Genomic DNA, 51,081 nt, shown 5'->3' on the forward strand with positions numbered 1-51,081 from the left:
ACCCGTGAGCGGGTCGGGCGCTTCCGTCATTTCGACCGGCTCGGCTCGCGCACCGGAGAGTCCGCCGAGACGGCCGCCGGCGCCGGGGAGCGGGCGGGGAGCAGCAGCGCGGCGAAGGTGCCGAGGACCGCGGCGGCCGACCCGATGGTGAACATCGCGGCACGGGTGCCGTCGACGCCGACCAGAATCGCAAGGCCCGCCCCCGAGCCGAACTGAAGTGCGGTGGAGGCGACGCCGGACGCGGTGCCTTGTTCGTCGGCGGCGACTCCGCTCGCGGCGGCGATCCACATGGTCGAGAAGACCACGCCGGTGCCGAGGCCGAAGCCGACGATGCCGGCGAGCAGTTCCGGGTAGCTCGCGCCGTCCGTCATGGCGGCGGCGATCAGGGCGGTGCCGGCTGCCGCGACGACGAAGCCCGAGACGAGGGTCTTGCGCACGCCCAGGCGCGGAACCAACCGCTCGCCGACCAGGTTGCCGACGGTGATGGACAGCGTCGGGCCGAGGAAGGCCACACCGGTTCGCAGTGCCGAGTAGCCCATGGCGCTTTGGAAGTACAGCGTCAGAAAGTACGGCACCGCCTGGAGGGTGACGCCGAAAACCAGAATGACACCGGTCGCGGCGCTCAGACTGCGGTTGGCCAGCAGGCCAAGACGCAGTAGCGGCTGCCGGGCACGCCGTTCGACCGCCGCGAAAACCGCGAGCAGCGCGAGGCCGGCGGCCATCGAACCCAGTACTCGGGCACTGCCCCACCCCCACTCGGGTCCTTGCGCGACGGCGAGGACGAGCAAGGTCATGCCCGCGGTGCCGGTGAGCGCGCCGGTGACGTCGAACCCGCTGCGCGCGGGACCGGCCGGGTCGGGGGCGAGCAGCACGAAGGCGGCCAGGCCGGCGGCCACGACAAGCGGGACGTTCACGTAGAACACCGCCTGCCAGCCGAACGCCGACGTCAGCACGCCGCCCAGAAGCGCGCCCAGGCTGAGTCCGGCCGCGCCGGCGACCGACCATACGGCCAGCGCCCGGTTCCGTTCCCTTCCTTCCTCGAACAGCGTCGTGACCAGCGACAGCGTCGCCGGGAACAGCACCGCGCCGCCGACGCCCTGGACCGCGCGGGCCGCGACGAGCAGTGTGGGCGTGTCGGCGAGGCCTCCCAGGACCGATCCGAAGCCGTACAGGACCATGCCGGCCACGAACATGCGGCGGCGCCCGAGCAGGTCGGACAGGCGGCCGCCGAGGAGGAGCAGGCCTCCGTAGACGACGGCGTACGCGCTGACCACCCACTGGAGCGAGTGTTCGGAGAAGCCGACGTCTCGCGCGATGTCGGGGAGGGCGACGTAGACGATGGTGAAGTCCAGCGCGGTGATGAGGCTCGCGAGGCCGAGCAGCGTCAAGGTGGCGGCGGGGCTTCGCAGTCGGCGGTCGGTGGGCACGCGGGGTCCTCCAGGGATGGCACGGGATCGGGGCCGCGGTCGGCTCCGGCGGCCCGACCGACAGCCTGCGAGCACCGCGCCTGCCCAACCAGGGCCCTGTCCTGCGTACTCAGGGCCCTGATCACCCACCCCCGCACGGGCGTAGGGTCGAACGCGTGGACGATCGGACGGAGCTGAGCCAATTCCTCAAATCGCGCCGCGCCCGCCTGCGCCCGGAGGATGTCGGGTTGCCGGACTACGGCGGGGTGCGCCGGGTCGCCGGGCTACGACGGGAGGAGTTGGCCCGGCTCGCGGGCGTGAGCATCGCCCACTACACGCGTTTGGAGCAGGGCAGGGGCGACAGCGTCTCGGACGAGGTGCTGGACGCGATCGGGGCGGCGTTGCGCCTGGACACGGACGAGTTGGCGTATCTGCACCGCATCGCGCGGCGTCCGCCGCGGTGTGCGAAGGCCGCGGCCTCGCCGAATGTGCGGCCCGGCCTGCGCTATCTGCTGGAGTCGTTCGTGCTGACGCCGGCACTGCTGGTGGGCCGGCACACTCAGATCGTCGGCTGGAGCCGTCTCGCGGTCGCGGTGTTCGGCGACTTCACGGCCTGGCCGGAGGACCGCCGCACGATTTCGCACCTGCTGTTCACGGACTCGTACTTGCGTGACCTGCACGGTGCCGGCTGGGAGCGGGCGGCGAGCGAGCACGTGGCGCATCTGCGTGTTCTTCTCGGCCGGTTTCGCGGGGACGCCGGACTCGCCGCGCACATCGACCACATGCGGGAGGTGAGCATGGAGTTCGCACGGATGTGGGCGGAGCATCCGGTCGGTCAGGTGCGGAGCAGGGAGTACGTGCTGAACCACCCGGTGGTCGGTGAACTGACGTTGCACGGCGAGCTCATCGCGCTGCCCGACGAGCCGTCCTGCTGCGGGCTGGACCTGTTCGCGGCCGAGCCCGGCTCGGCGTCCGAGGAGGCTCTGCGGAGGCTCGCGGGCTGAGGGCCTCGGTCAGCTTCCCAGTTCGCGCAGGATCCCGGAGGCCTGGGTGACGATGCCGTCGATCAGTTCCTGACAGCTCGGCAGATCGTCGATCACGCCGACGACTTGGCCGGACGCCATGACGCCGAACTCCGGACGGCCGTCCACCATGGCGGCCTTGAGGAGCATCGGGGTGTTGGCGGCCATCAGGACCTGCGGCCAGGTCAGGGACTGCGACTTCTTCATGGCCAGGCCTTCGCGGACCATGTCCGGCAGCGAAGTCCCGGAGATTTTGCGGAACTTCATCGCGTTGGCGATCGCGCGCGGGTAGCGGGCCACGACCGACCGCTGCTCCAGCCGCTTCACGAAGTCCGTGGCCAGGACGCGGTGCGCGACGCCGTCGACCTCCTTGGAGACCACCGTGCCGTTGACGTCGGCGGCGAGGTAGACCTCCTTGACCGCGCGGCCCACGGGGCTGTCGCTCGTGAGCAGAAAGCGCGTGCCCATGGCGATCGCGTCGGCACCGTAGGCGAGGGCGGCGACCAGGCCGCGCCCGTCGAAGAAGCCACCGGCCGCGATCACGGTCACGTCGGTGCCGCGCAGCACGTCCGTGACCTGCGGCAGCAGCAGTGTGGTCGGGATGGAGCCGGTGTGCCCGCCGCCTTCCCCGCCCTGCACGATGACGCCGTCGACACCCCATTCCGCGACCTTCTGCGCGTGCCGCTTGGCACCGATCGACGGGACTACGAGCATGCCGAGGTCGTGTGCGCGCTTGATGAGGTCCTTCTTGGGCGCCTGCGCGAACGACGCGACCGTGACGCCCTCCCGGCCCATCAGCTCGATCCGCTCGGCCGCGTCGGGCGCGTCGGCGCGCAGGTTGACCGCGAACGGTTTGTCGGTCGCCTTCTTGACGGCCGTCACGGCGAGGGCGAGTTCGTCGTACGTCATGGTCGCCGACGCCAGGATGCCCAGGCCCCCGGCTTCGGCGGTCGCGGCGACCAGCGGAGGGTACGAGACGTAGCCCATGCCGGTCTGGACGACCGGATGGCGGACCTTGAACTTGCGCGTGAACGCGGTGGTCAGCGCGGGATGCGGGTCGGCCGTCACGCGGGCACCTCCCGCAGGCGTATGCCGCGCGGGTCGATGGCCTCGCGGATCAGCCGTAGTTCGGCGTCGGTGGGCGCGCGGGTCTCCGGTACGTCGTCCGGAATGACAAGCGGGAAGCCGGTGTTCGCCGCGATCTCGTCGACGGTAACGCCCGGATGGACCGATGCGAGCCGCATCGTCGCGGGCGCGCCGTCGACGGACACGAAGTCGAAAACCCCCAAGTTGGACACGACACGCCGTATTTCGTGGAAGTGCGCGCCGACGGCCGCCGCCCGGTCGTAGCCGATGCCCGAGACCATGTCGACGGTCGCGGTGAACACGCGCGGGGAGTGTCTGGGGATCCAGTAACTGGTCGTGTGGTTCACGGTGTTGCCCGGGGCACCGCGGGAACCCAGCACTTGGCGCTTGGGTTTGGCCCAGTCGCCGATCGCCGAGATGTTCGCGTTGCCGTGCGCGTCGATCTGCACCGGCCCCATGATCACGTGCCGGCGACCGGAGGCGAGGACATCGAGGACACTGCGAAACGGTATCCAGCCGACCGCGGCGAACTCATCGGGTTTGACGCCGAGTTGGTGCGTCCCCTCGAACAGCAGCGACTCGCCGTTGGACAGCACGAGGTCCGGCTCGAACGCGGCACGGGCCAGCCGGGCGCCGATCGTCGGGATGGTGCCCATCGGCGATCCGAAGATCTCCCCGTCTCCGCGGAAGCACTCGGCGACCGCGACCACGCAGATATCGGCGCGGGTAACGCCCGTAGCTGTGGTCATCGGCCCGTCTCCTCACGGAACTTCGTGATCTCGGCCTGGTAGGCGGCCTCGTCGGCGGTCTTCAGGAAGCGGTCCTCGAACGCGGCCCACCGCGCCGGGTCTCCGGCCGCGGTGGCGTAGGCCTTCTGGAACGCCTCGTCGCGGCCGTACTCGGGCGGGCACTCGGTGAAATGGGCTCCGTTCGGCGTCTCGACGACACCGGCGGTCATGTAGCGGTGCAGCACGAGTGTGTGGAAGCAACCTGCTTCCTTCAGCAACTCGTCGCCGGTGACGACGCGTTCGGCGGAGACGTACGCCTTGTCGGCGGCCAGGCAGAACAGGTCGTCCATGTACTGGTCGGGCCCGGTGAGCGCGGCGTTGCCCTTGTCGTCGGCGACGTTGGCGTGCACGAGCGCCGCGTCGAGCCGGAGCGCGGGCATCGCGATGAGCTCTTCTGCGTCGTCGTACGGCGAGATCACGGTCCGCAGGTGCGGCGAGACCCTGGGGATGTCGGAACCGAGCCCGGCACGCGTGGGAAGGAACGGCAGCCGGTATGCGGCGGCCCGCAGGCCGCTCAGGAACATGCCCTCGTCGTATTCGACCGCCTTCACGAGCCCGTTCTCCCGCACATGGCGGAAGTTGGGCTCCAGCGGTATCGAGTCGAGTGACACGAAGGCGTACACGATCTTGTCGGCCTTGCCGCTGCGGGCCAGCAGGCCGACGTCCGGACCGCCGTACGCCACGATCGTCAGTCCGCGCAGCTCGGACCGCAGGATGGCCCGGACCAGGGCCATCGGCTTGCGCCGCGACCCCCAGCCGCCGATGCCGACGGTCATGCCGTCTTCGAGCCGGGCGACGACCTGGTCGGGTGTCATGCGCTTGTCAGCCACCGTGAACTCCCTGCCTACTCGGCTTGCCTCGCCTACCGGCCTACTTCGAGGTGTCCGCGTCGCGGCCCGCGACGAACGCGTCGCGCAGCTCGTCCGAGACTCCGGTGAGGTTCAGTTCGAAGGTGAAGCCCTGCTCGTAGCGGTAGGAGCGCTTCACGTCGACCGGGTCGATGCCGTTGAGCGAGGCCTTCGCCGCCCGGATGACCGTGGGCGACTTCGCGGCGATGCCGCCGGCGACCTGGAACGCGGTCTCCACGAGCTTTTCGCGGTCGACGACCTTGTAGACCGAGCCGTACGCGTGCAGTTCGGCCGCCGACGCGGTCTCCCCGGTGTAGACCATCTGCCGCATGCGGTGCTGCGGCACGAGGCGGGCCAGGTGAGTGGCCGCGCCGAGGGCCCCGCGGTCGACCTCCGGCAGGCCGAAGTAGGCGTCGTCGCTGGCCAGCACGATGTCCGCGTTGCCGACCAGGCCGATGCCGCCGCCGACGCAGAAGCCGTGTACGGCCGCGACCACCGGGACCTCGCAGTCGTAGACGGCGGCGAAGGCCTCGTAGCAGGCGCGGTTGGCGCCGAGCAGGGCGTCGAAGCCGGTCGTGTTCTGCATTTCCTTGATGTCGACGCCGGCGTTGAAGCCGCGTCCTTCGGCGCGCAGCACGACGGCCCGCACGCGGGTGTCACGGCCTGCGGACCGCAGTGTGTCGGCGAGTTCGAACCACCCTGCGACGTCGAGGGCGTTCACCGGGGGCGCGTCGAGCACCACTTCGGCGATGCCGTCGCGTACCTCGTAGCGGATAGCCATGGCGATCGGATCCATTCGGCCGCGAATCTGACTGATCGTCAGATCTCTGTGGCACCATAGATGACACCCGACGAGCCGCGCCAGACAGGACAGCCCCACCACGCCCTCCTTCCACTCGAAGACCTGCCTTTCGGAGACGTCATGACCGAAGCCCCGAACCCCGTGGACCTGACCGGCCGGGTCGCTCTCGTGACCGGCGGCGGCAAAGGCATCGGACGCGGCATCAGCGAGCGCTTCCTCGCCGCCGGCGCCGATGTGGTCGTGTGCTCGCGCAGCGAACCCGAAACACTGCCGTCCGCGGCCGGGCGCACCGCGGTCTACCACCGCGCCGATGTCCGCGACCCCGACACCGCTTTCGCCACCGTCGCGTTCGTCGAGGAAAAGTTCGGCCGCCTCGACGCGCTCGTCAACAACGCGGGCGGCGCCCCGGCGATCGACTCGGCCACCGCGTCGCCGCGCTTCTCGAAAGCGATCATCGAACTGAACCTGCTCGGCCCGCTGTATTTCGCCCAGGCCGCACACCGCCTGATGAACGCCCAGGAGTCCGGCGGATCGATCGTCAACATCAGCAGCGTGAGCGGCGTCCGCCCCTCGCCCGGAGCGGTCGCGTACGCCGCGGCGAAGGCCGGAATGAACTCGCTGACCAGGACACTCGCCGTGGAATGGGGCCCGCGGATCCGCACCAACGCGATCATCGTCGGCATGGTCAGAACCGAGCAGGCACACCTGCACTACGGCGACGAGGACGGCATCGCGTCAGTTGGCAAGACCATTCCGCTCGGCCGAATGGCTGATCCTGACGACATAGCGGATGTGTGCGTATTCCTCGCGTCACCGATGTCCCGCTACGTGAGCGGCGCGGAAATCCTGGTACACGGGGGCGGCGAATTGCCCGCCTATCTCCGCGCCGCGAACAGCGACCCCGATCATGCGCCCGTAAACTGACGCCATGACAGGACAAGTTCGCACCGTCGACGGCCGCGTCGCCGGGCGACGCGGCCAGGCCACCCGGCAGAAATTGCTGGAGTGCCTGCGCGAGATGCTCGACACGTCGCCGTACCGGGACGTCAAGGTCATCGACGTCGCCCGCATGGCAGGCACCTCGCCGGCCACCTTCTACCAGTACTTCCAGGACGTCGAGAGTGCGATCCTGGAGATCGCCAACGACATGGCCAAGGATGGCCAGCGGCTCAAAACGCTGACCGAGAACCAGGCTTGGGCCGGCAAAGGCGGCTACGCCGCAGCCGAAGCCCTCGTCGACGGCTTCCTGGAGTTCTGGCAGGAGTACGAGCCGATTCTCCGGGTCGTCGACTTGGCCGCGGCCGAGGGCGACAAGCGCTTCTACAAGGTCCGGCAGTCCATTCTGACCGCCGTGACGCAGGGCCTCACCGAGGCCATCGAGGACGTCCAGGCCAAACACAAGACCGGCGACGAAGTCGTGCCGAACGCCATGGCGGGCACCCTCGTCGCGATGCTCGCGGCCGTCTCGGGCCACCAGAAGGGCTTCGAGACCTGGAAGATCAAGATGAGGGACGTGCGCCCCGCGCTCGCCACCCTCGTCTACATGGGCATCACCGGCAGGAAGCCCCCGCGCTGACGACGACGCCCCGGTCGGCTTCCCGCCCAGGAAGCGCGCACACCGGCCGGGGCAAGCCGCACATCGCACGAACAGGTCCACCGCGCCGACGAGTCCGCAGCGGACGCACCTTCGACGGTATGTCCGCTTTTGCTTTGCCTTCGCGCTTCACGATACGACTGCCTTTGCGGTGGCCAGGAGTTCGGCGCATGTGCCGCTGAATGTCGGGAGCAGATTGAGGGCCACGACCCACGCGTCCGGCTCCGTACCGAGGCCCGAGGTCGCCTTCGCGAGCGCACCGTGCGCGTCGGCCAGCCGCTCCGGGACGTCGCAGCGCGCGAATATCTCCAACGCGTCGAGTGCCGGGGCACCGCGCCCAAGGATCGTCGCGGCGGACAACCGCCCGGACGCGTGGGCGTCCAGCACCCAGTGGGTCGGGGTCTCCAGATCCGCCAGATGACGCAGCATGCGCCGACGGGCGTGCGCACTCATGAAGGCCTCGCCGTCCCGCCCCCGCCGAGCGCGTCGTGGCACCGGCGGTGGCTCCGGCCGAAGGGCGTCCGGACAGCCCACCTGACGCGCCAGAGCGGTGAGAGCATGCGGCCGAAGGGTGTCACGTCGTCCGAGGATGTACTCCCAGTCGAGCGGAGCGCGCGGTGCGTGGAGCAGTGCGACGGCGTCCTCGACCGACCAGCAGGCATTGAGGCGTTCGACGACGACTGGTGTCCGGCCTTCGTGCTCCAGCGCGCGGGCGAGGAGGTCGGGGTCGGTCGGACGGGCGTAGGCGTGGCGTACCGGATCGTCTTCGGCGCGCTGGATGCGGGGTTTGCGCTCGGACATGGCATCGTGCACCGCGTCCGGGCCGGAAACCTCCAACAAGCCCACGCAGGCCTGCAACACCACGGTTTCCCCGAGCATTTCGCCGAATCCCCTGGTGAACTCCAGTACCCAGGAGAGGATTTCGGCGTCATGCACACCGGCCGCGAAGGAAAGCAGCCGCCTGACGTCCCGATTGCGCCTGCCCAGCCGCGTCGGCAGCAACTTCCCGACCGGAACACGGTCCACCACCCTCAGCATGACCTCGCGGGGCGCCGACGGATTGGCGATCAGTCGTTGCGCGACCGCGTCGTCGGCCCGCTCGGCCAACGCCATGAGCACGTCCGCGCCCACCGACCCGTTGCCGGCGATCACGGCGCGCTCGGCCTCACCGCCGTGCGCGACCACGTACGCGGCCAGCCCGGCGCTGGGCAGCGGTTCCGAGGACAGCAACGACTCGGCCACGTGCGTGTCCAGGCGCAGGGCGACGGGACCGTGCAATTCCTCGGGCGCGGGGTGGAGCAGCAGCGCATGGGGATTCAGGACGTCGTCCTTTCGTCAAACCGCTACCACCGCATTTCAAACTACTCCGTTCGAGCTGAACAACTGGTTTTCGGACTGAGGGTGCCCTGGCTTGCGCCATGCTCAACCGTGCAAGAAGTCCCGGCGTACTCTGAAGGGAGTGACATGATCCTGCTCATCGAGGAGGCGACCGTTGTGACGGACACCGGTAAGGACTCCGACGCGCAGGCGGTTTTCGACAGCATCGACCCGCCCGAGGGGGTCCGGGTGGAGCTGATCGGCGGAAGGGTCGTCATGTCACCAAGCGCGGTCGGAAAGCACGGAGGGCTGCTGAGGCGCTTGGACAAGCGGTTCTTGGATTTGCACAAGCCGGATGACACCGAAGTCTCGACCTATCCGGTCACCATCGACCTTCCGAACGCCCCCGGGGGCAAGGAGTCGTATGTTCCGGACCTGGTGGTCGTGGACGAAGAGGTTTTGTGGGATGCCGACGACTGGCGGTTCCCTGCGGATGTCTTCCATCTGGTCGCCGAAGTTGTCTCAGCCGGGCGGGACGGCCAACGCGACGACCGATATGTGAAACCGCTCGGCTACGCATCCGGGCCGGTTCCGCTGTATCTGCTCATTGATCCGCTGCGCGAGGAGGTCACATTGTTCGTAAACCCGAAGAACGGGAAATACCGCTCGAAAAACACGGTTTCGTACGGCGACAAGCTGACCTTCCCTGAGCCTTTCGACGCCATCCTCGACACGTCGATCTTTGTACGGTAACGCCCTCAAATCGCCGCCGACGCAGCAATCCGCTCGCGCTGCCGCGACCGTGGCCCGAAGAGCAACGCGGACGTCGTCGCCCGCTTGAGGTGCAAGTGCGCGTCGTGTTCCCACGTAAAGCCGACGCCGCCGTGGAGTTGAATGGTTTCCTCCGCGATCCGTCGGTAGGTGTCCGTGGCCGTGGTCATCACCAACGGGGCCATCAAAGGAAGTTCATCGCCACCCGGTCCTGAGGACTCGGCTTCGGTGGCGGTCCACGCGGCGTAGCGCAGCGCCGATCTCGCGGTCTCCAATTGCACGTACATGTCGGCGCAGCGGTGTTTGACGGCTTGGAACGAGCCGATCGGGCGGCCGAATTGGACGCGGAGCTTGGCGTATTCGACGGTCATGTCCAGGCAACGGAATGCCCCGCCGACAGACTCGGCGGCGATGGCGACTTCGGTGAACTCACGTACCCTACACAGGAGTTCGCCGGTCGGTTCGCCTGGCGTACCGATGAGGCGGGCCGGGGTTTCGGTGAGGTCGAGGCGGGCCTGGGTGCGGGTCTGGTCGAGGACCGGAAGCGAAGTACGGGTCAGGCCGGATGCGCCGGCGTCGAGCGCGAAGAGCGCGGGTGCGCCGTCGAGGCGTGCGGGGACGAGGACGAGGTCCGCGTGGGCTCCGTCGACGACATGGGTCGCGGTACCGGTCAGGCGGTGTTCGCCGCCCGCTGATCGGACCGTGAGCGTCGGTTCGGTGTGCGCGAAGGCGGCCGTCGTGGTGCCGGCGGCGATGCCCGGGAGGTAGCGCTCGCACGCGTCCGCGTCACGGCTGTGCCTCAGTGCCGCGGCTGCCTGAACGCACGTCGCCAGGAACGGGGACGGGTAGAGCGCGCGGCCCATCTCCTCGCAGGCGATGGCCACTTCGGTGAAGGTGAGTCCGACGCCGCCGTACTGCTCGGGGATCGCGAGGCCGGGCAGCCCGGTCTGGTCGCACAGGCGGCGCCATACCTGCGTGTCGTAGCCGTGGTCGGTGGCCGTCGCCGCGCGTACGGCGGCGGAGTCGCTGTGCTTGTCGAGGGCTTCGCGCAGTGCCCTGCGGATCTCGTGCTGCTCCTCGCTGAACCCGACGTCCATGCCGCTGACTCCCTGGTGTGCCGGGGGTGTTCGGAGTGGTCCCGACGAGCCGAAGCGGTCCGGCCCCTTGCCCGTGGCGCAGTCCACGCGCCAGTATCTGACACACCGTCATATCACGCGGGACCGCCCGCACCACAGCAGAAGGAAGCCTGATGTCCGTTGTCGCCGCAGTGCTGCGGGAGGCCGCACGGCGCTTCCCCGGGCGCCGGGCGCTGGTCCGGGACGGGGTCGCGTTCACCTACGCGGAGCTGGACGCGGTCACCGACCAGGTGGCGGCGGGACTTGCGAAGCGCGGTGTGCAGGCCGGGCATCTGGCGGCCCTCGTGCTGCCGTGCGGGCCGGAGTACGTCGTCGCGTACCTCGCGCTCGCCCGGCTCGGTGCGATCACCACAGGGGTCGGGCCGCGCCACACCGCGAGCGAGCGGGCGAAGGTGCTCCGGCAGGCTGGGCCGGATCTCGTCGTCGCGACGGAGGAGCTTGCCGAGCAGGTGCCCTCCGGCCCCGGACTGCTGCTGTGCACACCGGCGGGACGGGCCGGCGACGTGTGGCGCGATCTGCGCGTCGACGCGGCTGCGCCGGCGCGTCGGGCGGGAGGGGGCGACGACCCCGATGCGCCCGAAACGGTCGTGTTCACCTCGGGGACCACGGGTGTGCCCAAGGGCGCGCTGTTCACGTCGCGGCAGATCGCCGCGATCACCGAGATGGACACAGGCGGCAGGTGGGATGGGGGCGGGCCGCAGCTCGTCGCGACCGGGCTGCCGCACGTCGGATTCATGACGAAGCTCGCCGGTCATCTCATGCTGGGCGCGACCATGCATCTGCTCGACCGGTGGCGGGCCGAGGACGCGCTGCGGATCATCGCGCGGGAGAGGATCCCCTACATCGGCGGCGTGGCGGCACAGGTGTCGCTGTTGCTGCGTCGCCCGGAGTTCGACGCGTACGACTTCTCGTGCGTACGCGGGCTGATCGTGGGGGCGGGGCCGTCGCCGGCGCCGCTCGTGCGCGAGGCTCGGGAGCGGTTCGGTGCGGGGTATTCGATCCGGTATTCGCTGACCGAGTCGGGTGGGCTCGGCACGTTGACGGCGTTCGACGCACCGGACGAGGAGGCGCTGCACACCGTCGGGCGCCCCCGGCCGGGCACCGCGCTTCAGATCCGTGATCCGGAGACCGGGCGGGTGCTGGGGGCGGGCGAGGCGGGGCAGATCTGCCTGCACTCCCCGTCCGTGATGGCCGGATATTGGCGGAACCCGGAGGAGACCGCACGGGCGCTGGACGGCGACGGGTGGTTGCGGACCGGCGATCTGGGTGCCGTCGACGCGGCGGGGTGCCTGCGGATCACGGGCCGTATCTCGGACGCGTTCATTCGGGGTGGCTACAACGTCTTCCCCTTGGAGGTGGAGTCCGTGCTGCTCGCCCACCCGGCCGTCGCGGCCGTCGCGGTGACCCCGCGGCCCAGCGATGTGATGGGCGAGATCGGGGTGGCGGTGGTGGTCCCGCGCGAGGGCATGCCGGCGCCCACGCTGGAGGAGTTGCGCGCGTTCGCGGCGCCGAGGCTCGCGGCGTACAAGCTGCCGGAGGCTCTGCGGGTGGTGGACGGCCTGCCGCTCACCGGGATGGACAAGGTCGACCGCGCGGCACTCGCGGAGCGTGAGCGCCGCGGTGTTCTGCGCCGACAGCCTTGCTGAGCAAGCCGTTTGGTGGGCACGGTGGTCGGACAACAAAAACCGACGGCTGTGGGAAACGTTCGTTGACCGGCGGCTCCTCAGGAAAACCTTGACCAAGTCACTAGATATCCCCATGATCGGTCACATACATGCGATCAGGGGGCGAAGAGACCAAAGACAGTCCTGACGTCCCATCAGCAGCTAACTGACTGACCGTCAGGTCACGTGATTCATTTGATGGATCGGAAGACGAGGGACGGGCCAGATGCTTCGTGACAGCAGGGAAACGCACGCTCCGGGATACGCCCGTACCGGTTCCGCGAGCACTGGAATGAGCGCCGGCATGGGCGCCGGCATGGGCGCCGCGCCGCGCACTGAGACCTTCGTCGACCAGCGCCTCGCGGTCGACGTCACCGGTCGGCCGCTGCGGCTGCGACCCGTCGACCTCGACCGGTTCTTCCGGCCGCGCACGGTCGCGGTGATCGGCGCGTCGGACACCGAAGGTCGCCCCGGCGCGCGGATCACCGCGCAGTTGCGGGCCTGGTCCGAGCGCGTGGGCGCGCGGATGTTCCCCGTCAACCCCAAGCACGCCGAGATCGGCGGGCTGATATGCCACCCCGACATCGCGTCGGTGCCCGAGACCGTCGACCTCGCGGTGGTCCTGGTCGGCGACCCGCAGGAGGTCATGGCCGATCTGGCCGCCGCCGGCGTCGCGTTCGCGGTCGTCTTCGCGGACGGCTTCGCCGAATCCGGCCCGGACGGCGTCGAGGCCCAGCGCAGGCTCGCCGAGATCGCCACGGGCGGACCGCTGCGCCTGCTCGGCCCCAACACCAACCTCAACGCGTTCGAGACCTTCCGCGACGACCTCGACGGGCGGTCGATCGCGCTCATTACCCAGAGCGGGCACCAGGGCCGGCCGGTCTTCGCCGCGCAGGAGATCGGCATCCGCGTCTCGCACTGGGCGCCGGTGGGCAACGAGGCCGATCTCGAAACCGCCGATTTCATCCGGTACTTCGCCGACCAGCCCGAGGTCGGGGTGATCGCCGCGTACGTCGAGGGCTTCAAGGACGGCCGCACGTTCGCCCTCGCGGCCGACCACGCGGCCCAGCAGCGCAAGCCGATCGTGCTGGTCAAGGTCGGCCGCACCGAATCCGGTGCCCGGATGGCGGCCTCCCACACCGGCAAGCTGACCGGGCAGGACCGCGTCGCGTCGGCGGTGTTCCGGCAGTTCGGCGTCACGCGCGTCGACGGCCTCGACGAACTCATCGACACCTCACAGATGTTCGCGCGCACGACGCGGCCCCGCGCGGACGGGGTGTGCGTGTACTCGATCTCCGGCGGGACCGGCGCCCACATGGCCGACCTCGCCGCCGCCGCGGGCCTCGCGCTGCCAGCGCTCACCGCCGGCACGCAGGAGTCCCTGCGCACCTGGATCCCCGGCGGCCTGACCGTCTCCAACCCGGTCGACAACGGCGGTCACCCGGCCGGCGACGAGCGCGGCCGGAAGATCATCGACTCGATCCTCGCGGACCCGAACGTCGGCGTTCTCGTGTGTCCGATCACCGGGGCGTTCCCGCCGATGAGCGACAGGCTGGCCCAAGACCTGGTCGACGCCGCCGAGACCACGGACAAGGTCGTGTGCGTGGTGTGGGGGTCGCCGTCGGGCGACGAGTCCGCCTACCGCGACATCCTGCTCAAATCACACCGGATAGTCGTGTTCCGTACGTTCGGCAACTGCGTCACCGCGCTGCGGGCCTACTTCGACTACCACCGGTTCCGCGACAACTACGACTCGCCGTTCGACGACGTCGCACGGACTCACTCCCCGGCCGCCGCGAAAGCGCGACGGCTGCTGACCACGGGGAAGCCGTTGTCCGAACACTCCGCCAAGCAGTTGCTGCGCACGTACGGAATCCGGGTGCCGCGCGAGCAGTTGGTCACCTCGGCCGCCGCCTCCGTCCGCGCGGCCGGGCTCATCGGCTACCCGGTGGTCATGAAGGCCTGCGCGCCGCAGTTGCCGCACAAGAGCGACCTGGGGCTGGTCCGGCCCGGGCTCCGGTCGGCGAGCCAAGTGCGCGATGCCTACCGGGAGATCGTCGAGACGGCGCGCGAGCACGGCGCCGGGCGCCTGGAAGGCGTGCTGGTGTGCCAACAGGTCGACAAGGGCGTCGAGATGGTCGTCGGGATCTCGCACGACAAGCTGTTCGGGCCGACCGTGACGGTCGGTCTGGGCGGCATGTTCGTCGAGGTGTTCGACGATGTCGCGGTCGGCGTACCGCCGTTCGGACCGTACGAAGTGCGCCGGATGCTCGGCGAACTGCGCGGCCTCAAATGCCTGCACGGCATGCGCGGACGCCCGCCCGCCGACATGGACGCGCTGGTCGACGTCGTCATGCGGGTGCAGCGCATGGCGTTCGAACTCGGCGACGACCTCGCCGAGCTCGACATCAACCCGCTGATGGTGATGCCGCGCGGCGGCGGCACCGTGGCCCTGGACGCTTTGGCCGTCGCCCGATGACATCGCTTGTTGATCACCGCGGTCCGAGCCGGGGAGGAGCCGGCGGCTCCACTCCTCCCCGGCCCGCGAGGCGGGCTGCCGGACGGCGGCCATCCCGAGAGGAACGGTTTCGCGCATGAGCACGCCTTCCGAAGCAACCGAACACCTCGAACCGGCGGCCGGGGAACAAGAGTTGCTGCACCGCGTCGAAAACGGCGTGCTGTGGATGACGCTCAACCGCCCCGGGGCGAGCAACGCGATCACCTGGGACCAGCGGGAGACGATGATCACCCTGCTCGGCGAGGCGTCGGCGAACGAGGCGGTGCGCGCGGTCGTGCTGGGCGCGGCGGGGGCCAAGCATTTCTGCACCGGCATGGACCTGCGCAGTTCGCCCGGCACGACATCGCTGCTCGCGTCGGCGCGGCCGTCCGAGCCGGGCACGCCGACGCCGCCTGAGCGGCCGACGGGCTACGCGGCCCGCATGATCCGCAACGGCGTGCTGCGACTGACGACCGCGGTCCTGGACTGCGAGAAGCCGGTCATCGCGGCGGTCAACGGCACGGCCGCCGGGTACGGCATGAGCCTCGCACTGGCGTGCGACCTGGTGATCGCGGCGGACACCGCCCGGTTCATCCAGGTGTTCGCGCGGCGCGGACTCGTCCCGGACGGCGGCAGCGCGTACCTGCTGCCGCGCCTGGTCGGGCCGCACAAGGCCAAGGAACTGATGTTCCTCGCCGACGACCTGCCGGCCGCCGAGGCGGCGCGTGTCGGCGTCGTCAACAAGGTCGTGGCCGCGGACGAGCTCCACGCCACCGTCCGCGAGTGGGCCGAGCGCCTGGCCACCGGCCCGACGCGGGCGCTCGCCATCACGAAACGTCTGGTCAACCGCTCTCTCGACAGCGACCGGGCGACGGCGTTCGGCGAGGAGGCGGACGCGGTCGAGCTCACGATGACAACCCGGGACGCCAACGAGGGGGTCGCGAGCCTGATCGAGAGGCGGAAGCCGGAGTATTACGGCTGGTGAGGGCAGGGCCGCGAGGCGAGTCCGCCCTCTGTGACCTCCACCCCATTTCATTTGATTGACACAAACATATTTCCTGTCCTAGCTTCGGACCAGTGCCGGGGCCGGGAAAGTCTGCCGGTTCCCGTCGTCCGGCGGCGATGCCGGACGACGGGAACGACGGAGCCTTCCGGTCACGGCCCGTCACCCCAAGACCCTGCGAGGACCCATGGCCCAGCTCGACGCACCGACCGTCGACCCCGCCGCGTTCCGGCACGTGCTCGGACACTTCTGCAGCGGCGTCACCGTGGTCACCGCGCTCGACGGGGAGACCCCGGTCGGCTTCGCGTGCCAGTCCTTCTCGTCGCTGTCGCTCGAACCGCCGCTGGTGACCTTCTTCGTCGCCAAGACCTCGACCACGTGGCCGCGCATCCGGCCCGGCGCGAGGTTCTGCGTCAACGTGTTGGCAGACGACCAGGAGGAGCTGTGCCGCGCGTTCGCGGTCAGCGGCGCCGACAAGTTCGCCGGCGTCTCCCACCGGCCGGCGCCGGCCACGGGCGCCCCCTTGCTGGACGGTGTTCTGGCCTACGTCGACTGCGCACTGGAACAGGTCGTGGACGGCGGCGACCACGAGATCGTGATCGGCCGGGTCGTGGCCCTGGACGCGACACGCGAGGATGCCGGGCCACTGCTGTTCTACAAGGGCAGGTTCGGGCACCCCGCCCGCAACGCCTGACGGGCCGCCCGCTACTGTCGTCGCATCCCGCAGGCCCCGGACGCGCTCGACGCTCCGGGGCCCGCGCGCGTCCGGGATCAGAAGACGAACACACCCCGGGCGACCTTGCCCGCCTCGGCGTCCTCGACGGCCTGGTGGAACTCGTCGAGCGTGTAGGTACGGCTGACCAGTTCGTCGAGCTTGAGCGCGCCGGTGCCGTAGAGGTCGGCGTACCGGGCGATGTCGTACTGCGGGCGGGAGGAGCCGTACCGGCAGCCCATGATGGACTTGTCGAGGAACAGCGACGAGACGAGGAACGACGCCTCGGCGTCGGCGGGTGCGACACCGAGGATGACGGCCTGGCCGGCCCGGCCGAGCATGTCGACGGCGTCGCGGACGACCTCGGGGCGGCCGACGCACTCGAACGCGTGGTCCACGCCGCCCGGAACGATCCCGTGCACGGCCTTGACGGTGCTCTCGACGGCGCCCACGGCCACGAAGTCGGTCGCGCCGAATTCGCGGGCGACGGCTTCCTTGGCCGGGTTGGCGTCAACCGCGACGACGGTGACGGCGCCGGCCAGCCGCGCGGCCTGAAGGACGTTGAGGCCCACGCCTCCGGTGCCGATGACCGCGACGGTGTCGCCGGGCTGCACCTTCGCCCGGTTGAGGACCGCGCCGACGCCGGTCAGCACCCCGCAGCCCATGAGCGCCGCGGAGGCCATCGGGATCGACGCGGGGATCCTGACCGCCTGGACGCGCTTGACCACGATCCGCTCCGCGAAGACCGAGAGGCCGGCGAAGCTGTACGCCGGTGTGCCGCCCCGCGTGAACGGCTTGCCGAGCTGTCCGAAGCTCTTGGCGCACATGGTCGGACGGCCGCGGTCGCACGCGCGGCACGTACCGCACGCGGCGAGCGTCGACAGCGCCACGTGGTCGCCGGGCTTGACGTGGGTCACCAGGTCGCCGACGGCCTCGACCACGCCCGCGCCCTCGTGGCCGAGCACCACGGGCGGCGGGAACGGGATCGTCCCGTTGATGACGCTGATGTCGCTGTGGCACAGGCCCGCCGCGCCGATCCTCACCAGAACCTCGTCGGGGCCGGGGTCGCGGACCTCCAGGTCGTCGACCACGAGAGCTCCCTTGCCGTCGAACAGAACGCCTTTCACCGGCTTCTCCTCCGTGTCCTCCGTGCAATGGCTCGATCACCGTCGCGCGGAAGGCCCCCGGCGGCGGTCCGGCGGTACGCTGCTCAAGCTAGCGCCAACCTGACGATCAGTCATGTCATTGTGACAGTCGTCTCTGCATTCCAAGCTGGGTGGCACGGCCCGCGAATGCGCGGCACCGCAAACGCTTTTCGGCTGTTTGTTGACCGGCACCGCGGCACCGCCTGATCATCGTCAGGGCCGCCTTCCCAGGCGGCCGGACAAACGCTGCGGCAGGCTCGAACTCGCTTGTGTGCGCGCCGATATCGGCTGGGATGCCAGGCAGGGCGCCCCGGCCGCGGGGCAGGCCGTACGCGGCGGCGGGGACGCGTTCTCGGGGAGCGCGTCACGGGGAAGAGCGCGGGCGCGGCGGACCGGCATGGGGCAGGTCCACCGCGTCCGTGCTCCTGTGTCAGGCGTGCCGGTTGCTCACCGAGACCACCTCGCCGGTCATGTACGACGAGTAGTCGGACGCGAGGAACACCATGACGTTGGCGACCTCCCACGGCTCGGCCGCGCGCCCGAACGCCTCGGCGCTGCTGAGCGCCGAAATCAGTTCGTCCGACGACGTCTTGGCCAGGAACGCGTGCATGGCGATGCTCGGCGCGACCGCGTTGACGCGTACCCCGAACTCGGCCGCCTCGACGGCCGAGCAGCGCGTCAGCGCCATGACGCCGGCCTTCGCGGCGGCGTAGTGCGCCTGTCCCTTCTGGGCCCGCCAGCCCAGCACCGAGGCGTTGTTGACGATGACACCCCGGCCGCGGGGTCGCATGTGGCGCAGGGCCGCGCGCGTCATGCGGAAGGTGCCGCCCAGCGTCACGTCGAGCACCACGTTCCACTCGTCGTCGGTCATGTCGACCAGATCGGCCTGCCCGCCGAGCCCCGCGTTGTTGATCAGGACGTCGATGCCGCCGAGTTCGGCGGCCGCGGTGTCGACCAGGTTCTGCACGTCGGACTCCACGGTGACATCGCACGGCACCGCGAGCGGGCGCGCACCGGCGATCTTGGCGAGTGTGTCGGCGGCCTCGCCGAGACGGCGCTCGTGCTTGTCGCTGATCGCGACGACGGCGCCCTCCTCGACCGCCTTCTTGGCGGCGGCGAACCCGATCCCGGTGCCGGCGGCGGCGGTGACGAGGACGGTCTTGCCGGCCAACAGGCCGTGGCCTCCCACGTATTCGGGTGCGTTGGTCACGTCGCGTCTCCTCGGGGTTCGCGGGGCAGGCCGAGAACACGCTCGGCGATGATGTTGCGCTGGACCTCGTTGGACCCGCCGTAGATCGTGTCGGCCTTCGTGAACAGGAACAGCCTTTGTGCCGCGGTGAGTTCGTACGGCGATGCGGCGGCCAGCGTGGCATCGGCACCGCCCACGTCCATCGCGAGCGTGCCGAGGCGCTGGTGCCACGTGGCCCACACCAGCTTCGCGACCGATGCCGCGCCGGGGTCGGGGGACCCGAGTGTGCGCAGGGCGTTGCAGCGCAGCAGCTTGAGGTCGATCCAGGACTGGAGCAGGCGTTCGCGCAGGGCCGGGTCGCGGATGGCGCCGTTGGCCTTGGCGGTGTCGACGACGCCGCGCAGTTCGTGTTCGAAGCCGATTTGCTGCGCGAGGGTCGAGACGCCGCGCTCGAACGCCAGCAGGCCCATCGCGACGCGCCAGCCGTCGCCGGGTGCTCCGACGACGTGCTCGGCTTCGGCGCGGGCGGCGTCGAAGAACACCTCGTTGAACTCGCTGGTTCCGGTGAGCTGCACGATCGGGCGGATGTCGATTCCGGGCTGGTCCATCGGGGCGAGCAGGAACGTGATGCCCTTGTGGCGGCGCGATTCGGGCTCGGTCCGGGCCAGCACGAAGATCCAGTCGGCCTCGTGGGCCAGCGACGTCCAGACTTTCTGGCCGGTGATGAGCCAGTCGCCGGTCTCGGTGTCGCGTACCGCCGTCGTGCGCAGCGCCGCGAGATCGGATCCGGCGCCCGGCTCGGAGTAGCCCTGGCACCACAGTTCCTCGCCGCGCGCGATGGGCGGGAGGAAGCGGGCTTTCTGCTCCTCGGTGCCGAAGGCGAGGAGCGTCGGGGCGAGCAGGTTCTCGCCCATGTGGTTGACGCGGCCGGGGGCCTGGGCGCGCGCGTACTCCTCGCCGAAGACGACCTGCTGCATCAGGGTCGCCTCCCGGCCGCCGTATTCCGCCGGCCAGGCGAGGCCGATCCAGCCGCCTTCGCCGAGGCGGCGCTCCCACGCGCGCCGGATCTCGACGTTCTCGTGCTCGCTGCCCGGGCCGCCGGTGCCGACGGCCGCGGCGAAGTCGCCGGTGAGGTTGTCGTGGAGCCACGCGCGGACTTCCGCTCGGAACTCCTCGTCCTCGTCGCTGTAGCGGAGGTCCACGGGTGCCACCTTCCGGGAGTGCGGGGCGTCGTGCGGGAGGTGTCGCGGGCTCAGCCGGCGGCTGCTTCCGCGGCCTTCTTCCGGGCCGCGGCGGCCGCGTACTCCTTGAGCTGGGCGAGGACCGGCATAGGGTCCTGGCCGATCGCGGTGGGCAGGGTGGCGGCGATCGACTCGGCGGTCCAGCCCTCGTCGCGGTACATCGCCTTGATCTCGTGCGGCTGGTCCCACAGCGCGATCTTGGGGCCGGCGGCGGTGTAGACCTGCCCGGTGATCTCCTTGGCGTGGTCGGAGAGCAGGAAGACGACCAGTTCGGCGACGTCCTCGGGTTCGCCGATCTCCTTGAGGTCCATCGGCACGTTGGCCGACATGCGGGTACGCGCGACGGGGGCGACGCAGTTGGCGTTGACGCCGTACTTGTTCAGGCCCAGCGCCGCGGAGCGGATGAACGAGACGATGCCGCCCTTGGCCGCCGAGTAGTTGGCCTGGGCGACCGAGCCGAGTGCGTACGCGCCGGAGGTAAAGCCCACGATGGAGCCGGAGCCCTGCGCGCGCATGACCTTGGAGGCCGCCTGCACGACGGTGAAGGTGCCCTTGAGGTGGGTGGCGATGACGCTGTCGAACTCGTCCTCCGACATGTTGAACAGCATGCGTTCGCGCAGGTTGCCGGCGACGGTCACGACGCCGTCGATGCGGCCCCAGGTCTCCACGGCGGTGCCGACGATGCGGGCGCCGCCCTCCATCGAGGCGACCGAATCGGCCACCGCGACGGCCTGACCGCCGGCCGCCTCGATCTCCTTGACGACGGCGTCGGCGACCTCGCTGGTCGGTTCCGAGCCGTCCATGGCCACGCCGTAGTCGTTCACGACGACCTTCGCGCCGTGCTCGGCGCACGCCAGCGCCACCGCGCGGCCGATGCCCCGGCCCGCGCCGGTCACCGCGACGACTTTGCCGGTCAGGAAGTCACCCATGTCTCTCCCTCTCCTTCGGAACACTGCGCCGCCAACCGCACGGTCGCCCCGGGTCGCGGCAGCCGGGCATGCTGCACCGCCGCGCGAAAACCGCGTCGTACGACCGTATCTGACGGTACGTTAGTTTCTCGGGCGCAAGACCTACACCCCCTCAGTGCCGCCAGGAGGCCGCGATGTCCCTGCCCGCCGAATTCCGTGAACTGGCCGCACGCGTCAACAACTGGGGGCGCTGGGGCAAGGACGACCAAATCGGAACGATGAACCTCATCACCGACGAGGTGGTCAAGGCCGCAGCCGCGTGCGTCCGAACCGGGAAGCGGTTCTCCCTGGCCGTCGAACTGCGCGAGGACGGCATCCAGAACGGCATGATCCCCGGCCGTGACAACCCCGAGCGCACGACCTTCCTCGTCAACCACGAGGTGTTCGGGCCGGGCACGGTCGCGACCAGCGACGACGCGGTCCGCATGGGCCTCCAGGCCGGCACCCACTGGGACGGGCTCACGCACGCGAGCTATGACGACCGCCTCTACAACGGCTTCTCGGCACACAAGTCGGTGACCGCCGAGGCGGGTGCGGTCGACCTCGGCATCCACCTCGTCAAGACCCTGGTGACGCGCGGTGTGCTGCTCGACGTCGCACGCGCCAAAGGCGTCGACATCCTCGAACCGGAGTACGCGGTGACCCCCGAAGACCTCGACGCCGCCGAGGAGTTCGGGGGCGTACGGGTGCGTGCGGGCGACGTCGTGCTGGTGCGTACCGGCCAGATCCGCAAGTACCTGGCCGGCGACCGCGACGGCTACTTCCACGGGCCGGGGCTGTCGGTCCGCTGCCCCGCATGGTTCCACGCGCGCGACGTGGCCGCGGTGGCGAACGACACGGTGGTGTTCGAGGTCTTCCCGCCCGAGATCGAGGACTGCTTCCTTGCGGTGCACGCGCTGCACCTGGTCGAGATGGGCATGCTCCAGGGCCAGAACTGGAATCTGGAGGAGCTGTCGGACGACTGCGCCGCCGACGGCGTGTACGAGTTCCTGCTCGACGCGTCGCCGCAGCCGTTCGTCGGCGGTGTCGGCACACCGGTGAACCCGGTCGCGATCAAGTAGGCGCCGCCCGTCCGCGCGGCCCGGGCGCCGGATGACGGCGTTCCGGTCGGACCCGCACCCGACCGAACCGCCGTCACCCGCCGTTTCGGCGGTCCCACTTCGTCAAGGAGACCCCGGATCCTCCGAGCATCCGGGGCGCCTCGTCGTCCCCTCGCGAGTGACCGCCACACCTAGAGTGATCACCGTTCAACGCCTGGTCAACACCTGTTTCCTCCCGATCTGCCGGAACAGCCCCCGCGGATCCTTCTGTATTTGCCCACCGGCCGGTGCTACGTTGACCTGACAGACCGTCAGGTTTTTGTGGTGGCCGGCGTGCGTGCACCTCCCGCCGGTCTCCGCACGCGCGCCCAGGAGGTGCCGTGGACTTCGAACTCACCCCCGAACAACGCTCGTTCGCCGACAGCGTCGAACGCTTTCTGGAGGCGAACCACGACCCCGAGGTGTTCGACGTCACCCGGGAGAACATGGCCCAGATCGTCGACACCCCCGCCCGCCGCGCGTTCATGCGCAAACTCGCCGACCAGGGCTGGCTCGGCATCACCTGGCCCGAGGAGTGGGGCGGGCAGGACGGCGACGGCATCTTCGAGTACATCCTCAACGAGGCCCTCGCCGGCCGAGGCGGGCCGCAGATCGGCAAGGGCGTCGGCATCATCGGAAAAACCCTGCTCGCCGTCGGCAGCGACCGGCTCAAGGCCGAGTTCCTGCCCAAGATCCTGCGCAACGAGGTCGAGTTCGCGGTCGGCTACTCCGAACCGGAGGCCGGCTCCGACGCCGCGTCGATGAAACTCCGCGCCACGCGCGACGAGGCGCGCGGCGGCTGGATCCTCAACGGCCAGAAGACCTGGACGACCTCCGCCCACTTCGCCGAGTGGTACTGGGTCGGCGCCCGCACCAACCCCGACGCGCCGAAGCACCACGGCATCACGCTGTTCCTGGTCCCGCTCGACCACCCGCGGATCACCGTACGCGGCATCTGGACGATGGGCGACGAACGCACCAACGACGTGTTCTTCGACGACGTGTACGTGTCGGACGACTACGTGGTGGGTGAGATAGACAAGGGCTTCCAGTACATCTCACAGGCCCTCGACCTCGAACGCTTCACGATGTTCGCCTTCGCGCCGATCGCGCAGCGACTCGACCTGCTGACCGAGTATGTCCGAACGGCCACGCGCGACGACGAGCCGCTGGCCGCCGACCCGGTCGTACGCCGCACGATGGCGACGCTGGCCACCGAGGCCGAGGTCGCCCGGCTGCTCGGACTGCGCGTCGTCGCCGCGGCGGAGAAGGGCGGTGCGCCGCCGACCACCGAGGCGTCGGAGTACAAGCTGTTCGCCACCGAGCTGTCCAAACGCCTCGCGGACGCCTCGATGGACGTCGGCGGTCCGGGCACGCAGCTTCGGGTCGGCACGGCGGAGGCACCGATGGCCGGCCGGGCGGAGTCGACGTACCGCTACACCGTGCTCGACACGATCGGCGGAGGCACCTCCGAAGTGCAGAAAAACATCATCGCGCGCCGCAAACTCGGCCTGCCCAAGAACTTCTGACGGGACGTCACATGAGCGGCGAGCTGCTGCACGGCGTCACCGTCCTGGATCTGGCGAGTGTGGGCCCCGCCGCCCGCGCGTCGCGCTGGCTCGCCGACTACGGCGCGGACGTGGTGAAGATCGGACCCGTCCCCGCCCGAAGCGGCGTGCAGATCACCCCGCCCTTCTTCTCGTACAGCGCACACCGCCGCATGAAACGGGTGCTGCTCGACGTCAAGGCGCCGGCGGGCCGCGAGGTGTTCCTGACCCTCGCCGCGACCGCCGACGTCGTGATCGAGAGCTTCCGCCCCGGCGTCGTCGACCGGCTCGGCATCGGCCACCCGGCCGTGGCCGCGGCCAACCCGGGCGTCGTGTACTGCTCGACATCGGGCTTCGGACAGTCCGGCCCCCGGTCGCAGCAGGCCGGCCACGACCTGAACTACCTCGCCGCCGGCGGATTCCTGCACCTGACCGGCAAGGACGCAAAAGGCCGGCCGCCGATCCCGGGCGCGACGGTCGCGGACAGCGCGGGCGGCGGCATGCACGCCGTCATCGCGATCCTGGCCGCGCTGCGCCACCGGGACCGCCCGGGCGGCGACGGCCTCGGACGCCACCTCGACGTGGCGGTGGCCGACGGCGTGCTGGCCCTGATGGCCTTGTCGGTCGACGAACACCTCGCGACCGGCGACGAGGTTGAGGTCGGCGCGAACGTGCTTCTGGGCCGCTACGCGTGCTACGACACCTACCAGGCCGGCGACGGCAAGTGGCTCGCGGTCGCGGCGATCGAACCCCGTTTCTGGACCAATCTGTGCGGGCTCCTCGGGCTCGACAAATGGGCCCGGCACCAGATCGACGACGCGGTGCAGGACGAGATCCGCCGCGACATGGCCGACGTCTTCCGCACCCGCGACCGCGACACGTGGGTCGCCGAACTCGCTCCGGCGGACACCTGTGTGTCCGCGGTCCTGTCCATCCCCGAGGTGGTCGCCGACGAACAGTTCGCGGCACGCGGTGCGTTCGCCGAAGCGGAGCACCCGTCGTACGGCACGTTCCGGCAGGTCGGCCCGGTGCTCGCGGGCATGGCGCAGGCCGAGGACCCGTACCGCGTGCGGGCCGCCGATGCCACCGACACCGACGAACTGCTCACCGCCGCGGGCCTGGCGCCCGACCTGATCAGCGCACTACGCGAACAAGGAGTGGTGGCGTGACCAACACCCCCGCGACACCGCCGGACGACCACCTCCCCGAGGACGTCGCCGCGCTCATCGGTGTCACGCAGTACGAGAAGACCGCCGATTTCCCCGTCGAGCAGGGCTACGTGTGGACGTCGTGCGCGTCGGTCTTCAACGGCAACCCGCTGTACTGGGAACCCGCGGTCGCCGCCGATGTCACCGGCGGGCCCGTGTCACCGCCGAGCCTGCTGTCCGCGTACGCCCGCCCGCACTACTGGGCGCCCGGCGCCGACGGCGAACAGCTCTCCCTGCAAGTGCACTTCGACCTCAAGGCCCGCTTCGGGCTCCCCGAGGCGATCATGACCGACAACACGAACGTCTTCCACGAACCGGTGCGCGTAGGCGACTTCGTCACCTCCCGGCAGATTCTGCGGTCGGTGAGCCCCGAGAAGCGCACGAAGCTCGGCGTGGGCAGATTCTGGGTGATCGACGTCGAATACCACAACCAGCGCGGCGAGTTGCTGGGCACCGAGTCGTACACCGGCTATGGCTACCGGCGGGAGGCGGGCGCATGACCGTGCTGACCCTCGACAAGATTCACGTGGGCGACGAACTCCCGCCCCTCGCCCACGAAGTCACCGCGACCACGGTCATCCTCGGTGCCCTGGCCGCCCGCGACTGGCGGCCGATGCACCACGACCACAAGTTCGCGGTCGAACGCCAGGGCGTGCGCGACATCTTCCTCAACACCCCCAACCAGGCGGCATGGTTCGAGCGCTACCTCACCGACTGGACCGGCGCGACCGGCCGCATCGGACGCGTCGTCTTCCGCATGAACTCACCGGTCTTTCCCGGCGACACGATGGTCTACAACGCGACCGTGACCGACGTCTCGACCGACTCGGCCGGCTGCGGCTGGGTCACCCTCGACGTCGCGCTCACCGTCGACGGGGCGGTGAAGACCACCTGTGAGGCGCGCGTCGCCGTACCGACCTCGCCCGACGACAACCCCTGGACCCGGCGCGGCGAGCGCTGGGTGCCGTGACGCGGAAGGAACCGCGATGGACCTGGCGTTCAGCGACGAACAGGAAGTCCTCCGCGAAACAGTGCGCGGCCTCGCGGCGCGACACGCAGACCTGGCGGTGGTCCGCGCGATGGAGGAGGACCCCCGCGGCTACCCCGCCGACTTGTGGACCAAGCTGGGCGAAAGCGGCCTCACCGGCCTGACCATCCCCGAGAAGTGGGGCGGGTCACAGATGTCGATGCTCGACGCCGTGGTCGTCTACGACGAACTCGGCCGTGCGCTCTCCCCGTCCCCGCACTTCGTCAGCTCCGTGATGTCAGGCGGCGTCCTCACCGCGGCCGGCACCGACGAACAGCGCCAGGAATGGCTCACGTCCATCGCCTCCGGTGAGGCCGTCGTCACCACCGCCTGGCTCGAACCCGATCGCGGTCACGGCCCGAAGGGCGTCGCCCTGTCCGCCGTGCAGGACGGCGGCGCGTGGGTGCTGTCCGGCACCAAACGCCATGTCCCGTACGCGAATTCCGCCGACCGCATCCTCGTCCTCGCCCGCACCGGGCCGGCCCCCGAGGACATCACCCTCTTCCTCGTCGACCCTTCCGCGCCCGGGATAACCCTGACACCCCAGCGCACCATCGCCTCCGACACGCAGCACCGCATCGACCTCGACGCCGTCCGCGTCGGCCCCGAAGCCGTCGTCGGCGACGTCGGCGCCGCATGGCCGATCTGGTCGGAGACTCTCCTGGACGGCCTCGTCCTCCTGGCCGCCGGTGCCGTCGGCGGGGCTCGGCGCGTCCTGGAGATCACCGTCGAATACGCCAAGACCCGAAGGCAGTTCGACAAGCCCCTGGGTGCCTTCCAGGCCATCGCCCACAACCTGTCCGACGCCGTCACCGCCGTGGACGGCGCGGAGACCCTCGTCTGGGAAGCCGCGTGGTCCCGCGACACCGGCCGCTCCACGGCCCGGCTCGCGCCCATGGCCAAGCTGTTCGCCTGCAAGACCTACCGCGAGGTCAGCGACCTGGCCGTCCACGTGCACGGCGGCATGGGGTTCACCGTCGAATGCGACGTCCAGTTGTTCTTCCGCCGCGCCAAGTCACTCCAACTCAACTGGTGCGACGACCGGCGGCTGGAGGAACTGATCGCCGCACAACTCCTGGACACGGCCTGACCAGAACGCCGCCGCCCCGCCGCTGTGACGGCGGGACGGCGGGACGGCGGGACGGCCGCCGCGGTGTCACCAGTTCTTGTACGTGGTCTCGCCCAGGCCGCAGAAGGAGCAGTTCGGGCTCAGGAAGTCCGTCGAGCGGCGGAACTCCTCGTCGGCCAGGTGCCACCGCAGCCAGGCGGTGATGACGTGCTGCCCGTTGCGGGTGGCGAGGATGTGGTCGGTGCCGTCGAGGATGTTGAACCACACCGGAACATCGGTGTTGGCGTAGTCCGTCTCCATGTTGGCGGTGGCGAAGTCCTCGTCGCCGCCGATGTAGAGCGTCGGATTGCGCAGGTTGTCCGGCCCGTTGCCGTCGAAGGAACCGCCGGCCACATGGATGGTGGTCTCCAGGCGCGGCTCGTCGGCCACGTCGAACGTGCCGATCGACCCGCGTGAGTGGCCGCCGAACGCCACCTCGGCGAGATCGAGGTCCTGGTACAGCGGACTGCTCGGACTGGCGTTCTGGTCCTCAAGCCAGTCGAGCGCATCGACCATGTAATCGCCGCTGCTGGACGAGACCTCGCTGTAGACGACGAAGCCGTGCGAGGCCCATTGGCGCAGCATGTCCTCGTAGTCGGCGGGATCCGACCCCGCGCCCGGACCCCAGACGAAGACCGGGTGGTCCACACCGTTCTGACCCGCGTTCGTCGGATACACCAGCCACCCGTCGTCGCCGGGACCGGCGGTGGTGTCGATGGACACCGCGTACGGCCCGGGCGCGGTGACGTCGCTCACCGGCGGCAGCGACCCGCCCGGCGGATCGGTCGGGCCTCCGCCGCCGCCCTCGGCCCGGACGAGCACATCGTCGACGGTCAGCGTCTCCAGGGCACTGCTCGCGTCCAGCGAAAACCGCAACCGCACGGTGCGACCGTCGACCGACGACGGCAGTCGGAACGACACCGGCCCCGCGGCGGTGCGCGACGACTCCAGCGCGGTGAACGCGCCGCCGTCGACGGAGTAGGCGACGGTGAAAGACTCACCGAGGTCGAGTCCGGAAGCCGTCCGGGTGTACGACACCGTCACGTCGCTGTGGTCGCCAAGGTCGACGGGCGCCGATGTCATGGACGGATCCGACAGCAGCGATCCGCTCATCCGCGCGCTGCCCGTACTCGCGCTGACCGACCCGGAGGCGGTGAAGGTCCCGAGCCCGTTGGAGAAGTTCTCGCCGTAGACAGAGGTGGCGGCGGTGGCCGGGACGGAGATCACGGCGGTGATGCCCACGGCCATGACGCCGACGGCCGCCGCGCCGAATACGCGAAGGCGTCGCCTGGTGCGAGCTGACATGTCTGAGATCCCTTCTGGCCGCGCCGAAACCGCCCGCGGCGGTATGGCGGCGACGTCGGTGTGTCGGTCGCGCCGGTACGGTCGTGCTCCCGATCGCCGGAGATCGTGCAGGATGACGCCGATTCAACCGGCACTCCCGACTCCACGAATCGGCGAAATCACCAGCCACCGCCCCCCGCGAACCGACCCGCCACCGCGCACCGGTGATCCACGCACCCTCGGACCGGTCCGGATCAGTCGAACACCGTCCCGGCGGGCGCGATGCAGCGAACGTTTGCGGCGCCCGACCGCGGCCCGCGCCCGGCTCGGTTTCCCGCCGGGCAGCCCCCCACTCACCGGCCTGACCGTGCCGATGAGACTTTCCGGCTCCCCGACTCTCGGAACCGCAGGGCAGCTACAGCGTCGCGGCGAGCGCCTCCTCGTTCTCCTCCGCTCCTCCGTACTGCGTCGCGTGGACCCAGGCACGCTTCAGATACAGGTGTACGTCCACTTCCCAGGTGAAGCCCATGCCGCCGTGAACCTGCGTGGCGTCCTTACCGTTCCGCACGGCGGCCTCGTCGGCCATCAGCTTGGCGGTGGGAACCGCCACCGCAAGGTCGCCGACTTCCGGATCGTCGAGGGTCACAGCCGCCGCGTAGACCGCCGCTCGGGCGACCTCGGTGCGCACAAGCATGTCGGCGCACAAGTGCTTCACGGCCTGGAAGCTTCCGATGATGCGGCCGAACTGCTCGCGTTCACCGGCGTATTGGGTGGCCATCTCGGTCAACTTGCCGGCGATGCCCAGTTGGAGCGCGGCGGTCAGTACGGCGCCCTCATGGCGAAGGCGCGCGGCCACGGCGGTGTCGGCGATCAACTCCCCGTCCGGGAAAGCTTCGACGTGGTGCAGGGGCGTACACGGATCGGTGGGACTACGGATTGCGGCGGCTGCCAGGGACGACGGCGCCAGGCGCCGGATGCCGTCGTCGGCAAGCACCACCAACTCGTCCAGAACGTCGAGGTGTTCGATGAGCACCGGGAAGTCCCCGGCATCGGCCACACCGACGATCGACTCGCCGGACGCCGCAGCCGCCCCGACCTGCCCGCCCAGCGACGCGGCAAGGTGGGTGGCGACCAAGGGCCCTGGTAGCAGTGCGCGACCCGCCTCCTCGAATACCAGTGCGGCCTCCGCCATGCCGAGGCCGACTCCCCCCTCGGACTCCGGCGAGCGAAGGTTGAAGAAACCCGTCTCGGCCAGTTCCGTCCACAGCTTCCTGTCGACCATGCCCGGTGGCCGGTCGCGGTCGACCAGTCCGCGCAGGCGGTCGCGATCGAAGCGGCGGTCGCAAAAGGCCCGGAAGGCGCCAACCAAAGCCCTCTGCGCTTCCGTGAGTTGGAAGTCCACGGGGTCACCGCTCCTTCGGCAGGCCGAGTATCCGCTCACCCACGATGTTGCGTTGGATCTGGGACGTCCCCGCCGCGATGGTGTACGAGAGCGACGAAAGCCGTTCGTCGATCAGGTCACCGCTCGGCAGCCCCGCCACGTCCTCGACGCACAACGCCGCCCGGCCGAGCAGCCGATGAGCCAGGTCGTACACCTTCTGCTTGGTCTCGGAGAAGCGCAGCTTGAAGACGGATCCGCCGATGCCGGGGACTCCGGAGCGGGATGCCTCGGAGACGTTCCATTTGGTGAGCGCCCACAGTGCCTCGAACTCGGCTGTGAGATGGCCGAGTTCGCGGCGCAGAGCGACGTCGTCCCAGGCTTTCGCACCGCCGCGCCGAGGCATCCGCCGTGCCAGATCGGCGAGTTCGCGCAGCAAACGGCGGCAGGCCACCACCTCGCTGACGAACGCCGTGCCCCGCTCGAAGGACAGCGTAACCATCGTGACGCGCCAGCCGTCGTTCTCCTCGCCGACCCGGTGGGAGACCGGCACCCGCACGTCGTCGAGGAACACCTCGGCGAACTCCGACGTGCCCATGATGGTGTCCAGCGGACGAACGGTGAGGCCCGGCGCGTCCATCGGCACGATCAGCCACGTGATGCCCCTGTGCTTGGGCGCGTTCGGATCCGTCCGCACCAACATCTCGCAGTAGTCGGCAACTTCGGCGTGCGATGTCCAGATCTTTGAGCCGTTCAGCACGTACTCGTCGCCGTCCCGCACGGCCCGCGTGCGCAGCGCCGCGAGGTCGGAGCCCGCGCCGGGCTCGGAGAACCCCTGGCACCAGACGTCGTCCCCGGACAGGATCCCCGGCAGATACTTCCGCCGCTGTTCCTCCGTCCCCGCCGCGTTGATCGTCGGCCCCGCGTGCAGCAGGCCGACGAAATTGGCACCGACGTACGGCGCCCCCGCCCGCTCGGTCTCCTCCAGGAAGATCAGGTGCTCGGTCGGTGTGGCCCCGCGCCCCCCGGCCTCGACCGGCCAGTGGATGCCCGCGTAACCAGCGTCGAACAACATGCGCTGCCAAGCCGTGTCGTACGCACGCCGCCCCGGCCAGTCCGCGCGGTCCGGTTTGCCAGGAAGTGTCGGCAGCGCCTCGGCCAACCACGCGCGCAGCTCGGAGCGGAAGCGCTCTTCGGCTTCCGTGTATCGCAGGTCCATGGCCGGCAGCCCCTCAGGCGCCGTAGACCGGCGTCGGGACGGGCGCCTCGTCGATGAGTTTCGCGACGATCGGTCCCAACTCCCCCGGCTCCCAACGGCGTCCGGCGCGCGCCTCGGGCCCGTGCTGCCAGCCGAGTGCGACCGAGATTTTGTCGCCTTCCACCTCGAAGCACCGCCCGGTGACGCCGGCGGACTCCGCCGAACCGAGCCACACCACCAGCGGGGACACGTTGGCCGGGTCGTAGAAGTCGAACGACCCGTCGGTGGGAGCGGCGACCATGTCGGGCATGGCCTCCTCGGTCATGCGGGTGCGGGCGGCCGGGGCGATGGCGTTGACCGTGACGCCGTAGCGCGCGAATTCGACGGCGGCGGTCTGTGTGAGCGTGAGGATGCCGCCCTTCGCCGCGGCGTAGTTGCCCTGGGCGACGGAGCCCATCAGCCCGGCGCCGGAACTGGTGTTCACGATCCGGGCGTCGACGCGCTCCCCCGCCTTGGACCGTTCACGCCAGTGGGCGGCTGCGTGCCGCATCGGAGCGAAGTGGCCTTTGAGGTGCACGCGCACGACCGCGTCCCACTCGTCCTCACCCAGCGAGACCAGCATGCGGTCGCGCAGGAACCCGGCGTTGTTCACCAGCACGTCCAGGCGCCCGAAGGTGTCGACCGCGCTTTGCACGAGCCGCGCCGCGCCTTCCCAGTCGGCGACGTCGTCGGTGTTGGCGACGGCCTTGCCGCCCAGCGCGGTGATCTCGTCGACGACCTGCTGCGCGGGGCCGGGCGAGCGCCCGTCGCCGCGGCGGGAGGCGCCGATGTCATTGACGATGACGTGCGCTCCCTCGCGTGCGAACGCGAGCGCGTGCTCCCGGCCGATGCCGCCCCCGGCTCCGGTGACGATGACGACGCGTCCTTCGCAGATACCCACGCCTCTCCCCCTTCGGCAGTAACTCCGCTGCTGCGTCCCGAAGTTCGGGACCAGCTCACCTACTTGTCGAAATCCAGGCCGAGCATGCGGATCGCGTTCCCGCGGACGATCTTGTAGACGGTTTCCGCGTCGAGCCGGGCCAGATGCGCCTCCGCGACCGCCTTCGTGTGCGGCCACGTGGAGTCGACGTGCGGATAGTCGGTTTCGAAGGTCACGTTGTCCGCGCCGATGACGTCGAGCGAGTCGATGCCGTGCCGGTCGCGGAAGAAGCAGGCGAACATGTTCCGCCGGAAGTAGTGCGACGGAGGCTCGGGGAGGTTGTCGCCGACGCCCGCCCACGCGCGGTGCTCCTCCCACACGTCGTCCATGCGTTCGAGCGCGTACGGGATCCAGCCCATCTGCCCCTCGGAATAGGCGAGTTTGAGCCGGGGGAAGCGCGCGGGAACGCCGGCGAAGATGAAGTCGGCCATCGAGGCCATCGCGTTGTTGAAGCTGAGGCTGGCCTGCACCGCCGCGGGCGCGTCGGGGGACGCCGCCGGCATGGTCGAGGAGGACCCGATGTGCATGTTGATCGTGACGCCGCGTTCCTCGCAGACGCGGAAGAACGGGTCCCAGTAGCCGGTGTGGATGCTCGGCAGGTCGAGGAACGCCGGGATCTCCGAGAAGCACACGGCCGTCACCCCCCGCTCCGCGTTGCGCACAATCTCGGCCACCGCGAGCCCGACCTCCCACAGCGGCACGATGACGAGCGGGATCAGACGCCCGCCCGAGTCACCGCACCACTCCTCCACCATCCAGTCGTTGTACGCCCGTACGCACGCCAGCGCGACCTCCTTGTCCTTCGCCTCGTGGAAGGTCTGGCCGCAGAAGCGCGGGAAGGTCGGGAAGCACAAGGATGCCTCGACATGGTTGAGGTCCATGTCCTTCAGGCGCTCGGCCGGGTCGTACAGCCCGGGACGCATCTCGTCGCGCGTGATGCCTTCGAGCGTCATCTGGTCGCGGCTGAACCCCGCCGCCGCGATGTTGCGCTTGTACGGGAAGCGCAGATCCTCGTAGAACCACCAGTCGGCGAGGGGCCCGTCGGGGTCGGTCGTGATCTTGTAGCTGGCCCCCGTGTACTCCAGTCGACCGATGCCGGTCCGGACAGGCCGAGGGCCCCGCTCGCGGTACTTCGCCGGCAGCCAGCGCTCGAACAGGTGTGCCGGTTCGATGACGTGGTCGTCGACGCTGATGATCCTGGGCAGTTCCCCGAAACTGTTACCGGACTCGGTGGCGTCCTGCTCGTGCAGGTCGACACTCATCGGCCCCTCCTACGCGCTTTATCTGATGGACCGTCAGATTCAGCGTAATCTGCCGCTGCGGACAACAGCAAGCCGACGGACCGTCAGGAGACCCACATGCCCGCCGATTTGAGTGCGCTGCTCGCCCCGGCGACGACCGCGCTGGTCACTCAGGAATGCCAGAACGGCGTGATCGGAAAGGACGCCCTCTTCCCCGCCCTGGCCGAGCAGGCCCAGAGGCTGATTCCAGCCGTCGACAATCTGTGCCGCGCGGCACGCGGCGCCGGCGTCCCCGTGCTCCACTGCCTCGCCCTGCAACGCAAGGACGGCGCCGGGGCGAACCACAACGCACGTCTGTTCGGTGCGGCGGCGAAGGCGCCCGTGCGGCTCACCCCCGGCTCAGTCGCCGCCGAAGTCGTCTCAGGCATCGAAGTCACCCCGTCCGACCTGGTCCTGACGCGGTATCACGGCCTGGGCCCGATGGCCGACACCGGCCTGGCCTCCGTCCTGCGCAACCTGGGTGTCCGCACCGTGGTCGGCGTCGGCGTCTCGCTCAACGTCGGCATCGTCAACTTCGCGATGGACGCCGTCAACGCCGGCTTCCGGTTCGTCGTGCCGCGCGAGGCCGTGGCCGGATTTCCCCCCGACTACGCGGAAGCAGTCCTCGCCCACACCCTGGGCGCCGTGGCAACCGTCACCACCACGGCCGACGTGCTGGCCGCGTGGCAGCAACACCACTAGCCCTGCGGGCTCCACGGCTTGGCGTTGTACTCGTCCCGGATCCGGAACTTCAACACCTTGCGCAGCGTCTCGTTGCGCGGCAGCGCGTCGACGACCTCCAGCTGCTCCGGGATCTTCTGGACCATGAGCCCGGTGCCCTTCAGATACGCCGTCATCTCGGCGAACTCCAGGTCCGCTTCGCCCGGTTGCCGCTCCACCACCGCACACACCCGTTCACCGCGCTCGCGGTCGACCAGGCCGACCACGGCGACATCGGCGACCTTCGGATGCGCGAACAACAGGTCCTCGATCTCCCGCGCCGAGATGTTCTCGCCCTTGCGGATGATCACGTCCTTGAGCCGACCGGTCAGCGCCAGGTGCCCGTCGGCGCGCAGCTTGCCCAGGTCGCCCGTGCGGAAGAAGCCGTCCGCGTCGAAAGCCTCCTCGTTCAACGCCGGATCGGTATAGCCCTTGAACACCATCGGCCCGCGCAGCCTGACCTCGCCCTCCTCCCCGCCTGCGGCCACCGTGCCGTCGGGGCGCACGATCCGCACCTCGATCCCGTGCACCGGCCTGCCCTCGCTGTACGTGAGCTGGTCCTCGGAATCGTGCGGGCCGCCCTGCGCGATCATCGGGCACTCCGTCATGCCGTAGCCGTGGCACAGCACCGCCTGCATCTCGTCGGCCACCTCGCGGAACAACTCCGGCGGCTTGGGCGCGCCGCCGCCGGAGACGATCCGCAGTGTCGGGATGATCCGCGTGCCGGGCTGCTTGCGCTGCTCGGACAGGAACGCGACGTAGAACGCGGTCGAGCCGCCGACCATCGTGACCCCCAGGCGTGCGTACACCGGAATGACGCTCGCGGGGTCGAACGTCTCGACGATGACCGCCGGGAACCCGGTGACCAGCAGCGTGTTGACGTAGTCGGGCCCGGCGATGTGGGCGTACGGGAACGCGATCGACCCGATGTCGCTCTCCGCCATGTCGAGCGCCTTCGCGAGCCCGATGCCCCCCGCGATCAGCGTTCCGTCGGTGTGCTGCACGCCCTTCGGGTCCGACGTCGTGCCGGACGTGTAGTACAGCCAGCGCACCTCGTCGCCATCGCCCGGCGCCGGCGGAAGCGAAGCCGGATCCCCCTCGGGCAGGCTGTCGTACGCGACCAACACCTTCAGCCCGCCCGGCCGTTCCTTGCCCAGTGCCTCACCCATCGCGGTGAAGTCGAAGCCCTTCCACACCCCCGGGGTCAGATAGAACTCGGCGTTCGTCTGCCGCAGGCAGAAGCCGACCTCCTTCTCCCGGTAGAAGGGAATGATCGGATTCTGCACCGCGCCGAGCCGGGCCAGGGCCGTGGCGGCGACGATCGACTCGATCCGCGTCGGCAGTTGCCACGTCACGCGCGTGCCCGCGCCGATCCCGAGGGCGTGGTAGCCCGCCGCGACCCGCTCCGCCCACGCCTTGAACTCCCCGAAGGTGACTTTTCGGTCGTCAGGATCGAGCAGCATGGGAACGTCCGGCGAAGCCGCGGCGCGGCGCTCGACCAGCCCCCAAAGCGTCTTGGCGTCGTAGATCGGAGCAGACACATGCCCTCCCCGTGCAAGGGTTCGCCGACCCGGTCGCGATCCGGCCCGCCCGCACGACCGGCTGGAACATCGGCCTGACGGTACGTCAGAAATCTCCGACGGGGAAGGCCGCGCCGAGCCTCGCACGTGACTTCGATCACGACCCGGGTGCCGTCGGCCGTGAGGTATGCCTACCCTGCCGGGTATGAAGGTGCCGTTCCGCCGGGATCGCGGCACACGCCCGGAGCCCGCGCCCGATGCCGTGCCCGACCACGCCATCCGCCTCGGGGCGGCCACCGACGTGCCGGAAGGCGTCGTACGCCGCGTCAGCGACCGCCCGCCGATCGCCGTCACCCGCCACGGCACGACCATCCACGCCTTCGAAGACCGCTGCCCCCACGGCGGGGCCCTCTTGTCGCGCGGCACACTCGCCGTCGACACAGTCACCTGTCCCGCGCACCGCACTCGGTTCCGCGTCGACACGGGCCAGTCGTCGGGGCAGTTCACCTGCCGCGCGCTGCGGACGTACCCTGTGCTGATCGTCGACACCGTCGCCTATGTCGACCCGACCCCCCGAGCCCCCCGGACGGCGAAGCGCGCCCAGTGCCCATAGGACGCACCTGTCGGCCGGCCCATCCGGTCCGCGCTCGCGTCCCGGCGACCGCCCCTAGGCTGAGACCAGCCGACCAAGGAGTGGCCATGGAATACGTTCCCCCGCAACTGCTGGAGGCACAACTCGCCGCCTTGCGTGCGTTGCGCGCCGCCGAAGGCAACGCGAAAAGCCGACATCCACGAGAAGCCCGCCGAGTACGCCGCGTCCGATGTTCCCGTCTACCTCATCGTCGACCGTAAGGTCCCCGAAGTCGTCGTCCACCACGGGCCGACGGGGCACGGGTACGCCCACACCGACCGTTATCCCGTCGGCAAGGACGTCGCTCTCCCAGGGCCGATCGACATGACGCTCGACATGACGTTCCTGCCCGACTACCTCGACTGACGGTCCGGCCCCGGATGGCCTGCGCAGACCGCCGCGGCGCTCCCGGACAATGGGACCATGCCCGCCGTACTCCTCGACGCGATCCTGCACGACCTCCTCGCCGCTTCCGACGACGCCCTGGAGTCGGCCGTCGACTCGGGGGCCTCCGCGATGGCCGCGCACGAGGACCGGTGGCCCGACATGAGCCGGGCCTTCGTCGCACTCGGCGCGCGGGTCGTGTCCGGGTGCTGGGCGAGGGGATGGCAGCCGGCCGACGTCGTGCGCATGGTGGACCGCACCCTCGGCGAACGGCACGTGCGTATCGGCGTCGACATCGTGGCCGCCGCCGCCCGCGAGGACTCCGCGGCCGAGCGCGGCACGCGCTGGACGGCACAGATACACGGTCTGGGAGCCGAGCCGTGGTGGCCCGGCGACGAGCAGTACCTCACGGAGTTCGCGCGCCGCGAGAACCTGATGCGCTTCGAGGCCGCCGGATACGCGCTGGAGGTGCTGCGCCTGTACGCCCGCCTCCCCGGCATCATCCCGCTGCACCAGGAGACGGCACCACCGGTACGTACGTCCGAACCCCGCATGCTCGGCCGCATCCGCGCGCTGCTGGCGAAGGCCGAGTCGACGGACTTCACCGAGGAAGCCGAGGCGCTGACCGCCAAGGCCCAGGAGCTCATGGCCCGGCACAGCATCGACGCGGCGCTGGTCACGACGTCCACGCAATCGGCAGACGCACCGGGGGCGGTCCGCATCGGTGTCGACAACCCCTACGACGCCGAGAAGGCCATGCTCCTCGACGCGGTCGCCGAGGCGAACCGCTGCCGCACGGTCTGGTCCCGCGAATTCGGCTTCTCGACCGTCATCGGCTTCGACGCGGACCTGGACGCCGTCGAACTGCTGTACACCTCACTGCTGGTCCAGGCGACGTCCGCGATGACCCGCGACGAAGCCCGGTCCCGCCGCCGAAGCTCGCGCGGCGCACGCAACCGCGACTTCCGGCAGTCCTTCCTGATCGCGTACGCCGACCGCATCGGAGAACGCCTCACCGCCGCGGTCGAACAAGCCGCGCACCAGGCCGCGGACCACAACCTGCTTCCCGTCCTCGCGTCCCGAACCGTCGCCGTCCAGGAGGCGACCGACCATCTGTTCCCCGACCTGGTCACCCACCGCGTCCGCATCCGCGACGCGGAGGGCTGGACGCACGGCAAGGCGGCGGCCGACCGCGCCGACGTGGGCCCCCGCCGCATCCCCGGCGGACCCCACGCGTCCTGAGCGGCGTTGCGGCGGGCAGTGCCTAGCGCAGTTTGCGGGCGACCTCGGCGGCCCAGTAGGTGAGGATCGTCGACGCTCCCGCACGGCGGATGCCGGTCAGTGTCTCCAGGATGACGCGGTCGCGGTCGATCCAGCCGTTGGCGGCGGCGGCCTCGATCATCGCGTACTCACCGCTGACCTGGTAGGCGGCGACCGGGACGTGCACCTCGGCGGCGATGCGGTGGACGATGTCGAGGTACGACATGGCCGGCTTGACCATGACCATGTCCGCGCCCTCGGCGACGTCGAGAAGCACCTCGCGCAGCGACTCCTCGGCATTGGCCGGGTCCTGCTGGTACGTCATACGGTCGCCCTGCAGCGTCGACTCGACGGCCTCGCGGAACGGGCCGTAGAAGCCGCTGGCGTACTTCGCGCTGTACGCGATGATGCCGGTGTCCGCGAAGCCCGCAGCGTCCAACGCGCGGCGGACGTGCGCGACCTGACCGTCCATCATGCCGCTCGGGCCGAGCATGTGGGCACCGGCGCCGGCCTGCGCGACGGCCATCTCGGCGTACCGGTCGAGCGTCGCGTCGTTGTCGACCGAGCCGTCCGCGCGCAGCACGCCGCAGTGGCCGTGGTCGGTGAACTCGTCGAGGCACAGGTCGGACATCACCACGGTCGCGTCGCCGACCTCGGCGACCACGTCGCGCAGCGCGACCTGCATGATGCCGTCCGGGTCGGTCCCCGCGGTGCCGCACGCGTCCTTGACCGCCGGGATGGCGAACAGCATGAGGCCGCCCACGCCGAGCGATACGGCTTCGTGGGCGGCCTTGCGCAGTGTGTCGCGGGTGTGCTGGACGACGCCGGGCATCGAGCCGATCGCGACGGGCTCGGTGGCGCCCTCTCGCACGAACAACGGCAGGACCAGGTCCGACGGGTGCAGGCGCGTCTCGGCGACAAGGCGGCGCACCGCCGGGGTCCGGCGCAGCCTCCTCGGTCGAACGAGAGGGTAACCGCCGGTCCCTGACGATACGTCAGACATCTGCTACTTCGCCTTCCTCCGCGAACCGGGGCGACGCTCGCTGGGCTTCGTCACAGGTTCGCCTGCTTCGATGAGGGATGCACGGCGGGCCGCGCCGAACTCGGCCAGCGCCTCCGCCAAGGCTCCCACAGACGGCTCCGGCGCCATGACGTCCACGCGGAGCCCGTGCTCCTCCGCGGTCTTGGCGGTGGCCGAGCCGATGCACGCGATGACCGTCACCGCGTGCGGCTTGCCCGCGATGCCGACCAGGTTGCGGACCGTCGAGGACGACGTGAACAGCACCGCGTCGAACCCACCGCCCTTGATCGCCTCGCGGGTCTCGGCCGGCGGCGGCGCCGCGCGGACCGTGCGGTACGCGGTGACGTCGTCCACCTCCCAGCCGAGCTCGACCAGCCCGGCGACCAGGGTCTCGGTGGCGATGTCGGCGCGCGGCAGGAACACCCGGTCGATGGGGTCGAAAACGGAGTCGTACGGCGGCCAGTCCTCCAGCAGACCGGCGGCCGACTGCTCGCCCGACGGGACGAGGTCCGGCTTGACGCCGAAGTCGATCAGCGCCTTCGCGGTCTGCTCGCCGACCGCGGCGACCTTGATCCCGGCGAACGCCCGGGCGTCCAGGCCGTACTCCTCGAACCGCTCCCGCACCGCCTTGACCGCGTTGGTCGAGGTGAACGCGACCCATTCGTAGCGGCCGGTGACCAGGCCCTTGATGGCCCGCTCCATCTGCTGCGGGGTACGCGGCGGCTCCACCGCGATCGTCGGCACCTCGTGCGGGACCGCGCCGTAGGAGCGCAACTGCTCCGACAACGACGCGGACTGCTCCTTGGTGCGCGGAACAAGCACACGCCAGCCGAACAGCGGCTTGGTCTCGAACCACGACAGCGCGTCGCGCTGCCCCACGACGTCGCCGATGACGGTGACGGCGGGCAGGGTGACGCGGGCGGCCTTCAGGTCCGTGGCGACCGACGCGAGCGTCGAGACGATCGTCCGCTGCTCGGTCGTGGTGCCCTGCGTGGTCACCGCGACGGGGGTGGCCGGCTTGCGGCCTCCCGCGACGAGCTCCTGCGCGATCTCGGCCATCTGGTCGACCGGGCCGCGCAGGACGAGGATGCCGTCCGTCGCACCGACGGTCGCCCAGTCGATCGAGGCCTCGGATATGTCCAGCACGCGCACGCCGGCGCTCGCGCGGGGACCGGTCAGCGGGATGCCCGCATAGGCCGGCACTCCCGTCGCCACCGACACGCCGGGCACGACCTCGAAGGGGATCTTGGCCTTCGCGACCGCCGCGATCTCGTCCACGACGCCCTGGTCGACGACCGGGTCACCGCCGATGCCGCGCACGACCGAACGCCCTGCACGAGCCGCGGTCACGATCAACTTGGCCCGCCCGGCGGCAGCCAGAGGCTCGCCGTCGGCGGAGGACACCGGGTCGAGCACTTCCACGTCGGGGCGGCAGTGGCACACCACACGGGCGCGCGTGGACGCGTCGGCGACGACGACGTCCGCCTCGGCGAGCACCTCGACGGCACGCAGGGTCAGCAGGCGGGGGTCGCCGGGACCCGCGCCGACGAAGGTGACGGTTCCGCTGGGCTTCTTCTTCGCTCTGGGGCTCAAGGGACGCGCTCCCCCATCAGACCGGCGGCACCCCGGGCAAGCATCTCGGCGGCCAGTTCACGGCCGAGAGACGCCGCCTCGTCCAGGGGTCCGGTGGCGGACAACCGTACGCTGCGGGATCCGTCGCCGTCGGCGACGATCGCCCGCAGGTACAGCTCGGTGACCTCCTCGCCGTCGGACTCCCCCGCGGACACGTCCGCGAGAGCGCCCACCGGGGCCGAGCATCCGGCCTCCAGTTCGGCGAGCAGCATGCGCTCGGCGAGAACGGCGGCCCGGGTGTCCGGGTCGTCGAGCACGCCGAGCAGTTCGACGAGAGCCGCGTCCGAGGACGCGCACTCGACCGCCAGTGCCCCTTGTCCGGGCGCCGGCAGCATCTGGAGCGGATCGAGGACCTCGGTGGCCTCGCCCGCGCGGCCGAGACGGGCGAGGCCCGCCTTGGCCAGGATCACCGCGTCGAGTTCGCCGGAGGCGACGAACTTGATGCGGGTGTCGACGTTGCCGCGGATCGGCACGATCTCGTGGCCGAGACCGAGCGCGCGCAACTGCGCGGCGCGGCGCGGCGACCCCGTGCCGATGCGCGAGCCCGCGGGCAGTTCGCCGAGCGTCAGGCCGTCGCGGGCCACGAGGGCGTCGCGCGGGTCCTGCCGCGGAGGGACCGCGGCGAGGGTCAGGCCCTCGGGACTCGCGGTCGGGAGGTCCTTGAGGGAGTGCACCGCGAAGTCGATGCTCCCGTCGGCGAGCGCGTCGCGCAGCGCCGACACGAACACGCCGGTGCCGCCGATCTGGGCGAGGTGTTCGCGCGAGGTGTCGCCGTACGTGGTGATCTCGACGAGTTCGACCTCGCGGCCGGTCGCCCGGGTGAGTGCGTCGGCGACGTGGCCGGACTGCGCCATCGCGAGCGCGCTGCGGCGGGTGCCGAGGCGCAGGGGCTTGTCGGTCATGCCGCACCTCCTCCGCTGCTCTCGATGCTGCCACTGTTTTCGCGCGGCACGTCCGCACCGAGCACCTGCGCGACATCGATCCCGGCGTCCGGCGCGGCGGTGCCCTCCGTCCCGAGGTCGGCGCGGCTCACCGCGGCCATCGGCCCCGGCCCGAGGTCGAAGAGCGTGCGCAGCGCCTCCGCGTACGAGGCGCCGCCGGGCTCGGCCGCCAACTGCTTGACGCGCACGGTCGGCGCGTGCAGCAGCTTGTCGACGATGCGCCGGATGGTCTGCTCGACCTCGCCGCGCTGCTTGGCGTGGAGGTCAGGGGTACGCCCGGCAAGCCGTTCGAGTTCCGACCGTACGACGTCCGCGGCCATCGAGCGCAGCGCGACGACCGTCGGTGTGACCGCCAGTGCCCGCTGCGCGGTGGCGAACTCGGCGACCTCGTCGCAGACGAGGCGGCGGACGACGTCGACGTCCGCGGTGCCGGAGGCGCCCGAGCCCACATCGGCGAGCAGTTCGAGGTCGACCAGGTGGACGCCGTCCAGGTCGCACACCGCGGGGTCGATGTCGCGCGGCAGGGCCAGGTCGATCAGCACCAGCGGGCGGTCGACGGAGCGTTCACGGCGGGACGCCATGACCGCCTCGATGTCGGCCGCGGAGATCACCAGGCCGGTCGCGCCGGTGCAGGAGATCACCAGGTCGGACCCGGCCAGCGCCTCCGGCAGCGCGCTGATCGGGATGGCCCGGCCGCCGACCTGGTCCGCGAGGTGTTCGGCCCGCTCGTAGGTGCGGTTCGTGATGACGATGTTGCCCGCGCCCTGGCGCTGCAACGTGGTGGCCGCGAGCGCGCTCATCGACCCGGCGCCGACGACCAGCGCGCGGCTGCCGCCGACGTGGCCGCCGGCCGCCTCCGCCTGCTCCAGGCCGACGGTGACCAGCGACTGGCCCGCGCGGTCGATGTCCGTCTCGCTGTGCGCGCGCTTGCCGACTCGCAGTGCCTGCTGGGCGAGTTCGTTGAGGACCCGGCCGGCGCTGCCGGACTCCTGCGCGAGCGCGAGCGCCGACTTGAGCTGGCCCAGGATCTGGCCCTCGCCGACGACCATGGAGTCGAGACCGCACGCCACCGAGAAGAGGTGGTGGACCGCCCGCTCCTCGTAGTGCACGTACAGGTGCGGGGTGAGCTCCTCGATGGCGACGCCCGTGTGGCGCGCGAGGAGGCCCGACAAGTCGGAGACACCGCCGTGGAAGCGGTCCACGTCGGCGTACAGCTCGACACGGTTGCAGGTGGACAGCAGCAGCGCCTCGGCGACCGGCTCGGCGGTGGACACGTCCTGGAGCAGCTTGACCAGCGCGTCGCCGGAAATGGCGACGCGCTCCAGCAGCCTGACCGGGGCGGTTCGGTGGCTGAGCCCCACGACGAGGACACTCATACCCGCACCTCGCTGCGGCCGGGGCGTGCGTCGGCCGCCCGCGCGGTAGCGGAACAGGCGTACAAAGTCCGGTCGTTCACGCCGGCATCACCTCGGGCAGATCGCCGCCGAGGTCACCGACCGGGGAAGCGGCGGCGCCGGAGGCGGCGGGGGGAAGTTGGGGGGCAACGCCGTCGGTGCCCGACTTGCGCTGCTCGTGGAAGGCCAAGATCTGCAGCTCTATCGACAGATCGACCTTCCGAACGTCGACGCCCTCGGGAACGGAGAGGACGGTCGGGGCGAAGTTCAGAATGCTTGTGATGCCGGCCGCCACGAGACGGTCGCACACGCTCTGGGCGGCGGGCGCCGGCGTCGTGATGACCCCGATCGAGACGTGGTCGTCGCGCACGATCTGTTCGAGGTCGTCCATGTGCCGCACGACCATGCCGGCTATGCGCTGCCCGGTGACCGCGCGGTCCGCGTCGAGCAGTGCGGCGACACGGAAACCTCGCGACGCGAAGCCGCCGTAGTTTGCGAGCGCGTGTCCGAGGTTGCCGATACCGACGATGGCGACCGGCCAGTCCTGCGTCAGACCGAGCTCGCGGGAGATCTGGTAAACGAGATACTCGACGTCGTACCCGACACCGCGGGTGCCGTAGGAGCCGAGGTACGACAAGTCCTTGCGCAGCTTCGCGGAATTGACGCCGGCGGCAGCCGCGAGCTCCTCGGAGGACACGGTCGGCACGCCGCGCTCCGAGAGCGCGCTCAGCGCTCGGAGGTACAGCGGGAGCCGCGCCACCGTCGCCTCGGGAATACCGCGTCCCCGGTGCGCCGGTCGCTCGGTACGGCCTGTAGCCACGGTGCTCCTGTGGGTGGGACCTGCGGTTTCGACTGCCAGGTTAGGCTTTTGTGAACGTGTGCACAAAGCTGATGTCCGATTTGTCCGCAGGTCGTGACATGCATCACTCGTTGGTTCCCGGCCGACCCTGTGAAGTCGATCACACAAGGTGACGCATCGGTAACCTCCCGGTCACGCCAGGGCAGCGCGCAGCCGGCCCTCGTCGACCCGCCAGAAGTCGTGTTGACGTCCGTTCACAAGCGTCACCGGAATTTGCTCCCCGTACTCCTCTTCCAGCTTCGGATCCGTTGTGATGTCCACCTCCTCGAAGGCCACACCGAGTTCGCCGGTGACGCGCAGGATGACCGCCCGCGCGTCGTCGCAGAGATGACAGCCCGGTCGACTCAGCATCGTCACCACGCGCCCCGACGCGCCGGCGACGGACTCGGCGGGGGTTTCGGATGCGGAAGAAGAACCTGACGACGTGTCGGATACGGTGGCGGCGCTGCGCCGACGGAAGATGCCCACGCCCCGATTGTCGCCGCTCGCCGCCGCACGTCGAGCCGAACGGGTGGTTCGTGGGCCCGGCAACCGCCTCGTACCCCGGCAGATCACCCAAGTGACAGCGAACCGCCGCACGTCGGCCACACAAGCGCAACGCAACGCCGTTACGCTCGCCGCATGGCTGTGCTGCGCCGGGATGTCCGGGGTTTTTCGCTGACTCGCGCCGTGACCGCGGGCGAGGCCGCGGCCGAGGCCGCCCACGCGTCGGTCCACCCGCTTCCGACCGATCATGCCGTCGAACAGCGCGTCCTCGGAGCCGCGTTCTTCGACCTCGACAACACGGTCATGCGGGGCGCGTCGATTTTCCACATGGCGCGCGGCCTGTACGCCCGCCGCTTCTTCGACAAGCGCGACATCATGCGCTTCGGCTGGCAACAGGCCCGCTTCCGGCTCGGCGGGGAGCACATGGGCCACGTCGGCGACGCCCAGGAGACCGCGCTCTCGTTCGTGAAAGGCCACTCGGTCGAAGAGGTCACCGCGCTCGGCGAGGAGATCTTCGACGAGTACATGGCCGACAAGATCTGGCCCGGCACGCGCGCACTCGCCCAGATGCACCTCGACGCGGACCGCCAGGTCTGGCTGGTCACCGCCGCGCCGATCGAGATCGCCACGACCATCGCCGGCCGCCTCGGCCTGACCGGCGCGCTCGGCACCGTCTCCGAGACCCGCGACGGGTACTACACGGGGCGCCTGGTGGGCGAACTGCTGCACGGCGAGGCGAAGGCCGAGGCGGTGCGCGGACTCGCCGCACGCGAGAACCTCGACCTCGCCGACTGCTCGGCCTACAGCGATTCGAGCAACGACATCCCCATGCTGTCGCTGGTCGGCGACCCCTGCGCGGTCAACCCCGATGCGAAACTGCGTCGCCACGCCCGGGAGCACGGCTGGCGGGTCAAGGACTACCGGACCGGCCGCAAGGCCGCCCGGATCGGCATCCCGGCAGCCGCCGGCGTCGGCGCCGTCGCGGGTGCCCTGGCCGCAGGCACCGCGGTACGCCGCCGCGCCGCACTGAGCTGACGGGGCCAACCCGGCAACTTGCCGGACGTATCGCCCGCGGACACCGCGCCGCACGGCCACGCCGTACCGCACGGACCCCGCGCTGCCGGCCACGCCGTACCGCGCCGACGCGGCCGAGCCCGGCACCTTGCGGACGCATCGCGCGCAGGCACAGCGGTACGCAGCCGCGCCGCACTGCCGGGCCGCCCAAGCACACGGTGTCGTGCGGGGAGTTCGACGCGACGTGACATGGACCATGCGGAGAACTGGCCGAAATCTTTCGCATCCGATCGGGGTGTGCCGGCCCCGACACTCCACCTGGCCGGCCGAACACGCCGAACCGGTCCCGCAGCCGCCCGCGTCGCCACCACAGCTCGGCTGACGACCGGCCGACACGGCGATGCCCCCGCGCGGCGGCACGAGCCCCGGCCCGTGCCCGCCGACCGCGTCCGGATCGCGCCGTCATCCGGCCCGGCCGCCCGAGTTTCGCGCGGGGGACGGGGATTCGCGCCCGAACACGCGCGCGATCTGGCAGCGTGAGGCGGATGCGAATCCGCAGTGCTGTCGGTGCCACGGCAGCCCCGTCGCACCGCCCGCCCGGTCCAGGGCCGCGTCGCCGGGATTCCGCCGCGGCACCGCATGACGAGGCTCGACGCAGGGGCCCACCGGCTGCGGCAAACCTCCCGGTTTGCACCGCCTCACCGCGATGCGGCCCGTGCTCGGCAGCCCCGACGTTCGGACGGGGCGGCAAGCCCCTGGCCAGACACGCGGCACCACGCGGTGGCCCGAGCCGATCTGCCACGTGCGGCGTGCCGACCGGCCGCAGGTATTTCCGGACACGCCCAAGACGCGGCGATGTGCGCTTTATAGCACTCGACGTTGGCCACGTCCCGGGAATCGCCCAATCGGCACAGTTCGCACAGCCGTGGCGGTAGCTTCACAACGCCGATGAGCACCCTTGGTATTCCTGGCTTTACTAAGCGTTATTCTCGATCGGCGCACAGCGGTCCCCCTTGTCCCTACTATGGGTGATCGTTCTCGCACTTTTAGTCATGACGCCGATGATGACGACGCAACAGGGAGTCCCGTGCACCGAATCGTCCGGGTTGACGTGACCGGGCTTGCGACGCTCCGAGCGGCGGTGATCGCTGCCTTCGACCCCTCGCCCCATGACCTCGTTCTCGCCACCGCGGTGGCCGACGCCGGAGGGTCCCGCGAGCGCGGGCTCGCCGGCGTGGTCGGCCGGGCCGCCCGAACCGGCACCACCGAACCCGCCCGGCCCGCCCGCGGATCCGGTTACACGCGGGGCAGCGCCCCGGACGGCGAAGCCGCACGGGTCATGGCCCTGGTCGAGCTCGCCCAGAACGGGGACGGCGAAGCGTTCGCGCAGTTGTACGACAACTACCTCGACACGGTGTACCGCTACATCTACTACCGCGTCGGCGGTCGCGCGATCGCCGAGGACCTGACCAGCGAGACCTTCCTGCGCGCTTTGCGCCGCATCGGCACGTTCACCTGGCAGGGCCGCGACTTCGGCGCGTGGCTCGTCACGATCGCCCGCAACCTTGTCGCGGACCACTTCAAATCGAGCCGCTTCCGGCTCGAAGTGACCACCGGCGAGATGCTGGACGCGAACGAGGTGGAGCCCAGTCCCGAGGAGTGCGTCCTCGAAACTCTCTCCAACGCGGCGCTGCTCGACGCGGTCCGGCGCCTGAATCCGCAACAGCAGGAATGCGTCACCCTCCGGTTCCTGCAAGGCCTTTCGGTCGCCGAGACCGCGCGGATCATGAACAAGAACGAGGGCGCGATCAAGACCTTGCAGTACCGTGCCGTCCGCACACTTGCCCGCCTGTTGCCGGAGGACGTGCGGTGAATCACACTTCCGTAACCCCGAAGGCCGTCGGCTCGTTCTCCCGGATACCAGCCCCCGTGGGGGCGCGGCGTGGCGGGGAGCCGACTCACGGCCCCCGACCCGAAGACGTCCCTGGACGGGCATCCGGGGAGAGGAGGTGCGGCCCGTGAGCATCGCGGTTGTGGACCGGCGTCGTGTATCGGCCTTCGCCGAGGCACTCGAAAAGATGGAGTCCGGCCCCGCGACCGACCGGGGGGAGACCCACGGGGACGGTCCGGGGCATCCGGGGCAGGAGGGCGCCGCAGGCACGGGCGAGCTCGACCCGAAGGTCGCGCAGGCGCTGGCCACCGCGGCCTCGCTGCGCGAGGAGGGGGAGGCGGGGCCCACCCCGACCGCCGATTTCCGGGCTGCGCTGCGCAGTCGCCTCGTCGAGGAGGCTGCCACCCTGCCCGCCCCGGCCGCCGACGCCCGGCGGGGCGCACGGCGGCACGCGGAGATCAGCATCCGGCAGCGCACGGTGCGACGGCGGCGGCGGTTCGCGGCGGCGGGCACAGCCATCGTGTTGACCGCAGGGGGGCTCGGGGGGATCGCGGTGGCGAGTTCGGACGCGCTGCCGGGCGACATGACGTACGGCGTCAAGCGCGGCATCGAGGACTTCCGCCTCTCGTTGGCCGACTCCGACCAGGAGCGCGGCGAGCGCTATCTCGACCAGGCCCGGACGCGCCTCTCCGAGGCCGAGCGGCTGCTGGAGCGCGAGGGCGACGGCGCGATCGACAAGGCCACGATCGGGCACCTGCGCTCGGTGCTGGCCGACATGCGCTCGGAGACCGAGAAGGGCCGCGAGCTGCTCACCGAGTCGTACGAGGCCTCCGACAAGACCGAGATCGCCCCCATGCGCGACCTCGCGGCCTTCGCGCGGTCCGGCACCGAGCGCATGGACCGTATCGACGACCGCCTGCCCGGCGAGGTCTCCGGCGAGCGCGACCTCGTGTGGGACCTGCTCTACGACATCCGGCGGCAGGTCACGCCGATCCCCGGCGTGCTCAGCCCGCAGGACATCCGGACGTTCGACGACTTCGACAAGACCGCCGCCGGCTCCACCGGCAGCAACGGCTCCGACGACAGCCCGGCGGCCGGACAGGACGGCGGCTCGGCAAACGCGCCGGGCCGCGGCGGTGTCCCCGCCGCGGGTTCGCCGCCGCAGGTCGCGCCCGTCCTTCCGGCGGCCCCCGGCGTGCCGCCGGTGGCGGGACAGGCCCCAACGGACGCCTCCGGCCAGACGTCGGCTCCCCAGCCGTCCACGAGTCCGGGCGTCGAGTCTCTGCTGCCCAACGTCACCGTGCCGCTTCTGGAGCCTCCGGCCGACGAATCGACCACTCCGTCACCGAGCCCCAGTTCCGTGGACCTCACGGTGCCGCTGCCGGTGATCCCGCCCATAGGGCTGGACGTACCTCCGCTGATCCCCAGGCTGCCGGGCATCGGCATCACCATCGGGGGTGCCGCGGGGTCCGCCGAGCAATAGGCGAGCCGCAGCGAACCCCGTCTCCGATGTGATTGTGCCCCGGTCCAAGCAGCCGGGGCACAGTCACGTCGGGGCCTCACAGGCGACCGGAGTCCGTCAGAAGAACACCGATCGCCGCTGCATGAGGACGCGGTAGATCGTGTGCTGGATGGTCTCGCGCACCTCATCGGTCAGGTTGAAGACCACCATCGGGTCGTCGGCGGTCTGCGCCGGGTACGCGTCCGTGCGGATCGGCTCCCCGAACTCGATGTGCCACCGCGTCGGCAGCGGCACCAGCCCGATCGGCCCGAGCAGCGGGAACGTCGGTGTCACCGGGAAGTACGGCAGCCCGAGCAGCCGCGCGAGCGTCCGGAAGTTGCCGATCATGGGGTAGATCTCCTCGGCGCCCACGATCGCGCACGGCACGATGGGCACCCCGGTGCGCAGCGCGGCGGAGACGAACCCGCCGCGCCCGAAGCGCTGGAGCTTGTAGCGGTCCTTGAACGGCTTGCCCAGCCCCTTGAAGCCCTCCGGCCAGACACCGACCAACTCCCCTTGCCGCAAAAGGCGTTCGGCGTCGGCATGACAGGCGAGCGTGTGGCCGCTCTTGCGGGCGAGCTGGCCGACCAGCGGGAGCTGGAAGACCAGGTCGGCGCCGAGGAGCCGCAGATTGCGGGCCCCGGGGTGGTGGTCGTGCACCGCAACCTGTGTCATGAGCGCGTCGAGCGGGAGGGTGCCGGAATGGTTGGCGACGATCAGCGCGCCGCCCTCGTCCGGTACGTGCTCCAGGCCGCGGACCTCGACCCGGAAGTACTTGTCGTACAGCGGGCGCAGGATCGACATGATCAGGGCGTCGGTCAGCTCGGGGTCGAAACCGAATTCGTCGACCTCGTAGTCGCCTGTGATGCGGCGGCGCACGAAGGCGAGGCCGTCCGCGGCCTTGTCCTCCCAGCCGGGGCCCGCGAGGCCGTCGGCCAGGCCGCGTGCGGCTCCCCCGACGACGCCCGCCAGCGCGCCCGCGAGCCTGCCGAACCCGGCGCTGCGGGGGCGGGCCTGCGCACCTGCGGGGCCGTCCCCCGCCGCTCCCGCCTCGTCGGCGGCTCCCACGGCCCGCACGGGGCCGCGCCGGGTGTTCCGCGTGGCGCGGCGGGGCACGGACTCGCGGACCGGTACCGCGTCCTCGGTGTCTTCGGCTTCGTCGATCGCCTGCTCGTCGCGCGCGTGGCGGGCGTTGGAGCCCGCGCTCACCGCCTCCGACCGTGTGCCGCGGCTGCCGGGACGCCGCGCGCCCCGGCCGGCGGAGCCCCGCGACGCGCCCGCGGATCCGTCGAAGGGGATGATCCGGGCGTCACCCATCCGGGCTCCTCCTGGTGAGCAGTAGGGACGCGAGGCGGTCCGGCACCTGGCCGATGCGCTCGGGATACAGCAGGCCGCGCAGGCCGCGGCCTCGGGCGAAGTCGTCGAAAGTCTCCGCGGTGGTGCGGCGCGGGACGAATCCCAGGCGCTCGCGTGCCCGCGCGGTGTCGACGACGCGGCCGTGGGTCAGCAGCCGCACCTGCTCGGCGGACAGGTCCATGGCTCCCGCGCGGCGCAGGCCCTGGCCCACCACGCCGATCGCGCGGGACGGCACCGGCACCACGGGCCGGCCGAGCCGCCGGGCGGCCTGGGAGAGAGCCAGCACGCCGTCTGCGGCGATGTTGTACGTACCCGGCTCGTGGGTGGCGACCGCGACGCTCAGGGCGTCGAGTGCGTCGTCCTCGTGCAGGAACTGGAGCCGCGGGTCGTATCCGAGGACGGTCGGCAGGAACGGGAGGGAGAAGTAGTCGGCCATCGGCGAGGAGATGGTCGGGCCGAGGATGGGCGCGAAGCGCAGCACGGTGACCGGGACGTCGGGGCGGCGGCGTGCGAAACCGCGGACGTAGCCCTCGATCTCGACGGCGTCCTTGGCCCAGCCCCGGGACGGCGGGACGCGGGGCTCCATGTCCTCTTCGAAAATCGCCGGATCACGCGGTGACGCGCCGTAGACGGCCGTGGTCGAGCGCACCACGAGGTTGCGCACCGAAGGCGCCTTCTGGCACGCGGCGAGGAGCTGCATCGTGCCGATGACGTTGGTTTCCTTGGCCGATGTCGCGGTGCCCGGATAACCGGTCGGCGCGGTCTCGGCGGGGCTCAGGTGGACCACGGTGTCGACGGCGGCGGACGCGATGACCTTGGCGATCATCGGGTTGCGGATGTCCGCCGGGACGAACTCGACGCCGTCGAGTTCGTGGCGAGGCTCGGCCGCGTCGACCCCGATCACGCGTTCGACACCGGGAGCGCGCAGGATCAGCCGCGCGAAGCGGCCGCCGAGGTCGCGCGTCACCCCGGTGACCAGCACGACTTTGCTCATCGGTGTAGCACCCCCGGGAGTGGGTGAGGCACGGCCGGCAGGCGGCCGCATGCGTCAGACGACGAACTCACCGTAACTCCGGCCGGGGCCACGACGGGTGAGACTGGCCGGTGGCGCGGGTAACGGCCGTGGGAAAAACCGCCGCGTGGCGGATCGATCCGCGGCGGCGGCAGTGGTCCGGAACGCGGCGGGGGGGGGGG

General features: G+C 70.5%; 46 protein-coding genes. 21 read left to right on the forward strand and 25 right to left on the reverse strand.

The window, feature by feature from the left end; translation table 11 throughout:
* Positions 1-26 precede the first annotated feature (26 nt).
* A complete protein-coding gene (locus ACRX5W_RS10315) occupies positions 27-1,427 on the reverse strand; it encodes an MFS transporter (RefSeq protein ID WP_436787716.1) in 1,401 nt (466 codons plus the stop codon).
* A gap of 155 nt (positions 1,428-1,582) precedes the next feature.
* Here ACRX5W_RS10315 and ACRX5W_RS10320 point away from each other — a divergent pair, with 155 nt between their 5' ends.
* Complete coding sequence (locus tag ACRX5W_RS10320; protein WP_436787717.1) at positions 1,583-2,410, forward strand: helix-turn-helix domain-containing protein; 828 nt, start codon at positions 1,583-1,585, stop codon at positions 2,408-2,410.
* Between the two features lie 9 nt (positions 2,411-2,419).
* Here the strand turns inward: ACRX5W_RS10320 and ACRX5W_RS10325 are convergent, their stop codons facing one another.
* From ACRX5W_RS10325 to ACRX5W_RS10340, 4 genes are read right to left on the reverse strand one after another with little or no spacing between them, the layout of a single operon-like run.
* Complete coding sequence (locus ACRX5W_RS10325; protein WP_436787718.1) at positions 2,420-3,496, reverse strand: NAD(P)H-dependent flavin oxidoreductase; 1,077 nt, start codon at positions 3,494-3,496, stop codon at positions 2,420-2,422.
* The gene (locus tag ACRX5W_RS10330; protein ID WP_436787719.1) at positions 3,493-4,263 is read right to left on the reverse strand and encodes a CoA-transferase subunit beta; all 771 of its coding nucleotides are present in this window, start codon (positions 4,261-4,263) and stop codon (positions 3,493-3,495) included. The genes ACRX5W_RS10325 and ACRX5W_RS10330 overlap by 4 nt, the downstream gene beginning before the upstream one ends.
* A complete protein-coding gene (locus ACRX5W_RS10335) occupies positions 4,260-5,132 on the reverse strand; it encodes a CoA transferase subunit A (protein ID WP_436787720.1) in 873 nt (290 codons plus the stop codon). The genes ACRX5W_RS10330 and ACRX5W_RS10335 overlap by 4 nt, the downstream gene beginning before the upstream one ends.
* A gap of 40 nt (positions 5,133-5,172) precedes the next feature.
* On the reverse strand, positions 5,173-5,931 hold the full coding sequence (locus ACRX5W_RS10340) for an enoyl-CoA hydratase family protein (protein ID WP_436787721.1): 759 nt from the start codon (positions 5,929-5,931) through the stop codon (positions 5,173-5,175).
* 141 nt (positions 5,932-6,072) lie between these two features.
* On the opposite strand from ACRX5W_RS10340, the gene ACRX5W_RS10345 reads away from it, so the two are divergent.
* On the forward strand, positions 6,073-6,876 hold the full coding sequence (locus tag ACRX5W_RS10345; protein ID WP_436787722.1) for an SDR family oxidoreductase: 804 nt from the start codon (positions 6,073-6,075) through the stop codon (positions 6,874-6,876).
* A gap of 4 nt (positions 6,877-6,880) precedes the next feature.
* A complete protein-coding gene (locus ACRX5W_RS10350; protein WP_436787723.1) occupies positions 6,881-7,528 on the forward strand; it encodes a TetR/AcrR family transcriptional regulator in 648 nt (215 codons plus the stop codon).
* A gap of 147 nt (positions 7,529-7,675) precedes the next feature.
* Here ACRX5W_RS10350 and ACRX5W_RS10355 read toward each other — a convergent pair whose 3' ends face one another.
* On the reverse strand, positions 7,676-8,824 hold the full coding sequence (locus tag ACRX5W_RS10355) for a hypothetical protein (RefSeq protein ID WP_436787724.1): 1,149 nt from the start codon (positions 8,822-8,824) through the stop codon (positions 7,676-7,678).
* A 186-nt stretch (positions 8,825-9,010) separates the two neighbouring features.
* Here ACRX5W_RS10355 and ACRX5W_RS10360 point away from each other — a divergent pair, with 186 nt between their 5' ends.
* Positions 9,011-9,616, forward strand: a complete 606-nt coding sequence (locus ACRX5W_RS10360) for a Uma2 family endonuclease (protein ID WP_436787726.1) — start codon at positions 9,011-9,013, stop codon at positions 9,614-9,616.
* A 5-nt stretch (positions 9,617-9,621) separates the two neighbouring features.
* On the opposite strand, the gene ACRX5W_RS10365 is transcribed toward ACRX5W_RS10360, so the two are convergent.
* Positions 9,622-10,731: an acyl-CoA dehydrogenase family protein gene (locus ACRX5W_RS10365; RefSeq protein WP_436787727.1), complete on the reverse strand. Its 1,110-nt coding sequence runs from the start codon at positions 10,729-10,731 to the stop codon at positions 9,622-9,624.
* A 152-nt stretch (positions 10,732-10,883) separates the two neighbouring features.
* On the opposite strand from ACRX5W_RS10365, the gene ACRX5W_RS10370 reads away from it, so the two are divergent.
* The 4 genes from ACRX5W_RS10370 to ACRX5W_RS10385 all read left to right on the forward strand — a co-directional run bounded on the left by ACRX5W_RS10370 (position 10,884) and on the right by ACRX5W_RS10385 (position 16,628).
* Positions 10,884-12,416 (forward strand): class I adenylate-forming enzyme family protein, encoded by a 1,533-nt coding sequence (locus ACRX5W_RS10370; protein ID WP_436787728.1) that lies wholly within the window; start codon positions 10,884-10,886, stop codon positions 12,414-12,416.
* Between the two features lie 322 nt (positions 12,417-12,738).
* Entirely contained in the window at positions 12,739-14,913 is a 2,175-nt protein-coding gene (locus ACRX5W_RS10375) for an acetate--CoA ligase family protein (RefSeq protein ID WP_436787729.1), read from the forward strand.
* Between the two features lie 115 nt (positions 14,914-15,028).
* Positions 15,029-15,916, forward strand: a complete 888-nt coding sequence (locus ACRX5W_RS10380) for an enoyl-CoA hydratase/isomerase family protein (RefSeq protein ID WP_436787730.1) — start codon at positions 15,029-15,031, stop codon at positions 15,914-15,916.
* A gap of 205 nt (positions 15,917-16,121) precedes the next feature.
* Positions 16,122-16,628, forward strand: a complete 507-nt coding sequence (locus tag ACRX5W_RS10385; protein WP_436787731.1) for a flavin reductase family protein — start codon at positions 16,122-16,124, stop codon at positions 16,626-16,628.
* Between the two features lie 77 nt (positions 16,629-16,705).
* Here the strand turns inward: ACRX5W_RS10385 and ACRX5W_RS10390 are convergent, their stop codons facing one another.
* The 4 genes from ACRX5W_RS10390 to ACRX5W_RS10405 form a co-directional block, all read right to left on the reverse strand.
* On the reverse strand, positions 16,706-17,773 hold the full coding sequence (locus tag ACRX5W_RS10390; protein ID WP_436787732.1) for a Zn-dependent alcohol dehydrogenase: 1,068 nt from the start codon (positions 17,771-17,773) through the stop codon (positions 16,706-16,708).
* A 448-nt stretch (positions 17,774-18,221) separates the two neighbouring features.
* The gene (locus ACRX5W_RS10395) at positions 18,222-19,001 is read right to left on the reverse strand and encodes an SDR family oxidoreductase (protein WP_436787733.1); all 780 of its coding nucleotides are present in this window, start codon (positions 18,999-19,001) and stop codon (positions 18,222-18,224) included.
* Positions 18,998-20,182 carry an acyl-CoA dehydrogenase family protein gene (locus tag ACRX5W_RS10400; protein WP_436787734.1) on the reverse strand — a complete coding sequence of 395 codons (1,185 nt, stop codon included), beginning with the start codon at positions 20,180-20,182 and terminating at the stop codon, positions 18,998-19,000. The genes ACRX5W_RS10395 and ACRX5W_RS10400 overlap by 4 nt, the downstream gene beginning before the upstream one ends.
* A 50-nt stretch (positions 20,183-20,232) precedes the next feature.
* Positions 20,233-21,150: an SDR family oxidoreductase gene (locus tag ACRX5W_RS10405; RefSeq protein ID WP_436787735.1), complete on the reverse strand. Its 918-nt coding sequence runs from the start codon at positions 21,148-21,150 to the stop codon at positions 20,233-20,235.
* A 173-nt stretch (positions 21,151-21,323) separates the two neighbouring features.
* Here ACRX5W_RS10405 and ACRX5W_RS10410 point away from each other — a divergent pair, with 173 nt between their 5' ends.
* The 6 genes from ACRX5W_RS10410 (at position 21,324) to ACRX5W_RS10435 (ending at position 27,140) form a co-directional block, all read left to right on the forward strand.
* Positions 21,324-22,250, forward strand: a complete 927-nt coding sequence (locus ACRX5W_RS10410) for a cyclase family protein (RefSeq protein ID WP_436787736.1) — start codon at positions 21,324-21,326, stop codon at positions 22,248-22,250.
* A 359-nt stretch (positions 22,251-22,609) separates the two neighbouring features.
* Positions 22,610-23,797 carry an acyl-CoA dehydrogenase family protein gene (locus ACRX5W_RS10415; protein WP_436787737.1) on the forward strand — a complete coding sequence of 396 codons (1,188 nt, stop codon included), beginning with the start codon at positions 22,610-22,612 and terminating at the stop codon, positions 23,795-23,797.
* Positions 23,798-23,808: 11 nt separating this feature from the next.
* Positions 23,809-24,984 carry a CaiB/BaiF CoA transferase family protein gene (locus tag ACRX5W_RS10420; protein ID WP_436787738.1) on the forward strand — a complete coding sequence of 392 codons (1,176 nt, stop codon included), beginning with the start codon at positions 23,809-23,811 and terminating at the stop codon, positions 24,982-24,984.
* A complete protein-coding gene (locus tag ACRX5W_RS10425) occupies positions 24,981-25,523 on the forward strand; it encodes an FAS1-like dehydratase domain-containing protein (protein ID WP_436787739.1) in 543 nt (180 codons plus the stop codon). Before ACRX5W_RS10420 ends, ACRX5W_RS10425 begins: the two co-directional genes overlap by 4 nt.
* A complete protein-coding gene (locus ACRX5W_RS10430; protein ID WP_436787740.1) occupies positions 25,520-25,993 on the forward strand; it encodes a hypothetical protein in 474 nt (157 codons plus the stop codon). Before ACRX5W_RS10425 ends, ACRX5W_RS10430 begins: the two co-directional genes overlap by 4 nt.
* Before the next feature lie 16 nt (positions 25,994-26,009).
* Positions 26,010-27,140, forward strand: a complete 1,131-nt coding sequence (locus ACRX5W_RS10435) for an acyl-CoA dehydrogenase family protein (RefSeq protein ID WP_436787741.1) — start codon at positions 26,010-26,012, stop codon at positions 27,138-27,140.
* Positions 27,141-27,206: 66 nt separating this feature from the next.
* On the opposite strand, the gene ACRX5W_RS10440 is transcribed toward ACRX5W_RS10435, so the two are convergent.
* The 5 genes from ACRX5W_RS10440 to ACRX5W_RS10460 form a co-directional block, all read right to left on the reverse strand.
* Entirely contained in the window at positions 27,207-28,463 is a 1,257-nt protein-coding gene (locus ACRX5W_RS10440) for a poly(ethylene terephthalate) hydrolase family protein (protein ID WP_436787742.1), read from the reverse strand.
* A gap of 394 nt (positions 28,464-28,857) precedes the next feature.
* The gene (locus ACRX5W_RS10445) at positions 28,858-29,844 is read right to left on the reverse strand and encodes an acyl-CoA dehydrogenase family protein (RefSeq protein WP_436787743.1); all 987 of its coding nucleotides are present in this window, start codon (positions 29,842-29,844) and stop codon (positions 28,858-28,860) included.
* 4 nt (positions 29,845-29,848) lie between these two features.
* Positions 29,849-31,039 carry an acyl-CoA dehydrogenase gene (locus tag ACRX5W_RS10450; protein ID WP_436787744.1) on the reverse strand — a complete coding sequence of 397 codons (1,191 nt, stop codon included), beginning with the start codon at positions 31,037-31,039 and terminating at the stop codon, positions 29,849-29,851.
* Positions 31,040-31,052: 13 nt separating this feature from the next.
* Positions 31,053-31,958 (reverse strand): SDR family oxidoreductase, encoded by a 906-nt coding sequence (locus tag ACRX5W_RS10455; protein ID WP_436787745.1) that lies wholly within the window; start codon positions 31,956-31,958, stop codon positions 31,053-31,055.
* 59 nt (positions 31,959-32,017) lie between these two features.
* Positions 32,018-33,259, reverse strand: a complete 1,242-nt coding sequence (locus tag ACRX5W_RS10460; RefSeq protein WP_436787746.1) for an amidohydrolase family protein — start codon at positions 33,257-33,259, stop codon at positions 32,018-32,020.
* Between the two features lie 96 nt (positions 33,260-33,355).
* Between ACRX5W_RS10460 and ACRX5W_RS10465 the strand changes: the two genes are divergently transcribed.
* Entirely contained in the window at positions 33,356-33,979 is a 624-nt protein-coding gene (locus ACRX5W_RS10465; protein WP_436787747.1) for an isochorismatase family protein, read from the forward strand.
* Here ACRX5W_RS10465 and ACRX5W_RS10470 read toward each other — a convergent pair.
* The gene (locus ACRX5W_RS10470) at positions 33,976-35,538 is read right to left on the reverse strand and encodes a class I adenylate-forming enzyme family protein (RefSeq protein WP_436787748.1); all 1,563 of its coding nucleotides are present in this window, start codon (positions 35,536-35,538) and stop codon (positions 33,976-33,978) included. The two genes, ACRX5W_RS10465 and ACRX5W_RS10470, sit on opposite strands and share 4 nt — an antisense overlap.
* 184 nt (positions 35,539-35,722) lie before the next feature.
* On the opposite strand from ACRX5W_RS10470, the gene ACRX5W_RS10475 reads away from it, so the two are divergent.
* From ACRX5W_RS10475 to ACRX5W_RS10485, 3 genes are all read left to right on the forward strand, one after another.
* Complete coding sequence (locus ACRX5W_RS10475) at positions 35,723-36,130, forward strand: Rieske (2Fe-2S) protein (protein WP_436787749.1); 408 nt, start codon at positions 35,723-35,725, stop codon at positions 36,128-36,130.
* A gap of 135 nt (positions 36,131-36,265) precedes the next feature.
* A complete protein-coding gene (locus ACRX5W_RS10480) occupies positions 36,266-36,514 on the forward strand; it encodes a Uma2 family endonuclease (RefSeq protein WP_436787750.1) in 249 nt (82 codons plus the stop codon).
* A gap of 57 nt (positions 36,515-36,571) precedes the next feature.
* On the forward strand, positions 36,572-37,774 hold the full coding sequence (locus ACRX5W_RS10485; protein ID WP_436787751.1) for a DUF2786 domain-containing protein: 1,203 nt from the start codon (positions 36,572-36,574) through the stop codon (positions 37,772-37,774).
* A gap of 22 nt (positions 37,775-37,796) precedes the next feature.
* Here ACRX5W_RS10485 and hemB read toward each other — a convergent pair whose 3' ends face one another.
* The 6 genes from hemB to ACRX5W_RS10515 all read right to left on the reverse strand — a co-directional run bounded on the left by hemB (position 37,797) and on the right by ACRX5W_RS10515 (position 43,999).
* Positions 37,797-38,795, reverse strand: coding sequence for a porphobilinogen synthase (hemB, locus tag ACRX5W_RS10490; protein ID WP_436787752.1), 999 nt, complete (start codon positions 38,793-38,795; stop codon positions 37,797-37,799).
* Between the two features lie 3 nt (positions 38,796-38,798).
* Positions 38,799-40,406: a uroporphyrinogen-III synthase gene (locus ACRX5W_RS10495; RefSeq protein ID WP_436787753.1), complete on the reverse strand. Its 1,608-nt coding sequence runs from the start codon at positions 40,404-40,406 to the stop codon at positions 38,799-38,801.
* Complete coding sequence (gene hemC, locus ACRX5W_RS10500; RefSeq protein ID WP_436787754.1) at positions 40,403-41,347, reverse strand: hydroxymethylbilane synthase; 945 nt, start codon at positions 41,345-41,347, stop codon at positions 40,403-40,405. Before hemC ends, ACRX5W_RS10495 begins: the two co-directional genes overlap by 4 nt.
* Complete coding sequence (locus ACRX5W_RS10505; RefSeq protein ID WP_436787755.1) at positions 41,344-42,762, reverse strand: glutamyl-tRNA reductase; 1,419 nt, start codon at positions 42,760-42,762, stop codon at positions 41,344-41,346. Before ACRX5W_RS10505 ends, hemC begins: the two co-directional genes overlap by 4 nt.
* A gap of 76 nt (positions 42,763-42,838) precedes the next feature.
* Positions 42,839-43,600, reverse strand: coding sequence for a redox-sensing transcriptional repressor Rex (locus ACRX5W_RS10510; protein WP_436787756.1), 762 nt, complete (start codon positions 43,598-43,600; stop codon positions 42,839-42,841).
* 171 nt (positions 43,601-43,771) lie between these two features.
* On the reverse strand, positions 43,772-43,999 hold the full coding sequence (locus ACRX5W_RS10515) for a glutaredoxin family protein (RefSeq protein ID WP_436788032.1): 228 nt from the start codon (positions 43,997-43,999) through the stop codon (positions 43,772-43,774).
* A gap of 261 nt (positions 44,000-44,260) precedes the next feature.
* Here ACRX5W_RS10515 and ACRX5W_RS10520 point away from each other — a divergent pair, with 261 nt between their 5' ends.
* The 3 genes from ACRX5W_RS10520 (at position 44,261) to ACRX5W_RS10530 (ending at position 48,513) form a co-directional block, all read left to right on the forward strand.
* The gene (locus ACRX5W_RS10520) at positions 44,261-45,160 is read left to right on the forward strand and encodes an HAD family hydrolase (RefSeq protein ID WP_436787757.1); all 900 of its coding nucleotides are present in this window, start codon (positions 44,261-44,263) and stop codon (positions 45,158-45,160) included.
* A 1,066-nt stretch (positions 45,161-46,226) separates the two neighbouring features.
* On the forward strand, positions 46,227-47,012 hold the full coding sequence (locus ACRX5W_RS10525) for an ECF subfamily RNA polymerase sigma factor, BldN family (protein ID WP_436787758.1): 786 nt from the start codon (positions 46,227-46,229) through the stop codon (positions 47,010-47,012).
* Between the two features lie 145 nt (positions 47,013-47,157).
* On the forward strand, positions 47,158-48,513 hold the full coding sequence (locus tag ACRX5W_RS10530) for a DUF5667 domain-containing protein (RefSeq protein ID WP_436787759.1): 1,356 nt from the start codon (positions 47,158-47,160) through the stop codon (positions 48,511-48,513).
* Positions 48,514-48,609: 96 nt separating this feature from the next.
* On the opposite strand, the gene ACRX5W_RS10535 is transcribed toward ACRX5W_RS10530, so the two are convergent.
* Complete coding sequence (locus tag ACRX5W_RS10535) at positions 48,610-49,848, reverse strand: lysophospholipid acyltransferase family protein (protein WP_436787760.1); 1,239 nt, start codon at positions 49,846-49,848, stop codon at positions 48,610-48,612.
* Complete coding sequence (locus ACRX5W_RS10540; protein ID WP_436787761.1) at positions 49,841-50,881, reverse strand: NAD-dependent epimerase/dehydratase family protein; 1,041 nt, start codon at positions 50,879-50,881, stop codon at positions 49,841-49,843. Before ACRX5W_RS10540 ends, ACRX5W_RS10535 begins: the two co-directional genes overlap by 8 nt.
* Between the last annotated feature and the right edge of the window lie 200 nt (positions 50,882-51,081).

This window comes from Yinghuangia sp. YIM S10712 (assembly GCF_051388935.1).
Taxonomy (GTDB): Bacteria; Actinomycetota; Actinomycetes; order Streptomycetales; family Streptomycetaceae; genus Yinghuangia.

What these genes read in the sequence shown, in the direction of transcription:
- hemC (WP_436787754.1), bottom strand. Translation starts at nt 41,347, where the DNA reads ATGACCGACAAGCCCCTGCGCCTCGGCACCCGCCGCAGCGCGCTCGCG.
- ACRX5W_RS10370 (WP_436787728.1), top strand. Translation starts at nt 10,884, where the DNA reads ATGTCCGTTGTCGCCGCAGTGCTGCGGGAGGCCGCACGGCGCTTCCCC.
- ACRX5W_RS10430 (WP_436787740.1), top strand. Translation starts at nt 25,520, where the DNA reads ATGACCGTGCTGACCCTCGACAAGATTCACGTGGGCGACGAACTCCCG.
- ACRX5W_RS10505 (WP_436787755.1), bottom strand. Translation starts at nt 42,762, where the DNA reads ATGAGTGTCCTCGTCGTGGGGCTCAGCCACCGAACCGCCCCGGTCAGG.
- ACRX5W_RS10360 (WP_436787726.1), top strand. Translation starts at nt 9,011, where the DNA reads ATGATCCTGCTCATCGAGGAGGCGACCGTTGTGACGGACACCGGTAAG.
- ACRX5W_RS10440 (WP_436787742.1), bottom strand. Translation starts at nt 28,463, where the DNA reads ATGTCAGCTCGCACCAGGCGACGCCTTCGCGTATTCGGCGCGGCGGCC.
- ACRX5W_RS10420 (WP_436787738.1), top strand. Translation starts at nt 23,809, where the DNA reads ATGAGCGGCGAGCTGCTGCACGGCGTCACCGTCCTGGATCTGGCGAGT.
- ACRX5W_RS10465 (WP_436787747.1), top strand. Translation starts at nt 33,356, where the DNA reads ATGCCCGCCGATTTGAGTGCGCTGCTCGCCCCGGCGACGACCGCGCTG.
- ACRX5W_RS10330 (WP_436787719.1), bottom strand. Translation starts at nt 4,263, where the DNA reads ATGACCACAGCTACGGGCGTTACCCGCGCCGATATCTGCGTGGTCGCG.
- ACRX5W_RS10375 (WP_436787729.1), top strand. Translation starts at nt 12,739, where the DNA reads ATGGGCGCCGGCATGGGCGCCGCGCCGCGCACTGAGACCTTCGTCGAC.
- ACRX5W_RS10535 (WP_436787760.1), bottom strand. Translation starts at nt 49,848, where the DNA reads ATGGGTGACGCCCGGATCATCCCCTTCGACGGATCCGCGGGCGCGTCG.
- ACRX5W_RS10435 (WP_436787741.1), top strand. Translation starts at nt 26,010, where the DNA reads ATGGACCTGGCGTTCAGCGACGAACAGGAAGTCCTCCGCGAAACAGTG.
- ACRX5W_RS10340 (WP_436787721.1), bottom strand. Translation starts at nt 5,931, where the DNA reads ATGGCTATCCGCTACGAGGTACGCGACGGCATCGCCGAAGTGGTGCTC.
- ACRX5W_RS10485 (WP_436787751.1), top strand. Translation starts at nt 36,572, where the DNA reads ATGCCCGCCGTACTCCTCGACGCGATCCTGCACGACCTCCTCGCCGCT.
- ACRX5W_RS10540 (WP_436787761.1), bottom strand. Translation starts at nt 50,881, where the DNA reads ATGAGCAAAGTCGTGCTGGTCACCGGGGTGACGCGCGACCTCGGCGGC.
- ACRX5W_RS10450 (WP_436787744.1), bottom strand. Translation starts at nt 31,039, where the DNA reads ATGGACCTGCGATACACGGAAGCCGAAGAGCGCTTCCGCTCCGAGCTG.
- ACRX5W_RS10345 (WP_436787722.1), top strand. Translation starts at nt 6,073, where the DNA reads ATGACCGAAGCCCCGAACCCCGTGGACCTGACCGGCCGGGTCGCTCTC.
- ACRX5W_RS10410 (WP_436787736.1), top strand. Translation starts at nt 21,324, where the DNA reads ATGTCCCTGCCCGCCGAATTCCGTGAACTGGCCGCACGCGTCAACAAC.
- ACRX5W_RS10350 (WP_436787723.1), top strand. Translation starts at nt 6,881, where the DNA reads ATGACAGGACAAGTTCGCACCGTCGACGGCCGCGTCGCCGGGCGACGC.
- ACRX5W_RS10405 (WP_436787735.1), bottom strand. Translation starts at nt 21,150, where the DNA reads ATGGGTGACTTCCTGACCGGCAAAGTCGTCGCGGTGACCGGCGCGGGC.
- hemB (WP_436787752.1), bottom strand. Translation starts at nt 38,795, where the DNA reads ATGTCTGACGTATCGTCAGGGACCGGCGGTTACCCTCTCGTTCGACCG.
- ACRX5W_RS10380 (WP_436787730.1), top strand. Translation starts at nt 15,029, where the DNA reads ATGAGCACGCCTTCCGAAGCAACCGAACACCTCGAACCGGCGGCCGGG.
- ACRX5W_RS10385 (WP_436787731.1), top strand. Translation starts at nt 16,122, where the DNA reads ATGGCCCAGCTCGACGCACCGACCGTCGACCCCGCCGCGTTCCGGCAC.
- ACRX5W_RS10460 (WP_436787746.1), bottom strand. Translation starts at nt 33,259, where the DNA reads ATGAGTGTCGACCTGCACGAGCAGGACGCCACCGAGTCCGGTAACAGT.
- ACRX5W_RS10520 (WP_436787757.1), top strand. Translation starts at nt 44,261, where the DNA reads ATGGCTGTGCTGCGCCGGGATGTCCGGGGTTTTTCGCTGACTCGCGCC.
- ACRX5W_RS10365 (WP_436787727.1), bottom strand. Translation starts at nt 10,731, where the DNA reads ATGGACGTCGGGTTCAGCGAGGAGCAGCACGAGATCCGCAGGGCACTG.
- ACRX5W_RS10475 (WP_436787749.1), top strand. Translation starts at nt 35,723, where the DNA reads ATGAAGGTGCCGTTCCGCCGGGATCGCGGCACACGCCCGGAGCCCGCG.